This is a genomic window from Bacillus marinisedimentorum, assembly GCF_001644195.2.
Lineage (GTDB): Bacteria > Bacillota > Bacilli > Bacillales > Bacillaceae_O > Bacillus_BL > Bacillus_BL marinisedimentorum.
Map to the genome: position 1 here is coordinate 1 of NZ_LWBL02000068.1, position 54,326 is coordinate 54,326.

Annotated in this window: 52 protein-coding genes, 12 tRNA genes, 1 rRNA gene, 1 pseudogene and 1 other annotated feature; of the genes and pseudogenes, 16 read left to right on the plus strand and 50 right to left on the minus strand. The window is 46.7% G+C overall.

Annotated elements, in window-relative coordinates:
• Positions 1 to 283 precede the first annotated feature (283 nt).
• The 4 genes from pgmB to A4U59_RS19100 form a co-directional block, all read right to left on the minus strand.
• A complete protein-coding gene (pgmB, locus tag A4U59_RS19090) occupies positions 284 to 955 on the minus strand; it encodes a beta-phosphoglucomutase (RefSeq protein ID WP_066175173.1) in 672 nt (223 codons plus the stop codon).
• Between the two features lie 235 nt (positions 956 to 1,190).
• Positions 1,191 to 1,604, minus strand: a complete 414-nt coding sequence (locus A4U59_RS19095; protein WP_169824009.1) for a DUF5392 family protein — start codon at positions 1,602 to 1,604, stop codon at positions 1,191 to 1,193.
• Between the two features lie 116 nt (positions 1,605 to 1,720).
• Positions 1,721 to 1,858, minus strand: a complete 138-nt coding sequence (locus A4U59_RS21010) for an FbpB family small basic protein (RefSeq protein WP_083270948.1) — start codon at positions 1,856 to 1,858, stop codon at positions 1,721 to 1,723.
• A 335-nt stretch (positions 1,859 to 2,193) separates the two neighbouring features.
• Entirely contained in the window at positions 2,194 to 3,429 is a 1,236-nt protein-coding gene (locus tag A4U59_RS19100) for a dicarboxylate/amino acid:cation symporter (RefSeq protein WP_066175175.1), read from the minus strand.
• 323 nt (positions 3,430 to 3,752) lie between these two features.
• On the opposite strand from A4U59_RS19100, the gene A4U59_RS19105 reads away from it, so the two are divergent.
• The 4 genes from A4U59_RS19105 (at position 3,753) to nrfD (ending at position 8,141) form a co-directional block, all read left to right on the plus strand.
• Positions 3,753 to 4,385 (plus strand): TorD/DmsD family molecular chaperone, encoded by a 633-nt coding sequence (locus A4U59_RS19105; RefSeq protein ID WP_066175178.1) that lies wholly within the window; start codon positions 3,753 to 3,755, stop codon positions 4,383 to 4,385.
• 116 nt (positions 4,386 to 4,501) lie between these two features.
• Entirely contained in the window at positions 4,502 to 6,700 is a 2,199-nt protein-coding gene (locus A4U59_RS19110) for a molybdopterin-containing oxidoreductase family protein (protein ID WP_066175181.1), read from the plus strand.
• Positions 6,700 to 7,239 (plus strand): 4Fe-4S dicluster domain-containing protein, encoded by a 540-nt coding sequence (locus A4U59_RS19115; RefSeq protein ID WP_066175183.1) that lies wholly within the window; start codon positions 6,700 to 6,702, stop codon positions 7,237 to 7,239. Before A4U59_RS19110 ends, A4U59_RS19115 begins: the two co-directional genes overlap by 1 nt.
• Positions 7,236 to 8,141, plus strand: coding sequence for an NrfD/PsrC family molybdoenzyme membrane anchor subunit (nrfD, locus tag A4U59_RS19120; RefSeq protein WP_169824010.1), 906 nt, complete (start codon positions 7,236 to 7,238; stop codon positions 8,139 to 8,141). The genes A4U59_RS19115 and nrfD overlap by 4 nt, the downstream gene beginning before the upstream one ends.
• Before the next feature lie 199 nt (positions 8,142 to 8,340).
• On the opposite strand, the gene A4U59_RS19125 is transcribed toward nrfD, so the two are convergent.
• The 7 genes from A4U59_RS19125 to A4U59_RS22440 all read right to left on the minus strand — a co-directional run bounded on the left by A4U59_RS19125 (position 8,341) and on the right by A4U59_RS22440 (position 13,192).
• A tRNA-Pro gene (locus tag A4U59_RS19125) sits at positions 8,341 to 8,417 on the minus strand.
• Between the two features lie 10 nt (positions 8,418 to 8,427).
• Positions 8,428 to 8,514: transfer RNA gene (locus A4U59_RS19130), tRNA-Leu, on the minus strand.
• Between the two features lie 195 nt (positions 8,515 to 8,709).
• Positions 8,710 to 9,012 carry a hypothetical protein gene (locus A4U59_RS19135; RefSeq protein WP_066175188.1) on the minus strand — a complete coding sequence of 101 codons (303 nt, stop codon included), beginning with the start codon at positions 9,010 to 9,012 and terminating at the stop codon, positions 8,710 to 8,712.
• Positions 9,013 to 9,168: 156 nt separating this feature from the next.
• Positions 9,169 to 10,983 carry a methionine--tRNA ligase gene (gene metG / locus A4U59_RS19140; protein ID WP_083270950.1) on the minus strand — a complete coding sequence of 605 codons (1,815 nt, stop codon included), beginning with the start codon at positions 10,981 to 10,983 and terminating at the stop codon, positions 9,169 to 9,171.
• 54 nt (positions 10,984 to 11,037) lie between these two features.
• Positions 11,038 to 11,302 (minus strand) — a binding site (T-box leader).
• A 49-nt stretch (positions 11,303 to 11,351) separates the two neighbouring features.
• Positions 11,352 to 11,858 carry a cupin domain-containing protein gene (locus A4U59_RS19145; protein ID WP_066175192.1) on the minus strand — a complete coding sequence of 169 codons (507 nt, stop codon included), beginning with the start codon at positions 11,856 to 11,858 and terminating at the stop codon, positions 11,352 to 11,354.
• Between the two features lie 64 nt (positions 11,859 to 11,922).
• The gene (locus A4U59_RS19150) at positions 11,923 to 12,882 is read right to left on the minus strand and encodes an alpha/beta hydrolase (protein WP_066175194.1); all 960 of its coding nucleotides are present in this window, start codon (positions 12,880 to 12,882) and stop codon (positions 11,923 to 11,925) included.
• Positions 12,883 to 13,060: 178 nt separating this feature from the next.
• On the minus strand, positions 13,061 to 13,192 hold the full coding sequence (locus A4U59_RS22440; protein WP_281183852.1) for a hypothetical protein: 132 nt from the start codon (positions 13,190 to 13,192) through the stop codon (positions 13,061 to 13,063).
• A gap of 51 nt (positions 13,193 to 13,243) precedes the next feature.
• On the opposite strand from A4U59_RS22440, the gene A4U59_RS19155 reads away from it, so the two are divergent.
• Positions 13,244 to 13,450 (plus strand): hypothetical protein, encoded by a 207-nt coding sequence (locus tag A4U59_RS19155; RefSeq protein WP_066175196.1) that lies wholly within the window; start codon positions 13,244 to 13,246, stop codon positions 13,448 to 13,450.
• 120 nt (positions 13,451 to 13,570) lie between these two features.
• On the opposite strand, the gene A4U59_RS19160 is transcribed toward A4U59_RS19155, so the two are convergent.
• Positions 13,571 to 17,317 carry a dynamin family protein gene (locus A4U59_RS19160; protein ID WP_083270952.1) on the minus strand — a complete coding sequence of 1,249 codons (3,747 nt, stop codon included), beginning with the start codon at positions 17,315 to 17,317 and terminating at the stop codon, positions 13,571 to 13,573.
• Between the two features lie 470 nt (positions 17,318 to 17,787).
• Between A4U59_RS19160 and A4U59_RS22650 the strand changes: the two are divergent.
• Positions 17,788 to 17,952 (plus strand): annotated as a pseudogene (locus A4U59_RS22650) (peptidoglycan-binding domain-containing protein); the annotation flags it as partial.
• Between the two features lie 12 nt (positions 17,953 to 17,964).
• Positions 17,965 to 18,606, plus strand: coding sequence for a peptidoglycan DD-metalloendopeptidase family protein (locus tag A4U59_RS22655; protein WP_425388928.1), 642 nt, complete (start codon positions 17,965 to 17,967; stop codon positions 18,604 to 18,606).
• A 74-nt stretch (positions 18,607 to 18,680) separates the two neighbouring features.
• On the opposite strand, the gene A4U59_RS19170 is transcribed toward A4U59_RS22655, so the two are convergent.
• Together A4U59_RS19170 and A4U59_RS19175 are read right to left on the minus strand one after the other, a co-directional pair.
• Positions 18,681 to 19,193 carry an ASCH domain-containing protein gene (locus A4U59_RS19170; protein ID WP_245680595.1) on the minus strand — a complete coding sequence of 171 codons (513 nt, stop codon included), beginning with the start codon at positions 19,191 to 19,193 and terminating at the stop codon, positions 18,681 to 18,683.
• Positions 19,194 to 19,241: 48 nt separating this feature from the next.
• Positions 19,242 to 19,445: a hypothetical protein gene (locus A4U59_RS19175; protein ID WP_066175200.1), complete on the minus strand. Its 204-nt coding sequence runs from the start codon at positions 19,443 to 19,445 to the stop codon at positions 19,242 to 19,244.
• Between the two features lie 176 nt (positions 19,446 to 19,621).
• Here A4U59_RS19175 and chrA point away from each other — a divergent pair, with 176 nt between their 5' ends.
• Complete coding sequence (chrA, locus tag A4U59_RS19180; protein ID WP_066175202.1) at positions 19,622 to 20,815, plus strand: chromate efflux transporter; 1,194 nt, start codon at positions 19,622 to 19,624, stop codon at positions 20,813 to 20,815.
• A 107-nt stretch (positions 20,816 to 20,922) separates the two neighbouring features.
• Here chrA and A4U59_RS19185 read toward each other — a convergent pair whose 3' ends face one another.
• From A4U59_RS19185 to A4U59_RS19210, 6 genes are all read right to left on the minus strand, one after another.
• Positions 20,923 to 21,156 (minus strand): thioredoxin family protein, encoded by a 234-nt coding sequence (locus A4U59_RS19185; protein ID WP_066175204.1) that lies wholly within the window; start codon positions 21,154 to 21,156, stop codon positions 20,923 to 20,925.
• 29 nt (positions 21,157 to 21,185) lie between these two features.
• Positions 21,186 to 22,133, minus strand: a complete 948-nt coding sequence (locus A4U59_RS19190; RefSeq protein WP_066175206.1) for a permease — start codon at positions 22,131 to 22,133, stop codon at positions 21,186 to 21,188.
• A 42-nt stretch (positions 22,134 to 22,175) separates the two neighbouring features.
• Positions 22,176 to 22,595, minus strand: a complete 420-nt coding sequence (arsC, locus tag A4U59_RS19195; protein WP_211274966.1) for an arsenate reductase (thioredoxin) — start codon at positions 22,593 to 22,595, stop codon at positions 22,176 to 22,178.
• 78 nt (positions 22,596 to 22,673) lie between these two features.
• A complete protein-coding gene (locus A4U59_RS19200; RefSeq protein WP_066175209.1) occupies positions 22,674 to 23,972 on the minus strand; it encodes an arsenic transporter in 1,299 nt (432 codons plus the stop codon).
• Between the two features lie 44 nt (positions 23,973 to 24,016).
• Positions 24,017 to 24,346, minus strand: coding sequence for an ArsR/SmtB family transcription factor (locus A4U59_RS19205; protein ID WP_066175211.1), 330 nt, complete (start codon positions 24,344 to 24,346; stop codon positions 24,017 to 24,019).
• 175 nt (positions 24,347 to 24,521) lie between these two features.
• On the minus strand, positions 24,522 to 25,511 hold the full coding sequence (locus A4U59_RS19210) for an ABC transporter substrate-binding protein (protein WP_066175212.1): 990 nt from the start codon (positions 25,509 to 25,511) through the stop codon (positions 24,522 to 24,524).
• Between the two features lie 197 nt (positions 25,512 to 25,708).
• Between A4U59_RS19210 and A4U59_RS19215 the strand changes: the two genes are divergently transcribed.
• The 5 genes from A4U59_RS19215 to A4U59_RS19235 all read left to right on the plus strand — a co-directional run bounded on the left by A4U59_RS19215 (position 25,709) and on the right by A4U59_RS19235 (position 30,260).
• Positions 25,709 to 26,713, plus strand: a complete 1,005-nt coding sequence (locus tag A4U59_RS19215) for a FecCD family ABC transporter permease (protein ID WP_066175214.1) — start codon at positions 25,709 to 25,711, stop codon at positions 26,711 to 26,713.
• The gene (locus A4U59_RS19220) at positions 26,710 to 27,765 is read left to right on the plus strand and encodes a FecCD family ABC transporter permease (protein WP_066175216.1); all 1,056 of its coding nucleotides are present in this window, start codon (positions 26,710 to 26,712) and stop codon (positions 27,763 to 27,765) included. The genes A4U59_RS19215 and A4U59_RS19220 overlap by 4 nt, the downstream gene beginning before the upstream one ends.
• Positions 27,766 to 27,805: 40 nt before the next feature.
• Positions 27,806 to 28,639 (plus strand): ABC transporter ATP-binding protein, encoded by an 834-nt coding sequence (locus A4U59_RS19225; RefSeq protein WP_066175218.1) that lies wholly within the window; start codon positions 27,806 to 27,808, stop codon positions 28,637 to 28,639.
• A complete protein-coding gene (gene fhuF / locus A4U59_RS19230) occupies positions 28,640 to 29,407 on the plus strand; it encodes a siderophore-iron reductase FhuF (protein ID WP_066175220.1) in 768 nt (255 codons plus the stop codon).
• A gap of 472 nt (positions 29,408 to 29,879) precedes the next feature.
• The gene (locus A4U59_RS19235; RefSeq protein WP_066175222.1) at positions 29,880 to 30,260 is read left to right on the plus strand and encodes a carbonic anhydrase; all 381 of its coding nucleotides are present in this window, start codon (positions 29,880 to 29,882) and stop codon (positions 30,258 to 30,260) included.
• A 62-nt stretch (positions 30,261 to 30,322) separates the two neighbouring features.
• On the opposite strand, the gene A4U59_RS19240 is transcribed toward A4U59_RS19235, so the two are convergent.
• The 5 genes from A4U59_RS19240 to A4U59_RS19260 all read right to left on the minus strand — a co-directional run bounded on the left by A4U59_RS19240 (position 30,323) and on the right by A4U59_RS19260 (position 32,644).
• Complete coding sequence (locus tag A4U59_RS19240; RefSeq protein WP_066175224.1) at positions 30,323 to 30,763, minus strand: Dps family protein; 441 nt, start codon at positions 30,761 to 30,763, stop codon at positions 30,323 to 30,325.
• Between the two features lie 154 nt (positions 30,764 to 30,917).
• Positions 30,918 to 31,250 (minus strand): YnfA family protein, encoded by a 333-nt coding sequence (locus A4U59_RS19245; protein ID WP_066175263.1) that lies wholly within the window; start codon positions 31,248 to 31,250, stop codon positions 30,918 to 30,920.
• 19 nt (positions 31,251 to 31,269) lie between these two features.
• The gene (locus A4U59_RS19250; RefSeq protein ID WP_066175226.1) at positions 31,270 to 31,770 is read right to left on the minus strand and encodes a hypothetical protein; all 501 of its coding nucleotides are present in this window, start codon (positions 31,768 to 31,770) and stop codon (positions 31,270 to 31,272) included.
• Between the two features lie 46 nt (positions 31,771 to 31,816).
• The gene (locus A4U59_RS19255; protein WP_066175227.1) at positions 31,817 to 32,164 is read right to left on the minus strand and encodes a hypothetical protein; all 348 of its coding nucleotides are present in this window, start codon (positions 32,162 to 32,164) and stop codon (positions 31,817 to 31,819) included.
• A gap of 36 nt (positions 32,165 to 32,200) precedes the next feature.
• Entirely contained in the window at positions 32,201 to 32,644 is a 444-nt protein-coding gene (locus A4U59_RS19260) for a DUF3052 domain-containing protein (protein ID WP_066175264.1), read from the minus strand.
• 157 nt (positions 32,645 to 32,801) lie between these two features.
• Here A4U59_RS19260 and katA point away from each other — a divergent pair, with 157 nt between their 5' ends.
• A complete protein-coding gene (gene katA, locus A4U59_RS19265; protein WP_066175229.1) occupies positions 32,802 to 34,250 on the plus strand; it encodes a catalase KatA in 1,449 nt (482 codons plus the stop codon).
• Between the two features lie 110 nt (positions 34,251 to 34,360).
• Here katA and A4U59_RS19270 read toward each other — a convergent pair whose 3' ends face one another.
• The 6 genes from A4U59_RS19270 to A4U59_RS19295 all read right to left on the minus strand — a co-directional run bounded on the left by A4U59_RS19270 (position 34,361) and on the right by A4U59_RS19295 (position 41,449).
• Positions 34,361 to 35,242 (minus strand): GNAT family N-acetyltransferase, encoded by an 882-nt coding sequence (locus A4U59_RS19270; RefSeq protein WP_066175231.1) that lies wholly within the window; start codon positions 35,240 to 35,242, stop codon positions 34,361 to 34,363.
• 33 nt (positions 35,243 to 35,275) lie between these two features.
• Positions 35,276 to 37,069 carry a M3 family oligoendopeptidase gene (locus A4U59_RS19275; RefSeq protein WP_066175232.1) on the minus strand — a complete coding sequence of 598 codons (1,794 nt, stop codon included), beginning with the start codon at positions 37,067 to 37,069 and terminating at the stop codon, positions 35,276 to 35,278.
• Positions 37,070 to 37,636: 567 nt separating this feature from the next.
• Positions 37,637 to 38,677: an anti sigma factor C-terminal domain-containing protein gene (locus A4U59_RS19280; RefSeq protein WP_066175234.1), complete on the minus strand. Its 1,041-nt coding sequence runs from the start codon at positions 38,675 to 38,677 to the stop codon at positions 37,637 to 37,639.
• Positions 38,664 to 39,179, minus strand: coding sequence for an RNA polymerase sigma factor (locus A4U59_RS19285; RefSeq protein ID WP_066175236.1), 516 nt, complete (start codon positions 39,177 to 39,179; stop codon positions 38,664 to 38,666). The genes A4U59_RS19280 and A4U59_RS19285 overlap by 14 nt, the downstream gene beginning before the upstream one ends.
• A 423-nt stretch (positions 39,180 to 39,602) precedes the next feature.
• Positions 39,603 to 40,547, minus strand: a complete 945-nt coding sequence (locus A4U59_RS19290) for a DUF5692 family protein (RefSeq protein WP_066175238.1) — start codon at positions 40,545 to 40,547, stop codon at positions 39,603 to 39,605.
• 83 nt (positions 40,548 to 40,630) lie between these two features.
• Positions 40,631 to 41,449, minus strand: a complete 819-nt coding sequence (locus A4U59_RS19295; protein WP_066175240.1) for a hypothetical protein — start codon at positions 41,447 to 41,449, stop codon at positions 40,631 to 40,633.
• A 157-nt stretch (positions 41,450 to 41,606) separates the two neighbouring features.
• Between A4U59_RS19295 and A4U59_RS19300 the strand changes: the two genes are divergently transcribed.
• Positions 41,607 to 42,203: a TetR/AcrR family transcriptional regulator gene (locus A4U59_RS19300; RefSeq protein WP_245680597.1), complete on the plus strand. Its 597-nt coding sequence runs from the start codon at positions 41,607 to 41,609 to the stop codon at positions 42,201 to 42,203.
• 930 nt (positions 42,204 to 43,133) lie between these two features.
• Here A4U59_RS19300 and glmS read toward each other — a convergent pair.
• From glmS to sigW, 6 genes are all read right to left on the minus strand, one after another.
• Complete coding sequence (gene glmS, locus A4U59_RS19305) at positions 43,134 to 44,939, minus strand: glutamine--fructose-6-phosphate transaminase (isomerizing) (RefSeq protein WP_066175242.1); 1,806 nt, start codon at positions 44,937 to 44,939, stop codon at positions 43,134 to 43,136.
• Between the two features lie 490 nt (positions 44,940 to 45,429).
• The gene (gene glmM / locus A4U59_RS19310) at positions 45,430 to 46,779 is read right to left on the minus strand and encodes a phosphoglucosamine mutase (protein WP_066175244.1); all 1,350 of its coding nucleotides are present in this window, start codon (positions 46,777 to 46,779) and stop codon (positions 45,430 to 45,432) included.
• Between the two features lie 32 nt (positions 46,780 to 46,811).
• A complete protein-coding gene (locus A4U59_RS19315) occupies positions 46,812 to 48,038 on the minus strand; it encodes a CdaR family protein (protein ID WP_066175245.1) in 1,227 nt (408 codons plus the stop codon).
• The gene (cdaA, locus tag A4U59_RS19320) at positions 48,031 to 48,861 is read right to left on the minus strand and encodes a diadenylate cyclase CdaA (protein WP_066175247.1); all 831 of its coding nucleotides are present in this window, start codon (positions 48,859 to 48,861) and stop codon (positions 48,031 to 48,033) included. The genes A4U59_RS19315 and cdaA overlap by 8 nt, the downstream gene beginning before the upstream one ends.
• A 243-nt stretch (positions 48,862 to 49,104) precedes the next feature.
• Positions 49,105 to 49,734, minus strand: coding sequence for a zf-HC2 domain-containing protein (locus A4U59_RS19325; RefSeq protein ID WP_342670212.1), 630 nt, complete (start codon positions 49,732 to 49,734; stop codon positions 49,105 to 49,107).
• Between the two features lie 8 nt (positions 49,735 to 49,742).
• Complete coding sequence (sigW, locus tag A4U59_RS19330; RefSeq protein ID WP_066175250.1) at positions 49,743 to 50,306, minus strand: RNA polymerase sigma factor SigW; 564 nt, start codon at positions 50,304 to 50,306, stop codon at positions 49,743 to 49,745.
• Between the two features lie 160 nt (positions 50,307 to 50,466).
• Here sigW and A4U59_RS21015 point away from each other — a divergent pair, with 160 nt between their 5' ends.
• Positions 50,467 to 50,631 (plus strand): aspartyl-phosphate phosphatase Spo0E family protein, encoded by a 165-nt coding sequence (locus tag A4U59_RS21015; RefSeq protein ID WP_083270955.1) that lies wholly within the window; start codon positions 50,467 to 50,469, stop codon positions 50,629 to 50,631.
• A gap of 122 nt (positions 50,632 to 50,753) precedes the next feature.
• Here the strand turns inward: A4U59_RS21015 and rocF are convergent, their stop codons facing one another.
• The 13 genes from rocF to rrf form a co-directional block, all read right to left on the minus strand.
• Positions 50,754 to 51,656: an arginase gene (gene rocF, locus A4U59_RS19335; RefSeq protein WP_066175252.1), complete on the minus strand. Its 903-nt coding sequence runs from the start codon at positions 51,654 to 51,656 to the stop codon at positions 50,754 to 50,756.
• Positions 51,657 to 52,224: 568 nt separating this feature from the next.
• Positions 52,225 to 52,392 carry a hypothetical protein gene (locus A4U59_RS21925; protein ID WP_169824011.1) on the minus strand — a complete coding sequence of 56 codons (168 nt, stop codon included), beginning with the start codon at positions 52,390 to 52,392 and terminating at the stop codon, positions 52,225 to 52,227.
• Positions 52,393 to 52,673: 281 nt separating this feature from the next.
• Positions 52,674 to 52,749 (minus strand) — tRNA-Ala (locus A4U59_RS19345).
• Between the two features lie 151 nt (positions 52,750 to 52,900).
• A tRNA-Gly gene (locus A4U59_RS19350) sits at positions 52,901 to 52,975 on the minus strand.
• 4 nt (positions 52,976 to 52,979) lie between these two features.
• A tRNA-Lys gene (locus A4U59_RS19355) sits at positions 52,980 to 53,052 on the minus strand.
• Positions 53,053 to 53,058: 6 nt separating this feature from the next.
• Positions 53,059 to 53,133, minus strand: a tRNA-Gln gene (locus tag A4U59_RS19360).
• 44 nt (positions 53,134 to 53,177) lie between these two features.
• A tRNA-Tyr gene (locus tag A4U59_RS19365) sits at positions 53,178 to 53,262 on the minus strand.
• A gap of 42 nt (positions 53,263 to 53,304) precedes the next feature.
• Positions 53,305 to 53,380 (minus strand) — tRNA-Thr (locus tag A4U59_RS19370).
• Between the two features lie 5 nt (positions 53,381 to 53,385).
• A tRNA-Val gene (locus A4U59_RS19375) sits at positions 53,386 to 53,460 on the minus strand.
• A 52-nt stretch (positions 53,461 to 53,512) separates the two neighbouring features.
• A tRNA-Glu gene (locus A4U59_RS19380) sits at positions 53,513 to 53,584 on the minus strand.
• 5 nt (positions 53,585 to 53,589) lie between these two features.
• A tRNA-Thr gene (locus tag A4U59_RS19385) sits at positions 53,590 to 53,665 on the minus strand.
• A 1-nt stretch (position 53,666) separates the two neighbouring features.
• Positions 53,667 to 53,741 (minus strand) — tRNA-Asn (locus A4U59_RS19390).
• A gap of 297 nt (positions 53,742 to 54,038) precedes the next feature.
• Positions 54,039 to 54,155 (minus strand): 5S ribosomal RNA (gene rrf, locus A4U59_RS19395).
• Positions 54,156 to 54,326: the final 171 nt, after the last annotated feature.

The following is a 54,326-nucleotide window of genomic DNA, read 5'->3' on the forward strand; positions in this document are numbered from 1 at the left end:
TGTGCCCTGTCATCTCTATGACAGGATTTAAATTCTATCATCTTGCATTGTGGTTGTCAACATTTTTTCTCGTCAACAACAAAACTTATTGTATCATGTTGTCAGGCTGGTGTCAATAAGCATTTGCAAGCTTCTAAATTTACGCCGCACCGTTTCCGGGACAACGAATAACATCATATCACTAACATATAGAAAAGGTCAACCTTGTTTTTTCTTTACGTTTTTCTTTCATTATCTTAAAACGACCACAAACAGAAAAAGAACCCCGAAAGGTTCTGCACTGTTAACCCTGTTCAAATTCACTTTGGATCAAATCCAGGATAAGTTCAGACGTATGGTTAACAAACATGTCCGCCCTGGACATCGCTTCTTTTGAACCGACACCTACCGCAAACATCCCCGCCCCTTTAATTGCCTGGACTCCCGCTTCTGCATCTTCCACTCCGATACAGTTCTCTGCAGGAATGTTAAGGTACTCAGCAGCATTAAGAAAAATCTCCGGATCAGGCTTTCCTTTTTCCACTTTAGCAGCATCAACAATGTAATCAAAATATTCTCCAACCTCCAGACGTTCTACAACTGTAAAAGCGTTTTTGCTTGCTGATGCCATTGCAACGGCTATTTTGTTATCTCTAATTTCCTTCAGTAATCCAAGAATGCCCGGCAGCAGATCCGCGGGTGTGATTTGTTTAATAAGTTCTTTATAGTGTTCATTCTTTTTTGTTGCCAGATGTTCTTTTTCTTCTATAGAATACTGATTTTCCAGGCCGCCTTTTTTTAGAATCAATTCAAGGGAGTCCATACGGCTTACACCTTTCAGCTGCTCGTTGAATTCACGGTCGAATTCGACTCCAAGTTCTCCGGCAAGCTGCTTCCAGGCAAGGTAATGGTACTCGGCGGTATCGGTGATGACTCCATCCAAATCGAAAATAAAGGCTTTTAGTTCTCTTGTCATAAAGCCCATCCTTTCCAAATCATTAAATATGCGCAACCGTTTTCGCAATTCCCGATATTCTCATATTACCATTTTAATTAAGAATCTATCAACAAAAAACCAGGGGGGAGGATCCGCTCCGATCTTTATCACTAATTCTTTCCTGCAGAAAAAAGAGCCGCAAAAGCAGCTCTCTTCCTTACCGGGAAACAAAACAAAAAGGATCAACCCTTTTCGCCCGGCCGTAAACCTCAAGTCAATAATAAGATACTCTCTCCGATCTATTTTCTTCTTCCAGGAATTCCACAAAATAACCGACCGACTTAAAGGGCCGGCTTTGAACAAGGTCTGTATACTTTTCTTTGATTGAATGCGGCACGGCATCACTTTTATTGATTCGTTCCACCATATAATCTGTACTCTGTTTGATCATCTCTTTTTGCTGATATCTACCCTCTTTTGAAATCGCCATTCCTGCGGCTCCTATTAGCGCATACAATACAATGCTGGAAATTCGGAACTCCGGCTCTGCGAATAAAAGAACAAACAAGTTGAAAACGGAAAATGCAATCAAAGGAAACGACCAAAAGGAATACCTGGCCGCTTTCTTTTTTATTGGCTGTAAAGTCTCTTCTAATTTCTCGATTTCCTTTATAACAAATTGAGGCATGTCTTTCATTGTAAAGAACAACGCGATCCATCCTCTCTTTCTTATCAATTTTCAAAAAAGCACAAGGGGGAAATGCTCAATTGTGGTTTACCGCGTTTTGATAGATGTCAGTATTTCTAATGCTGATTGTGTTTACTCCCCATTTCATATTTTTCTTCTATTCGCTTTTCGATACGTTCGATCGCCTTTTCATCCTTCAGTAATTCCTGCTTATTTTCTTCTATAAGCTGTTCTAATGTTTTTCCCATTGCCATTTTTCCCAACTCCTTATTTTTTGTAAGATCAGGCACATCAACAAGGAAAACAAAAAAGACCTTTACCCGCTGAACACAGGTAAAGGTCTTGCTAACAATAGAAATTGCCAATAAAGCCGAGAGTATAAGGTTCCCTCTGTAATGACGACTTTATTGTAAAAGCTACTCCCCTTTATAGGAAAATGCTTATTCAATTGATGGTACACCTATATTATATAAAGATTCTTACAATTCGTCAATACGAACGAATTTATGCACCCTTTTCTATACAACAGGCCGGCTCCATCCCTGTTTCTTCTGCACGCCATTCAAAAGAGACGAAAAAGCAGTTCTTTTCAGGAAGCGACCGGATCGCGCTCATTGTCTGTCTGGTGGATGATCGTCGTACCGACAAGGTCACCGGTAACATTTGTGGCTGTTGCGCCCATTCCCAGGATGGCATCAACCGATCCGATCAGCGCCACCACTTCAAGAGGCAAGCCCGCCTGCAGCAAAACGGTTGAAATGGTGATCAGCCCTGCACCAGGGACACCGGCTGTTCCGATTGAAGCGAGCGTGCCGGTGAGTACGATTCCAATTAAAGCGGTCATCGATAAGTCGATGCCGACGACATTAGCTGCAAATATCGCTGAAGCACCAATGCGGATAGCAGCACCGTCCATATTGATGGTGGCGCCGAGCGGCAGGCTGAATCCGTAGAGCCCTTCCTTAAGCCCGATGTTTCTCGCCGCATTGATCGTGACCGGCAAAGTGCCGAGACTGCTCTGGGTGGCAAAGGCTGTCAGCATCGCCGTTCTGGCCTGCTTGAAAAAGGCAAGTGGAGATACTTTAAAGAATGCAAGCAGCAGGCCGTATATCACCAGCTGAACAAGAAGGCCTGCGTAAACGACCATAATAAGCTTACCGAGTGTCATTAGGGACTCGGTCCCCTGGCTGCCGACAGTTGCAGCAATTATGGCAAATATGCCGATCGGAAGGTATAAAAGAACCCATTCCATAATTTTAATGGATGCTTTCTCCCCTGCTTCTATTGATTTATAAAGCACATCCCCCATTCTCCGCTCTTCACCCTCCGCTCCATGCCGCATGGCAGCGACGGCAAAACCGAAAACAAGAGCGGTGAAAATAATGGCGAGCAAGTCAAGGTTCAGCAGCGCTTCAAAAATGTTGACCGGAACGATGCCGAGCAGGAGCTCTGTGAATGATGGAGCTTCCGGCACTTCAACTTCCGCTGCGCGGGGAATGGACAGCCCTGTACCCGGATTAAAGAAAGAAGCAACGAAGATTCCAATTGTCAAAGCAAACGCAGAAGTCAATATATAATATAGAAGAACTTTGCCTCCCATTTTGCCAAGCTGTCCAGGATTTGTCTGGTTGACACCGGCCATCAATGTGAACAAAACAAGCGGTATTATCAAAAACTTAAGAAGCCTCATCAATAAATCGCCAAGAGGCTGAATGACTTCAACGGATGAGCCGAACAGCAAGCCGGCGATCACCCCCAGAACCAAAGCAGCTGTTATTTTTAACATTAAAGAGGTTTCTCTGTAAACCGCCCAGAGATTTCGCATCTTTTTCCCTCCATCGCATTAAATAGTACTTTTTTCAGAAAGATTAAACACCATACTAGCAGGGAAACTCTCCCCCCTGTCAAACAATAACTCCTATTGCCACCGGGTAAATAGGTTAAATTTCGGAATATTGAATCATTTCATTTTATCACCTCTCAGCCGGGATATGTAGGATAAATTTAAAAACACATAACTATTTCACCGATTCGTCACGTAACGGTTACGTTTCTTCCATATGAAAAACCCATATGCATGCTTTATACTAACGTAGTAATAATATTCCAATTAACTACTATCCCTGCATTAGAAAGGAGGGTAAAAAGATGGAGAAAGCCAGGGCGGCAACGGTAAAAGAGATTTTTTTGCTTTTGTCTGAATTTGTGAAACCGCCAACCCCTCGCCTGTTTGCCAGTTTGGAAGATTTGGAACAGGAACTTGCGGAACTTATGTCTGAAACCGGGTATGATGAGAATTCACTATCTTCTTGTAAACCGGAATCCTTCGATGATCTCGAAGAAGCTTATCACAGATGTTTTTCAGGAAGGGTAAAACCATATGCCCCGCTTGTGGAATCGCTGTATAAGCCGTGGACAAGTGATCCGCATGCGAATCTTCCATTTGCGAGAAGTAAAGGGTATTTATTTGGAGACTCGGCTCTTCATATCCGTTACCTTCTTGATCAGTTCGAGCTGCAGCTTCCTGCTGCTTACCATAACACTCCAGATCATTTATGCATCTTACTGGAATTGGCCGCATTCGGGACTGAGACAGGAGAGGATGATTTTCTGCCTGAATTTTTAAAGGATCATTTTGACTGGCTTAATGAATGGGTTCAACAGCTGTCTAAGCTGGATTCCACGTTTTATTTCAAAGTTGGCAATATTATTCGCTCATTTGTGCTTAATCTTACAGATGAGGTTACCAACACACAGGCAAAAACACCGGCTGCATACTGAATGAACTGTAACAATCTGTTCAAGGTGCAGACGGTAAATTTTAACACCGATATGTTCAATATTTCACAAAAGTGTGTCTAAGTCGTGTCGTTCTTATAAAAGGAGGTATTACCAAAATGCTGCGTTCCAAGTTCTCAAGAAGGACATTTTTAAAATCTTCAGCTGCAGCAACCGCAGTAACTGCAACTGCCGGAACGGTTGGATTCAAGGAATGGTCCAGCCAGATGGCTTCTGCAGCAGAGTCCGAAAATGTGAAAGCGATTCCGAGTACGTGCAATGGGTGTTCAAGCAAATGCGGAATTATTGGCTATACGAAAAACGGCCGGTTATGGAAGCTCACAGGCCATCCCGATCATCCAAATTCGAAAGGGAAACTTTGTGCACGCGGCCATGGCTATGCAACTGTCGTTTATTCACCGGACCGCTTAACAGAACCGATGAAGCGGTCGAAGGATGGTTCTTTTAAACCGATCAGCTGGGAAACTGCTTTCGATGAAATCGGTTCGAAATTGAAGGAAATCATCAGCCAGTACGGCCCTGAAACAGTGGCTTTGACAGAAGACCCGCGGGCTACAGGAAAATATTATTCACCGCGGCTGATTAACGCAATGGGTTCACCAAACTATTACACGCACCATGTTGTATGCTCAAATGCCCGGGATGCCGGTTACTTGCATACTGTCGGCGTTTCCAAAACGAGTGCTGATATAAGCAATGCCAAGTTCATCATGTTTATCGGCCGAAGTTATGGAGATGGCATCCGCCCTAGTTCTATCCAGTCTCTTGCTGCCGCCAAAGATAAAGGAGCAAAAGTGATTATTGTAGACCCGCGTCTTAACAATACTTCCACCTTTGCAGACGAATGGCTCGCAATCCGGCCGGGAACCGATCTTGCCTTTGTGCTTGCGATGGCCAACGTATTGATTACGGAAAACCTTTATGACAAAGCGTTTATTGAAAAACATGCCGAAGGTTTCAACAAGTTCGCTGACAACGCCCGCCAATATACACCGGAGTGGGCGGAAAAAATTACAGGCATCCCCGCTGATACGATTGCCAGAATGGCACGTGAAATGGCGGCCGTCCGTCCACAAGCGCTGATTGAACAATCGTGGCGCGGAGCTTTCGGCTGCAATTATTTCAACAGCACCGAAACCGGAAGAGCCGTTGCCCAGTTCAACGCACTGCTCGGCAATTATCAGCAGGAAGGCGGAAGCATCTTCACCACCAAGCCCCACCTTGGAAAGCTTGACTCGGCGAAGCACCCTTCCCCGCCTGAACCGAAAGCGAAACGCATGGGCGATGAGGAATATCCGCTTGCTTATCCGGGGCATGGTGTTGCAACCGTTGTCGCCAAGAAAGCAATGGAAGGAAAAGCGAAAGCTGCCTTATTCCATCATTCCAATGCAGCAGTCGGATACGGCAATCCAAAGTATATGAAAGAAGCACTGGAAAAACTGGATCTCGTAGTCGCAATCGATGTACAGATGTCGGAAACAGCCCTGCTCGCTGATTATGTCCTTCCGGATGTAACATACATCGAGCGGACCGAGGTCATTGAAGCCCTGTCCGGCAAAACACCTGGCATCGCACTGCGTCAGGAAATCGTTGAAAAGGTACACCCTGAGACAAAGCCTGTCCATGAGATTTACGAAGGCATCGCAAAAGCGATGGGGCTGGAGCAATACTTCAACTTCACCCTTGATGAATTGAATGAAGCCATACTGGCACCGACCGGCATTTCATATAAGGAACTGAAAGAAAAAGGAACAATCATGTTCCCTGCTGAGAAAGTGAAGTACGGGGAGCTTCCAAAGTTGAAGACGCCGTCAGGTAAGGTTGAATTTTACAGCAAAGCGTATGAAGAAGCTGGTTTTGAGCCGATTGTCACATGGGTGGAGCCGAAAGTGAAGCCTGATCCGTCCACATTCAGATTGATTACCGGAAAACAGGCGAACCACAGCCACACACAAACGGCCAATATTCCGATTTTGATGCAAATCACGAAAGATTATGATCTGGAACGGGTTTGGATGAACCCGAAACGGGCGAAAGAGCTCGGCATTAAGGATGGGGATATGGTTGAAGTGAAGTCTTCGGAGGCAACCAGCCGCGTGCGTGTGAAAGTGACCGAACGGATCCATCCGGAAAGCCTGTTTGTGCCAGGCCATTACGGAATAACATCCAAATTCCTCAATACCGCTAAAGGAATCGGCTTTTCGTATATGGAGCATGTACCGTTTGACATCGAACCGCGCGGCGGGACAAGCATGATCCACGAGGTCATTGTGAAAGTAAGGAAGGTGAAAGACTGATGGCACGTTATGGAATGTTAATTGATACTACAAAATGTGTTGGCTGCTATGCTTGCCGGGTCAGCTGCCAGATGCAGAATGAACTTCCGATCGAGCAATCGTTCATTACATTTCATGAAAAGGAAAACGGCATATTCCCGAATGTGAAACATGAAATCATTCCAGTTCAATGCCAGCATTGTGAAAATGCTCCCTGTGAAGAGGTTTGTCCTACAAAAGCGACTTACACGACAGAAGACGGCATTGTGCTTGTTGACGAAGACCGCTGCATCGGATGTAAATACTGTATGGTCGCATGTCCGTATGATGCCCGCTCCCAAAACCATGAAACGTATGTCGTTGAAAAATGCCGTTTCTGTGCAGAAGAAGTTGCCCAGGGCAAACAGCCTTCCTGTGTAAGTACTTGTATCAGTGATGCGCGCGTTTTCGGAGACCTTGACGATCCAAACAGTGAATTGAACCGTGAGATTATTAAGAGAAACGCCAAGCCGCTCCGTAATGACTTGAGCAGTAAAGCAAAAATATTCTATGTGAGGTGATTGAATTGGCATGGGGTGTCATAATTGCATGGTATTTATTTCTTGCCGGTTTGAGTGCCGGCGCTTACTTGACCGCTTCCTTTACAGCAAGAAAATATCCTGACAAAAAAGTTCTTCGGCTTGCAGGCCGATACGCTGCGCCTGTATTAATCGGAGTCGGGCTGATCCTTCTGATATTTGATGCGGAAGCCGGCTTGCACCACCCGCTCCGTTTTATTTATCTGTTGACGAATCCGACTTCCGTCATGACGATTGGCACGTATCTGATCAGTGTTTTCATGATGGCGTCACTCGCTGTGGCAGCACTCGAGTTTTTCAAGCGGAAGGTTCCCGCTTTCCTTGAATGGACCGGCATCATTTTCGCAGTCGGCACAGCCGTTTACACCGGTTTTTTGATTGGTGTTGTCGGCAATGTACCGCTCTGGAACACAGCCATTTTACCTGTTCTGTTTGCTGTATCTGCAACTTCTACAGGTATGGCCGTCACAATGCTTATCGCAGCTTTTTTCGACCGTCAGGCTGTCCATTCAGTACTGGCCGTCAAAAAGATCCACCTGGGTCTCCTGGTTACAGAAGTGGTGCTTCTCTTTACGATGTTTTATATCACCAGTTCAACAAGTGAAGTTGCCCGTGAATCTGTATCAGCGATTCTTTCAGGGGAATACAGCCTGTTATTCTGGATCGGTTTGATGGTGATCGGCTTACTATTTCCAATTACAATCGAAATTTTAGAGTTGGCCAATCATAACAAGATGACCCATTCGCCAGCAGGCCTTCAGGCCGCAGCCGCAGGAAAAGGCGGCATCATCGGAACAGTGGCAGCTGAAAGCGGTGTATTAATCGGAGGCTTCATCTTACGCTTCCTGGTTCTGGCAGCAGCTCTGCCTGCAACCTTCCTATAATATGTCTTCACTCCGGCAGTTATCATACTGCCGGAGTGGCTTCGGCGGGTTTTCCACTTTTCACATGCTGGCAAACGTGGAATTGTTCCTATTATCCATTCAATAAACTTCCGCTGCATGTAAAAATGAACATTAAAAAACAGCATAAACAACGTTTATACTGTCTGTTGGAATTATAGATATGTATGTAGCGTGTGCGTGGTCGGGAAGACAGGATTTGAACCTGCGACCCCTACGTCCCGAACGTAGTGCTCTACCAAGCTGAGCCACTTCCCGTAAAATAAAATGGTGCGGACGAAGGGACTTGAACCCCCACGGTATTTCTACCACTAGACCCTGAACCTAGCGCGTCTGCCGATTCCGCCACGTCCGCAAGAATGTAAATGATTGAACTGACAAGTATAATTGTACTCATTCTATCCGGAAATTGCAATAGGTATTTTTTTGAAGTCAAGGGTATGCGCGACCCCCTTATCCGTGTGCCGTCAGGACTCTTTGCAATATGAGGCAGAGCAATTTAAAAGGCCAAACCCTTTAAAAAAGGCCTGGCCCATTAACTCTGCTAAACTTACATTCCGCTATCCATATCGCCTTCCATATCACCGTTCATGTCACCGTTCATGTCACCGTGCATATCGCCCATTTCAAAGTCTGCGCTCGGTTTTGCTCCCATCGTTCCATGCATTTCGAGGTACATGTCCTTAATTTCCTCCCGTGTCATATCGGGATGCATCTGTTCAGCATGTTTGGACATTTGCCCATAATTGACAGTCCCTTCAGCTTTCTTGTCATCCATATCCTGTGCAAATGCTGAAGTCCCGCCGCCTGCAATCATTGCTGCTGCAAGTGTGCCTGCAAGAAATTTTTTCATGAATTCATACCCCTTTCTGATTGATGGTACATTTCTTTCATACCACAATCATCCATTTTTACACGTCTTTTACCTTTTCAACGCGTGTTCAGTCACAGGGGGAATTTGTTGATTTCCTATATCCCTCTCAAAAGCACTGGCTGGATTTTCCACCTGTCAGCGTCCCAGCTTTTCCGTTTCCTCATCAATCACCTTCAAATCAATTCGTTCAAATAGCGGCTTCACAGAATCAACCGTCTTGTTCTCAATCGTTTGCATTGACCATGTTACCCCTCGAAGACCAAGCTGCTTTCTGACCTCCGCTGCTGATAAAGGCAAAAATGGATCCAAAAGCACAGCGAGATTGGCGATAATGACAACGCTCGTGTACAGCGTATTGGTACAGCCGGCCGGATCTTCCCTCACCTGTATCCACGGCTTTTGTTCATCAAAATACTTATTGCCTTTCCTGATAAATGCGAAGATTTCCTCCAGTGCCTGCTTGAAATCCGCCCTTTCAATCTGCTCCCCGCTCCTCTTAAACAAACGTTTGATTAACCGTTCGATCTCCTCATCAAGGCGGCCGCCGGGTATTTCTCCTCCATATGATTTCTCTATGAATTTAAGGGTCCTGTTCACCAAATTTCCGTAGGCTCCAAGCAATTCACTGTTATGGCTGTAGATGAATTCGCGCCAGGAAAAATCGGCATCTCTCCGTTCGGGGCCATTTATGGTCAAAAAATAGCGGATTGAATCGGGGTGGTACCGCTTCAGCAAATCGGGAACCCAAACCGCCCAGTTTCTGCTTGTTGATAACTTCTGGTTTTCGATTGTGACGTATTCACTTGAAACAATATGGTCTGGCAGGTGCAAACCTCCCGCACCGGATAAAACAGCCGGCCAGATAATCGTATGGAACGGAATGTTATCTTTGCCATGTACATAATAAGCGATGCTTCCCTCTTCCCAAAAAGGCTTCCAATCCCGGCCCGATTGTTCAGACCAGCGCTTGCTTGCCGTTAAATAGCCGGAAACCGCCTCAATCCATACATAGATTTTTTTATCACTGAAGCCCTCAACAGGCACCGGCACACCATTTTCCAGATCACGGGTTGCCGCTCTGTCCCTGAGCCCCTCCACCAAATACCGATTCGTCATTTGAATGGCGTTCGCCCGCCAGCTGCCGCTTTTACGCGCCTGCTCCAGGTACTCCTCGAGCTCCTGCTGAAATGCCGAAAGCCGAAAATAAAAATGCTCGGTTGTCCGGCCGGCAGGCGCTGAACCGCAAAGCTTGCAGCTGCGATTTTCCAGCTCCTGCGGTTCCAGGAGTGAAGAACAGTAATCACACTGATCGCCACGCGCCGGGTTCCCGCAATGCGGACAGCCCCCCTCCACATATCTGTCCGGCAGAAACTGGCGGCACGTTTCACAATAGGTCTGCTCCACTTCTTTTTTGTATAGGAAGCCTTTTTCATTTAATGCATGAAATATGTTCTGCACTTCTTGATGGTGAAATACGCTGTCCGTCCTCGTATACAAATCGAACGTGAAACCAAGTGCATTGAAGCAGCTGACAAATTCCTCATGATATCTTCCGGCAATTTCGGTGATCGGAACTCCTTCCTCATTTGCCCTGACCGCAATCGGCGTCCCGTTGCAATCACTCCCTGAAACGTACAGCACCTCTTCTCCTTTAAGTCTGAAATACCTAGCCAGAATATCCCCCGGCAGCAAACTCGCAACATGGCCGATATGCAGGGATCCATTCGCATACGGCCATGCCCCTCCGATAAAAATGTTCATTTCAACTTCCTCCTTTTTGTAAAGGGCTCTGTTAAACGTTAGTGTTGATTTCCGTTGCAGGTACTCGCTTTCCGCGGGGCGGGCGGTGAGCCTCCTCGTCGCTCCGCTCCTGCGGGGTCTCACCTGTCCCACTAGTCCCGCAGGAGTCTCGCACCTTCCACTCCAATCAACTAGTGAAAAAATCAACATTGAGCTTTAACAAAGCCTTGTAAATAAAAAAATCCCCGCCCAAAGACATTTCTGTCTAAGGACGGGGATATACCCGCGGTACCACCTTATTTCACCGACCACTCGCGCCATCGGCCTCATCAAGTACGGAACCGGCTTGAGACGGTTCTTATACTGTGGCATCAGTAACGGGTGCCAAACCCGGCACAGCCTACTCTCAATCATTTCGGTGTGCAGCTCGGAGACCATATTCAGCCGGTTTCTTTTTTGCTTCTTTTCAGCTCCCGAAGCTCTCTGTAAAAAAATCCGCCAGCATACTCTTTCTCGTCATGGCTTTTCAGTTCGATTTTTTATAGTATGCCACTAACAGACAGCGTTGTAAAGTTCCTTTATTGGTTCCAATACGAAAACAGCGGGCCCCTGTCTCCATACAGAGGGTCCTGTTTTGGCAGCGGAACGTTTTGGATAATCTCAGCCACGTCCGGCTGCTCTTCCGGCTTTCCAGTCTGAAGGTCATACTCCATTCCATCAGGATAGGCCCCGCATACTTTAAAGTCATGGGTCGACTCAACGTGCTTATGGCCGACACCTGCAGGAATGATCAGCACGTCACCCTGCTCGACATTCAGCACCTCGCCATGTTCGCCGCCCATCTTCAATGTCGCCTTGCCGCTCACTACACCGAGCACTTCATGTGTTGTGCTGTGGTAGTGATGAATACTGGAGACACCGCCAAGCCAGGTGCCTTTCCAATTATTCTTCTCGAAAAGCCGGCCCATTTCTCCGGTATCTCCTACAGCATCACGGTATACAATCAAATCAAGATTTTTATTATTAGGAATGCTGCCATCGCCGTCAAAATGGAAGGATCGGACTTCAAGGTTGTTCATGTCCATCAGTCTCATCTCCTTTCACCTTTACTTTACCCGCGGTGAAAGGGTGGAAACCTCGCCGGGCTGCTCAAGCAGAGGCTCTGATGAGAAAGTGCTTGCGCAGCCAGGTTTCCAGCACGCTTCTCAACTCAGGATGAAGCGGCTTGCCGATGTCAGACTTGTACAGCTTTTTCGCCTGAAGGAGTGAATGATCCTGCTTTTGTTCCTTCAAGCCGTGGTTCATATCTTCAATGGCATGAATTTCAAGCGGTGCCGTTATATATCCAGACAGTTTATCGAGGTTCCGGTAATCAGCCTGGAAATCCCGTTTTCCGGTGATAGCAAGCACCGGGCATTCAATTTTTTCATAGGCATCATTTATAGGATAAGTGAAATGCTCACGGAACCATCTGGCACTCACTTTTGAGGTTCCGACCCTCATCACATCTTTTTCACCATCAAGAATCTTCTTGAAAAATTTCTCGTTCTTTTTCCTCGCTTTTTCAGTCACCTTCAATTTTGAAATCAAAAATCCCTTGAACCCTCCGATTTCGTCCAGCTCCTTCAAGCCGATTTCCTGCTGCATTTTGATCGCTTCATCAAGCCGCATGCCAGCCCCGCTCAACAGGATCAATCCGGACACCGGGTTCCGTGCGTTTAGTGCAGGAGCAAGAATGGCCCCTTCGCTATGGCCAAGCACAAGGACATTTTCTTCGTCCACAAGCGGATAACTGCGCAAAAATTCCAGGCATGCCTCGGCATCATCTACAAGATCCATCATGCTTGTTTCATATTGCTTGCCGCCGCTCCCGCCCACTCCCCGCTTATCATAGCGGAGGGTTGCAAACCCCTGGCCGCTCAGCCACTCCGCAACTTCCCGGTAAAGGTTCAGCTCCAAGCCCTTTGCATTCCCGTCCCGATTCAACGCACCTGTCCCTGGAATGATGAGAACAGCCGGGTACTTCTCCCTGTCTCCTTCCGGAATCGTCAGCGTCCCTCTCAGCTCAACAGCACCTTCAATGATCGCTTCCTGGTTTACGAATGCCAATATGACCACTCCCCGATTTTTGTTCATGCTGCAGGTTATGTATTGTTAATGAATGTATTCTTGATATAACGCTTCGCTCCTTTAAAATATTGGCAGTTAAATCAATAGAGGAAAATTTATTGCAAAACGATATATGAGTAACTTAAATAAAAGGGTTCTACATATTTATGGAGAAAGGTTATTCAGCAAGGATGGTGGAAGAAGAAAATCCGCTGTTCTGTACTTTGCCCGTTCCATTACGGTGCAGGACATTGAAAAAGCTTTTTCGAAATGACACCGGACGATCTGGCTTTGTGATCTGTGCTGCCATAGTATATAAATTCAGGCTTAATCTCAAAATATAAAAGAAGCAGGTGTTATCATGAAAAAGAAAACATTTTGGTTCCCTTTACTGGCAGCGTTATGTTCAATGGTGATTTTATATACAACAGGAAACCTATTTGACATCTCAATTTTAAGTTGGAATTGTTATAAGGAGAATCCTTCAGAAGGGATACTTTTTGAAGCAGGAGGTTCGGTCATTCCCATTATAATTGGCTTCATCATGGATTTATCACTGAACGAATAATAAAAAAATCACAGGAACGCAACTCTAATCCCGTATAATGGCTGTTCCAAAATCATCAAATTGCTTTTCTTTATCTATAAAAAAAGGAAGCATAGCATCCTCCGCTATGCTTCCTGTCTATCATAATCCATTTAATTCTCCAAGCCTCTCCGAAACGTTCCTCAACTTCTCAATATCCACCTGTTCCCCTAAAACATCCCTCAGGCTTCCATAATACTGCCCGGCTTCTTCCCTGATCATTCCGGTCATTTCTCTTACCGTTTCACTGAACAGCTCAGTATAATACCTGTTGAAGTGCGATTGTTTTTCATCAAGGTATTGCTTCACCGGTTCCTGCAGCCGGTTTTCAATACTTTCTTTCATTTCTTTAATGCCCTGCTGTTCAAAAAGCTGCTTGCCGTTTTTATAATTTCCAAGTGCCTGTTTTAGGCCTGGTGGGCCAATGTCCGCCTCTGATTCATCGAATTCCATTGATGAAAATTCGATTGGTTCAAATTGAGACAACTCAGGCGGTTCAGGAGTACGGCTTGCAAACAAGGCAGCATCCTGGTGGAGGGTTTTAAGCTTCCTGTTCATGTCCGCTTCCACCCGGAGTGTCGTCGCCCGCATTTCCTGGACAAGGTCGAAGCCTAAAAAGCCCAGCAATTCATCAAGTGCAGTTTGGAGCTGCTCTTTCAGACGGCTGCCGGTTCCGTTCAGCACTGCGGGATTGAAGTATTCTTTGAACTCATCCTGATAGCGCAGGAACGCACGCTGTTTAATGTAAAAGAACAATTCTTCGATTTCGTTTTGGAGCGAGCGCCGCTCAACTTCACCGTCCACTTTTTCAAGCTGGCGAACCAGTTCGGTTTCGGCTTTTTCCACTTGTTCGAGGCGTTTTTTCCGCTCGTCATCGCCCTGCTGCGCGGAAGCAATCAGTTTTTCAACCCGGATTTTCGTCCTGTCAAGATCAGCTCTTGCAGCTTCAAGTGACAGGCTGACAAGTTCTTCTTCGATGAATCGGAAAAATTCATTTTCGAACATGTGCATATCAAGCTGGCTTTCGTCTTCATAAGACCCCGCCTGTTTTGCCTGCAGCACGTTTTTACTCGACACACCATATGTGCGGGGATTGCAGATGCCATATGCGGCCAGTTGGCCTTCCACGTAATCTTTCACCATATTCAATTCCGCCGCATTCTTAGCAAGGTCGGCCGCATTGATGATGAAAAACATTTTATCCAGTTCGAACGTATCCTTCACCCGGCCGAGCTGGATCAGGAATTCGCGGTCGGCATGTGAGAAGGCGTGATTATAATAGGTGACAAAAAAGATCGCATCCGCATTTTTAATATAATTGAACGCAACGCCGGTGTGGCGGGCATTAATCGAGTCCGCACCCGGCGTATCGACGATGGTGATGCCTTCTTTTGTGAGCGGGCAATCGTAATACAGGTCGATCCATTCCACAAATACTGCCTTTGCCTCTTCGGCTACATACGCACGGTATTCTTCAAGTCCTGCCTCCACCGTCTCCCCGAGCTTCTCGCGGAACTGGATGTATCCGGCGGCCGCAGCGGTCAGGAAGTGGCGCTCGGTATGTGCGCTTCCTTCCTCTTTTTCTGCCTGTACTTGTTTTGCACGGCTGACTGCTTCCTCAAGAGAACCAGCTTCCTGCTTGCGCAGCACCTTGAACGAAGCGTTCATATCCTTTAACAGCTGCCCGGCTGTTTTCAATTTGACACGCACTGTCCCATGGCTGTATTCATTGTCAGACGGCATGATCCGATTGATCGCCGCTGTTGTCGGATTTGGAGATACCGGCAGCACCGCTTCGCCCATCAGCGCATTCGCAAATGATGATTTACCGGCACTGAACGCACCGAACAGCGCCACCGTAAACTGCTGCTCCTTCAGCCGCACTGCCCGTGATCTCAAATCGAAAGCGAGCTGCTTGAAACCGCCGAGCGGCTCAACAAGACTTGCCGCAGTTTCAAGGCGGGAGGAAAGGACTTCAGCTTCACCGCGCATCTGATGGAAGCTTTCCGTATTGGACTCGCCTTCACGTTTCGCAGCTTCGGCAGATGGTGACCCTTGCGGCACTGAATTCGTCATTGCTTCTTCTTTTAGCAATTCCGACCCTCTTTCATCATCTTCCCTGTTTACCACGGTCACCGTCTGTACCTGCTCAAGTTTTCGTGATGCAAGCTCCTCTGCCTCACGGAGGGTACCTGCAGAAACAGTATCGGAAAAACTGCCGGCAAGCTCCGCTTCTGTTTGATCCGATTTTTCAGAAGCAGCTTCAATCACATGAAGTGCTTGATCCCACTTTTTATACGTTTGAAGTTCTTCCTCAACGGCAGCCAATTCTGACTCTCTTTTGTTATTGATATCTTCTTTGGTTTGCTCGAAGATTTCATTGGCTTTCTGGCGGTACATCTGCTTGATGCGATTGCTCACATCATTCGTATAGTTGAGAACATACTGCCCGTTTGCCGTCGCCCCGGATTTGACTGTACCCGCAAGCAGATCTGGCCCGAACGAGATATCCGCATCATAAATCTGTTTGAACAGGGTGTCATCTTCAATGCCTTTTCCTTTTAAGAAATCGACCGCATACTGCTTGAAGTGGCCGTCAATATGGGTTGCGACCTGCCTGGAAAATTCATCATAAAACGTCTGCAGCCGCTCCTCACGTTCTTTTTCGGTCTTCGCGCGCTGGAAAAAGAACCCCGTTTTGAAGGAAGGGTCCCGTGATTCCAGATACGATCGGGCCATATCCCTTGTCTGAGCGGGCATGATATATGCATTGTCAAGGATGCCCTGGACCCCTTTCAGGAATTCCGATTGGACCTGGCCCATTCCCTGCTCAAGCTCTCCAAGCCGGCTGTGCAATCCTGAAATCCTTGCTGCCACTTCCTTCCGCTCTTGGGCTGAGAGATGCTGCAGTTTGCGTTCCGCCTCTTCCGTGTCAGAAGCAAGGTTCTCTTCAACACCTTCTAGTGCTTCCGCTATAAGCCCTTTGATAGAGTCAGCCACCCGCTCCAAATATTCCTCATCCGGCAGATTGATCAAGGACTGGATAAAGTCGTGAAGTTCCCGGTACTGGTTGTGCGGAACATCCATGTACAGGCTGGAAACATAAAAGATACCGTCAGGTTCAACATTCCAGCTCCTGAATGCCTCCGCTGCGCTTTTTTGGTACGCTTCAAACGGCAGTTCTTCATCCCTGTGCTTATCAATCTGGTTTACAACAACGTATACCGGCTTATGGCTTTCCTTCAGTTCCTCAACAAACCGGAAGTTCAGCTCAGACTGGACATGATTGTAATCGACCACATAAAAAATCGTGTCAGCCAGATGGAGTGCCGATTCAGTCGCAATCCGGTGGGCCTCATCAGTTGAGTCGATTCCCGGCGTATCCATCACCGCCAGTCCTTGCGGAAGATCTGTAAACGGATGAAAAATTTCGATGGATGAAACGGCATCGCCGTCACGGGAATAGTCCTGAATTTTGTTATAGTCATACGGCCCCTGGAACTCCACCGGCTCACGGTCAGTGTAATAGATGCGGGCCGCATGCTCGCCCGCTTTGATTTTCACCAGGTTTGCACTCGTCGGAATCGGGCTCGACGGAAGGATCGGTTCATCCATGATTGTATTGATAAGCGTGGACTTCCCTGCCGAAAAATGCCCCGTGAATGCGATGCCCAGTTCCCTGGCATTGATTTTCGCCAGCAAATCAAGCAGCTTACCGGCCTGTTCATCCGCTCCGACATGAATCAAACGTTTATATAAAACGGCACTGTGTGCAAACAGCCGCTGTCGGTCATGCATGATATCTTGATTGATCCAATCGCCTGTACTTAAAGGTGCGTTTGCGGTCATGACGTGATGCTCCTTGTAATCGGTTTTATTTTTCTCATTATACTACCATTTTCATAGGATAAAAAATGAAAACGCTGCTGTAGGAAGAATTCAGCACCAGAGAGCAGAGAATAATTTCGCCTGTAAAGTCCCTTCCAGATAGACATACGGTAAAAATGCAGCCTGCTCCCGGATTCCTTCTCTTGAGACACTTGGAAAACGACAGGACTCTCACCTGGTCAAAAGGTAATTTTTTGAAAATTAAATTAAATTAATTTTAAATTGTAATTTCACTGTCTTCTTTTTGTAATGTCTGTGTAATGATTTTCCTGTATTATGGGATTTGTTCAAATAAATGGTTTAAAGAATTACATCTGGGGGAATACAACATGTTTAAAAAAACCATCATCACCACTTCTATGGCAGCATCTTTATTTTTTGCACCAACAATCGGCGAAGCAGCTCTGGGAGATCAAACATTATATCAGGGTATGAAAAACAACGATGTTATCGAACTGCAAAATCAATTAGACGAAAAAGGATTTTTTGACCACCATACATCAACCGGTTATTTTGGAAGCATCACAAAATCAGGTGTTATAGCCTTTCAAAAACACGCAGGAATCACAGTTGACGGTATTGCAGGACCTCAAACAGTCGCAGCACTTATGGCGGCAACCGGCGAAACATTAAGATACGGCTCAAGGGGACAGGCTGTTGAAAGCCTTCAGCAAACCCTCAGCCGCAAAGGCTATTACAATTCTTCTGTAGATGGTATCTTCGGTTCCATCACAAAGTCGGCCGTTATCAGCTTTCAGAGAAGTCACGGACTTGTGACGGACGGAATTGTCGGTCCTAACACTTATGCAGCTCTTTCCGGTATGCAAACCGTTGTAAAAGGCGCTTCAACAACAACTGAAAACTTCATCATGCCAACACAGGGAGTCCTCACTTCAGATGTCGGCAGCAGATGGAACAGCTATCATGCCGGAATCGACATTTCCCAGCATGGAACCGTTAAAGTGATAGCAGCAGCAAGCGGTGTTGTCGAGCGTTCTTATTACTCTTCTTCATATGGAAATGTCATCTTCATTTCACATACAATCAACGGGCAAAAATATACAACCGTTTATGCCCATCTTCGGGACAGGCTTGTTTCTGAAGGACAGCGTGTTACACAGGGCCAATCGATCGGACATCAGGGCAACACAGGGAACTCCAACGGACAGCACCTTCATTTTGAACTTCACAAAGGTGATTGGAATCAAAATAAAACAAATGCTGTTAATCCGCTGGATTATCTGAACTAATTCCAAAATTGAACAGAAGATATATAAAAAAGCTCAGAGTCCTCTGAGCTTTTTTCATATCTACGGAACGATCGTCACTTCAAAGCCTTTTCAAGATCCACCCATATGACTGCCCCCATTGGATGTTTATATGGTACAGGAGTTTCGAACATGAACGGGTTGTCCAGCACCCAGGCGAATGTTCTTTTGTACGGGAGCTGAAGGCAGTCTTTCCTGTCAATGCAATGAAACACAGTGCCCTGCTTGTAATCTGTTAAGCTCAGTTCCTCGCATCTGACAATATCCACTGTCCCGAACACGAGCCCCGATCCGCTTTTAATCAAGCCGATCTTGCCTCTTTGATGAGTGTTTGACCCCCGAATCTCCCACGTCTTTTTCCCTTCTAGAATCAAATCGATCCAGGGGGCCTTCACCATTAAGCCTTTCATGTCTATATGCTCCTTTTTATAATGTAAAGCTCCGATGAGGAAAGCTGAATGAACAGCCAGGAAGATTGGCAGAAAGCCGTTTCCAAGGCTGGACCTGCCAATGCAGATAAATAAAAAAGTGATAATCAGGTAAATTCCTGTATAAACAAGCAGCTTCATACCTCTCCCCCTACCGAAACGTCAGTTTTTTGACAGACGGCGCATTGCTCAATAAAAGCCGACAGCATTTAAGATGATCACACCAATGACGGTAGTCAGGGAACCCGCGAGCAAAGCAATCCATACCGGTTTCTTTGCTTTCGTTCCAAACCATATGCTGAATGCAGCTATTAATGTGAACAGCAGGCCAAATACTAATGCAGCAAACGGACTTGTCGGCGCTATCCAGTCATACCAATGAATTTCCGGCATATCTTCACCCCTTTTTTAACTATATTATCACTTTTTTCCAAATGAAGGGCTGGTTTTCTGCGACTTTTTGACCATGCCGGCTTTTTACGGTCTATCTTTGTTTTCACCAACGTGAATTTTTAGTGTAAGATTAGTTTCGGTAATGTAACGACTTAAACGAAAAAGCAGGTGAAGATTTGGCACAAAATGTAAAAAGAGGAGTCCATCCTCTATTGGAAATTCTCATTGTATCCACACGCCTCGGATTGTCTTCTTTCGGCGGGCCGATTGCCCACCTTGGCTACTTTCATGAGGAATATATAAGAAGAAGGAAATGGATGGATGAAAAAGCATATGCAGATCTGGTGGCGCTTTGCCAGTTCCTTCCCGGCCCGGCGAGCAGCCAGGTCGGCATCGGCATTGGCATCATGCGGGCAGGAGCACTCGGGGGACTCGTGTCGTTTATCGGCTTCACGCTTCCTTCTGTCATCGCTCTTATCCTGTTTGCGTTGCTTCTGCAGACGGTGGATGTCGGCGATGCCGGCTGGATCCATGGCTTGAAAATTGTTGCTGTCGCCGTAGTGGCTCATGCGATCATTGGTATGGGGACGAAGCTTGCGCCTGATTTGAAACGGAAAGCCATCGCGCTGCTTGCATTGATTGCCACGGCGCTATGGCAAACGGCTTTCGCCCAGATTGCAATTATCCTGGCCGCGGCGGCCATTGGCTTTATCTTATTCAGGCAGCATGCGGAACAGGATGACGCAGAAATAAAGATTCCGATCACCCGAAAATTTGCCGTGATTTCGTTAACGCTCTTTTTTGGGTTACTGTTATTGCTTCCTGTTGTAAGGCAGGCAACCACCCTTGAGTGGGTCGCAATGTTCGATAGTTTCTATCGGTCCGGTTCGCTCGTCTTCGGCGGCGGACACGTCGTACTTCCGCTTCTTGAGCGTGAGTTTGTGCCGACCGGCTGGCTGAGTGAAGAAGCATTTCTGGCCGGTTATGGTGCAGCGCAGGCTGTTCCGGGCCCATTGTTCACATTCGCTGCCTATCTTGGTGCGGTCATGGGCGGCTGGCAGGGCGGCTTGATTGCGACAGCGGCCATCTTTCTGCCGGCGTTTCTGCTCATTTTCGGCACGCTGCCTTTTTGGGATTCGTTAAGGCGTAATCCAAAACTGAAAGGCGCCATCATGGGAATCAATGCAGCTGTCGTCGGCATCCTGATCGCCGCCTTTTACACCCCGATTTGGACAAGCTCGATCTTTTCGCCGCTTGATTTCGCCTTTGCGGCCGTACTGTTCAGCATGCTGGTATACTGGAAGCTGCCGCCGTGGGTGGTTGTCGTGACAGGGGCAGCCGGCGGTGCAGTGATGGCGTTGTTTGTGTAAAGTAAAACCTGCGCCGAAACACTTCCTTGCTGACAATTTATATTTTCTTTTACCATAAAGAAAAGGAACAGCCGGATTCGGCTGTTCCTCATATTTTTCCTGCTGGCTCACTTGCTGATGAGCTTCACAATCTCTTTTTCCTTCAGGACTTTTCCGCTCGATACAAGCTGTTCATCCACAACGAGCGCCGGTGTACTCATAACACCGTAAGACATGATTTGCTGCATGTCTTCCACTTTCACCACTTCAGCTTCCACACCTGACTGGTCGAGTGCTTCTTTCACATTCTGTTCAAGCTGCTTGCACTTTTTGCATCCCGATCCCAATACTTTAATGACCATTGCCGCATTCTCCTTTTCATTTCAACTTTTTATAAAATAAGATTAAATCCATAACCAATCAGAATAATGCCTGCTGTCACAACACCCGCAAAAACAGCAATCAATTTTGGCTTGATCACTTTCCGGAGCAGAATCATTTCCGGAAAAGACAGGGCGGTAATTGCCAGCATGAAGGCAAGGGCAGTTCCAGCTGCAACTCCTTTGCCCATTAAAGCGTCGATGATCGGAAGCGATCCTACCGCATTCGAATAGAGAGGCACACCGAGGAGAGTTGCCACCGGTACGGCGAGCAGATTGCCTTCGCCGGCATATTTGACGAGTAATTCCTCCGGTGCATATCCATGGATGAAAGCCCCGATCCCAATTCCAATCACTAAATATATCCAGATTTTCTGGACCGTCTCGATGACGTTATTTTTCGCAAAAGCCGCCCGGTCGCGCCACGTTTGCTCCTCTATGACCGTTTCACCCATCTGCATATTGTAGACGTAACCTTCAACCTGGTCTTCCATCTTCAGCCGGCCAATGATCCAACCGGCAATGATGGCAAGAATGACACCAACTGTTACATACAAAACGGCGATTTTCCACCCGAAAATGGAAAACAGCATGACAAGTGAAATCTCATTTACAATTGGAGAAGAAATCAGGAACGTGAACGTAATGCCAAGCGGGATGCCCGCTTCGACAAATCCGATGAAAAGCGGCACGGTCGAACAAGAGCAAAACGGTGACACAACTCCAAGCAGTGCCGCCATGATACTGGCCGCCCCTTTACGCTTCCCCTGCAGCCAGATTTTCACCTTTTCGGGTGGAAAATAGCTCCGGATATAAGAAATTGCGAATATCATGACAATCAAAAGCACTAAAATTTTCGTTGTGTCGTAGATGAAAAAATGGACAGCGCCGCCTAACCGCGACGCTGTATCAAGCCCCATGACATCAGCTGTAAGCCAATCTGCCAATTGTTTGAACATATCAAATTCCTTCTTTCAGAAAAAAACGGAATTCAGGCGATCTTACTCGCCAGTCTCCTTAAATCGCTTAATCCGTTCTTCAATTTCATCACGGACGCGATGGAATACCGCCATCTTCTCTTCTTCGGTTCCTTCTGCTTTGGCAGGGTCGTCGAAGCCCCAGTGCCAGCGGGTTTTATTCGGCGGCGTGGCCGGGCAAACTTCATCGGCGTGGCCGCAAAGTGTAATGACATAATCGGCTTTTTGAAGCAATTCCTGGTCAATGATATCAGAGTTATGACCGGAAATATCCACTCCGGCTTCCTTCATTACCTTGACAGCGTTGGGGTTCAAGCCGTGCGCTTCAATCCCCGCGCTGTACACTTCATATTCATCGCTTAAATGCTTTTTGCCGAATCCTTCTGCCATTTGGCTTCTGCAGGAATTTCCTGTGCACAAAAAGTAAATGATTTTTTTAGACATTGTCATTCTCCTTTTCAATCGTTTTTTAGATAGCTCCGATGACTGCGGTTTTTGATCATTCCTAACCAGCATTGAGCCTTATGATAAGACCGTCAGCCACAAATACAATCCTGTCAGCGTAATGAACAGGGTCGGGATTGTGAGGATGATTCCGACTTTGAAATAATATCCCCAGGTGATTTTTACCCCTTTGGAGTTCAGGACATGCAGCCACAGGAGGGTTGCCAGTGAGCCGATCGGCGTAATTTTCGGGCCAAGGTCCGACCCGATGACATTCGCATAAATGAGCGCTTCCCGCATCACGCCGGTTGTGTCTGTTTCCGCAATCGCCAGCGCGTCGATCATGACAGTCGGCATGTTATTCATAATTGAGGATAAAATTGCCGCAATGAAGCCCATTGCAATCGTTGCCGTGTACAGGCCCTGCCCGGCAGCTGCCTCGATAACACCCGCAAGCATATCCGTCAGTCCGGCATTGCGCAGTCCATAAACGACAACATACATGCCGATCGAGAAAAACACAATCGCCCACGGCGCTCCTTTGATGACCTGCTCAGTGTTCACGGCATGACTTCTCCGTGCCATTCCAATGAAGAAAATCGCAACCGCACCGGCGATGACCGATACCGGGATGCCGGCAAACTCACTCGCAAAGTAACCAACCAGCAGCACAGCAAGCACAAACCATGACAGCCGGAACATCCGGTGGTCTTTTATGGCTTCTTCCGGCACCTTCAACTGGTTGAGGTCGTAATGCTTCGGGATATGTTTGCCGAAATAAAGGTAAAGGACAAGGATACTTGCCGCGAGCGAGAAGAAGTTCGGGATAATCATCCGTGATGCATATTCCGCAAACCCGATGCCAAAATAATCGGCAGAAACGATATTGACCAGGTTGCTTACGACGAGCGGCAGCGATGTTGTATCTGCAATGAATCCGCTCGCCATGATGAACGGCAGAATCATTTTATCCTTGAAATCAAGGGCCCTGACCATAGCAAGGACAATCGGCGTCAAAATGAGGGCTGCACCGTCATTCGCAAAAAAGGCAGCGACAATCGCACCGAGTATGGTCACAAGCACAAACATCTTTACGCCGTTGCCGTTGGCCATCCGCGCCATATGCAAGGCGGACCATTCAAAAAATCCGATTTCATCCAGGATAAGAGATATCAAAATGATGGCGATGAAAGCAAGTGTGGCATTCCACACAATGCCGGTCACATCAATGACATCCTGAAAAGCGACGACGCCGGCGATCAGCGCCGCAACGGCACCGCCGACAGCAGACCAGCCGATCGATAAATTCCGCGGCTGCCAGATGACCAGGACGAGTGTTGCCAAAAAGATTACAAAAGCTAAAATCGGGGTGGACATCAGTCAGTATTCCTCCTTATGCTGTTTCACAAATAGAGCGTTCATTACTCACATACGAGATTTTTTCCTGCCAATTTTTCTAGCAGGTGTGTTTGTTCGGGTACCTGATCCAGAATACCGGCCAGCAGCGGATAAAGGGAATGCTCTTCATTTAAAGAGTAAAACACCCATTTCCCCCGCTTCCTTTCCTTTACAAGACCGAAATCGCGCAGCTTTCTCAGGTGCTGGCTGATGGAGGGCTGGCTCATTTCCAGCAATTCAACAAACTCACATACACAGCGTTCCTGATCACTTACCGTTTTTAATATCGTCAAGCGGGTTTTGTCTCCGAGCAGCTTTAACATTTTTGAAACGGACTCAATGCTTTTTTCCATCTATCCATCACTCCTGTCATATCCACAAATCATTATATAATTATTCGTTTATATGTTCAATGAAAATATCCATCAATCTTGCAAGGAACTGCTGTCTCTGCAAAACGCAAAACAGAATCCCGGCCATTTGGCCGGGATTTCTTTATAGATAAGAAGCAGATAAGGGGGGAGCTTCTTATTCAACAAGATATTTTTCTACATCATCTAGCATCAGGTTGGCCGCGATTACACCGCCGGCTGTATTCCAGATTGCATCATCGACTTTGTGGACGTTACCTTCCTGGACTGCGCTCAGATTTTGCCAGAGAGGATCGTTCACCCACTCTTTTTCGTTTGCAAGTCCTTCGCCGTCACCTGTTTCATACGTGAAGTAGAAGATGACGTCACCATCCATTGCCGGGATGCGTTCTTTTGTCGCATTCTTTTCGGCAAAATCTTCTTTATCCTGTGACTCGGGGCGGGCAAAACCGATTTCTTCAAGAATGACACCCGAGAAAGAGTCTTTGTGATAGATACGGGCATCACCAGGCATAAAACGGACGATGGAAACCTCTTTTTTCAAGTTTTCACCGGCTTCCTCACGGATATTCTCAATGCGTGCCTGATAATCATCTAATACTTGCTGGCCTTTTTCTTCTTTATTGACCGCTTTTGAATAAAGCTCGAAGTTCTCTTTCCAGTTACCGCGCAATGTTTCAGCGAATACGGTTGGAGCAATCGCCTCTAATTGCGGATAGATTTCTTCCTGTCTCATTTTGTTGCCGATAATCAAATCCGGCTCAAGCTTCGCGATTGCTTCCAGGTTAACCTGGCTTTCAGTGCCGACGTTTTCAACATCTTTCATTTGGTCTTTAATATGATCATACCAGGGGTCGCCTGTCCAGGATTGGACAGCGCCTGCTGGTGTGACATCCATTGAAAGCAGCGCTTCTGTTCCTTCATTTGTCAAAATAACAACACGCTTTGGTTCAGCAGGGACTTCCGTTTCACCCATTGCGTGTTCGACAGTGACGTTTTCCGCCTGTTCAGTTTCTTCAGCGGTGCCGCCTTCCTGGCCGCCGTTTTCTTCAGATTTGCTTTCCTCCTCTGTTCCCCCGCATGCTGCAAGAACGAAAGACAGGGATAAAAATAGTGTAAAAATGGCAAATATGCTTTTTCTCTTCATGATGAACCTCCAATAATAAGATATGGTAATGATATTCATTCTCAACTGTATTCTATCTTACAAGGTGGAAAATGGCAGGTCAACCTTGTTCACAACTTTGTTGAAAATAATTCTCATTATCATTGACGTTGATAATGGTTTTCAATAAACTTAAGGTTATAAACTGTTTGTTTTTTACAACTCAAGGAGCCAGCATTATGATACTAAAATCCAATTTGTCAAAACTTTTCGGTTTGACTGCAGGGATTATCCTTTTATTCATCAGTATTCTCATCAGCATCCTTTTTGGATATACAAAAACCAATTGGACTGCATTAATAGACGCTTATACCGCGTTTGACGGCTCTAACGAACAGCTGATCATCAAAAACGCCCGGGTTCCGCGGGCATTGATTGCTGCAGCGGTCGGGGCAAGCCTCGGTGTTGCCGGAACGCTGATGCAGGCACTTACACGCAACCCCCTCGCCTCCCCCGGCATTCTCGGGGTGAACGCTGGCGCCAGCTTTTTCATTGTCGTGGCCGTTTCGTTTTTTTCCATATCATCGTTGACTTCATTTACGTGGATCGCATTTTCCGGTGCTGCCGTTGCGGCACTTACCGTCTATTTTATCGGTTCGGCCGGCAGAGGCGGGATGACACCTGTCAAGCTGACGCTTGCAGGAGCTGCGATGGCGGCCCTTTTCGCTTCTTTGACACAGGGATTGCTTGTACTGAATGAAAAAGCGCTCGAGGAAGTGTTATTCTGGCTGGCCGGATCCGTACAGGGCCGGAAGCTGTCAATCCTAACGGCTGTATTGCCGTATTTGCTCGTCGGTTGGATATCGTCCATTCTGCTCTCAAAACAGATCAACATCCTACTAATGGGTGAAGACGTAGCAAAAGGCCTCGGCCAGCGGACAGGACTTGTAAAAGCGGGCGGCGGGCTTATTGTCATCCTGCTTGCCGGGGGATCGGTCGCAATCGCCGGCCCGATCGGTTTTGTCGGCATTGTCGTCCCGCATCTGGCCAGAGCGCTTACAGGAACCGATCACCGCTGGGTCATTCCTTACAGCGGGCTGATCGGCGGAATCCTGCTGCTCCTCGCTGATGTCGGCGCCCGTTACATCATCATGCCCCAGGAAGTCCCTGTCGGTGTTATGACCGCCATTATCGGTACACCTTTCTTTGTGTACATCGCAAGGAAGGGGCTGACCGGGCGATGAAAAAATATTTACCGTTACGAATCAAAAATGGAGTTATCTCTTTTTTAATTGATAAGAAAGCCGCAATCATTACAGCTGTCTTATTGTTCCTTACAGCATTAACCATCCTGGTGAGTGCCGGGTCGGGTGATGTAAAGGTGCCGCCGCTTGAAACACTTAAGGTTCTGTTTGGTGAAGGAAACAAGTTCCATACGCTGATCATTGAACAATTCAGAATGCCGCGTATTCTCGTCGCTTTACTGGCCGGGATGTCGCTTGCCATTGCGGGCGCCATCCTGCAGGGGATTATCCGCAACCCGCTTGCTTCCCCGGACATCATCGGATTGACCGGCGGAGGCGCTGTCGGGGTCGTCACATTCCTGGCTGTTTTCAGCGATGAAAATAACGCACTGACTGTCAGCATCAACTGGATGCCTGTTGCAGCTTTTGCCGGAGCGACATTGATCGCCTTTCTCGTTTATCTTTTAGCCTGGAAGAAGGGGATTTCCCCTTTCCGGCTTGTGTTAATAGGAATCGGGCTGGCTGCTCTTGCCCAGGCTCTGACCACCCTGATGATGATTATCGGGCCGATCTTCCAGGCAAGCCAGGCAAACATCTGGCTCACCGGCACAGTTTATGGGGCTAACTGGGACCAGGTCAGAACAATGGTTCCATGGGTAGCGGTTCTGTCCGTTACCACCCTGCTTGTTGCCCGCAAGCTGAATATCCAGGAGCTCGGCGATGAACTTGCCGTCAGTGTCGGCAGCCGTGTCCAATGGGAACGCTTTGTCCTGGTCCTGTTAAGCACCGCCCTGACAGCGGGAGCCGTTGCATTTGCGGGAGGCATCGGGTTTGTCGGATTGATGTCCCCGCATATTGCCAGAAGAATGGTCGGTTCCTCCTTTGGGGCACTGCTTCCTGTTGCCGCCCTTGTCGGCGGACTGACTGTCATGATTGCCGACCTGGCCGGACGCACGCTGTTTTTGCCGCTCGATGTGCCGGCTGGTGTATTCACCGCCACTATCGGGGTACCGTATTTCATTTATTTATTATTTAAAACGAAAGATCAATAATGCCTGAAGGGCTTGCATATTAAAGAATGGAGTGAACAATATGCGTAAATGGGAAAAAGCTCTGGAAACAAAACAGCTGACCCTTTCCTATGGAGAGGCAAACATCATTGACGCGCTGGACTTGAAAATTCCTAAAGGAGAAATCACTGTATTGATCGGCAGCAATGGCTGCGGGAAGTCGACATTGCTTCGCTCCCTCGCTCGATTGATGAAACCGAAGAGCGGCTCTGTACTGCTTGACGGCCATGCCATCGCTTCCGTCTCCACAAAGGAAATCGCAAAGAAACTCGCCATTCTGCCGCAGGGGCCCCAGGCACCCGAGGGACTGACCGTTCTCCAGCTGGTCAAGCAGGGCCGCTATCCATATCAAACCTGGTACAGCCAGTGGTCGCATGAAGACGAAAAAATCGTCCAGGAAGCACTTGAAGCAACCGGTATGGCTGAACTTGCCGAAAGGCCGGTCGATTCGCTTTCCGGCGGCCAGCGCCAGCGGGCCTGGATCGCGATGACCCTCGCCCAGGAAACGGATACCATCCTTCTTGACGAGCCGACAACCTATTTGGATATGACACATCAGATTGAAATTCTGGATTTATTATTTGAACTGAACGAACGGGAAAACCGGACTATCATCATGGTCCTGCATGATTTGAACCTTGCCTGCCGCTATGCCCACAATCTTGTGGCGCTTGCTGACCGGAATGTCTACCGGCAGGGTCCGCCTGAAGAAGTGATGACATCGGAAATGGTACGGCATGTTTTCAATATGGAGGCGGAAATCATTGCAGATTCCTTGTACGGAACCCCGATGTGTGTACCGTACGGCAAAGGAAGGAACCTGAAAAAGCCCACCCTTAAAACAGGAGCGAGATAATTGAGAAGCGAATTGACAGTTGAAGAGAAACACGTGCTGGCTGAGCGATTAAGATTCGATGCCGGTCCCCCTGATCCTGTCCATGTTGTTCAAGGCACTGACCTTCTCCACACAGAAAAAATTGCACCTATCATAGAAACCGTCCAGCAGCGGCTGAATGTAAAATCAAAAGCAGCCGCCGCTTCCATCTTCGCAAAACGGTACAGTTATGCGATCGCTGTCACTGGTCTCTATGCAATGTCAGCCCTGGATAAGGAACTGGATCTTTCGCCCGGCAATGTTTCATTGACTCCAGACCCGGAAAATCCGTTATGGATTCCTTCTCTCCACCTCAAACGCCATACGGCTGAACCGCGGGGGAATAAATATAGGGACGAGTGGCGCAAACAAGTCATTCAACGTCTTTTTAAAGAAAATATCAATCCGGTGTGGGATGCCTTATCGGATGCGGCCCGAATTTCAAAGTATGTGTTATGGGAAAACACGGCTATTTATATTTACTGGCTATATGAAAAAGAACTGCTTCCATCAGGGCAGTACCAACATGCTAAGAAAGATTTCAATTTTCTCTTAGATCCTGACAATGGGGCAGTTTTCGGAGCGTATTCAAACAACCCGATTGCACGGTATTACAGCCGGCCCCAGCCAGCCGGCACAGAAACAATCCGATTTCGGAAAACATGCTGTTCCTCCTATCAGCTCCCCAAGGGAAAATACTGCAAAACCTGTCCCATGACGAAAGAATGCAGGGAGAAGGCAGTGCGATAACGAGACTGGCCGGAGCATTTAAGGATTCATAGAGACGTATATCCATATAATTATTCACTAACAAATTAGCTAATACATTCAGTTAGAAATCACAAAAAAGCACAACATAAAAAATGTCCGGGTTTCGCACCTGGACGTTTAATTTTGCTATGACCTTACTTTATTAGTGCAAGTATGAAGAACAAAGTCCTTCCTTTCTTCCACAATCCTGCCCGTTTTTTTGAATTACACTTACATCATAATTAATTAATGCAACTCAAGAAACCATTCTTCTTCCCGATGATCGAACCCTTTGTGAATTTATGCCGGGCTTTTGTTTACAAATGGTGATCCTTATTCATAACAAGTCTTGCTCAAATAATTATCTGCATTCATTTCAGATGCCTTCATGCAAAAAAATTGATATGATGAACCCAAAGAGTTTTTCCGCCTTTTTTACATATAACTAATAGGTGTAAGGAGGAGATCAAGCATGTCAGAGAAGAAATTTGTCACTGCGATCAACTGCATGGACGGCCGGGTTCAGCTTCCGGTCTTCCACTGGATGCAAAACGAATTCGGGGCTGAATATGTGGATATGATCACAGCGGCAGGTCCTGAAAAGGTTGTGCTTTCTAGTTCCGAGGAAGTTGAGTACATTAAAGCGAAAGTCCGTATTTCTCACGAAGCACATGGCTCCGAGGTACTCGCCATCGCTGGCCATCATGACTGCGCCGGCAATCCTGTCGACCGGGACAAGAAGCTTGCCGAGATTGCAGAAGCCGTCGATGCCATCAAATCGTGGGGCTTCCCCATTAAAGTCATCGGGCTCTATGTAAATGAAAACTGGCAGGTGGAAACGGTCATATCCTGACCTCCCTAATCGAAAAATGCTCAGAGCCTTTCCAGCTCTGAGCATTTTTTCAAATCAACTTATTATTTTCCAAGAAAAGAATTCAGCATCCACACATGCTTCTCGAGGCTTGAATGGATGGCAAGCAGCATGTCGCCGGTTGTTTCATCATCTGCTTCATCGGCGATGGACATGCCTTTTTTAAGTTCTTCGATGACGGTTGTGAAGTCATTGGCGATCTCCTCAACCATCTGCTTGGCGTTTTCATCACCTGCCGCTTCTTTTACAGATGAAATTTCCAGGTACTCCCGCATTGTCGCCACCGGCTTGCCGCCGATTGCAAGCAGGCGCTCCGCCAATTCATCAATATGTACAGCCGCTTCCGTATAAAACTCTTCAAACTTTTCATGCAGGGTGAAAAACTGCTCGCCTGTCACATACCAGTGATAATTATGCAGCTTCGTGTAGAGGACTGACCAGTTTGCGACTTGTTTGTTGACGAGATCGATTAATTGATTTTGCATGATAATCCCTCCTCATTTTGGTTTCATATTCCATTTTAACTTACGGGCAATCCATTAAGGAAGTGTGCCTGCAATTGTCACCATTTATTCACTTTCATTTATTCGCTTTCCATTCATGATTTGAGAATCCACCTGGCCGCCGCTGCTTTCTCGTTTAGTTCCGTGGTGCCCAGAGAATAATGGAAACACCGATTAAACATATCCCGGCACCAAGCCAGTCATAAAAGTCAGGTGTTTTCTTATCCACTCCCCATCCCCACAGGACCGACAGCACAATAAAAACACCGCCGTATGCAGCATATACCCTGCCAAACGACGGAAAATGCTGGAACGTTGGAATCACGCCATAGGAAACGAGCACAATGCTGCCAATTATTCCATACCAGTACGGTTTTGATTCTCTCAGCCATAGCCAGACAAGATAACCTCCGCCGATTTCAGCGAGTCCGGCAAGAATGAATAAAATGATTGCGTATAAGATTCCCATCACTCCCCTGGCTTGTTTTTCATTCCAGCTGATCCAGTACGTTTCCCCCTTCAAACGTCACATTGGCCTCATAAAATTCTCTCACGTCTTGATAAAGGGGTGATGACTTCTCTTCAGCTATATAAAAACCTGTTCCAACAAAGTCTGTCATTTCGATAACGAGCACTGTGCCGTCTTCAAAAAACTTGATATTGTATCCGTCCTTGCCGCTCTCGTCCGCTGACGTGAGCAAATAAGCTGATATGGAGGATTGGCCGCTTCGTTCTTCTTCCTTTAGCCGATAGTATTCATCTTCTATTTCCTGAACGGTGATGCCGTTGAACAACCTTGCAAAAGACTTAATTTTGCCCTTATCCGATATCCGGTTTGTGCCATTGACCGGGATGCGCCCCTCCAGGCCCAACTCCAGCTCTTTGAACTCCTTATCAAGCAAGGAAGCCATGGTGACATCGTTTGTACCCGTACAGCCGGACAGAAGCACAACGATCAGGAACAGTAAAAATAGATTGGCACGTTTCAAGTGCAGCGTCCCCTTCCTATCTTGCCTGTAAAATCTCAAGACTCCACTACTGGATAGGAATCTGCACGTTCTTTTCTTCTCTTTTATATGAAAACGAAAAAAGTGCGGATAACAAAAACAGCATGGCAACCGCCCACAAAACTCCGGCAATCCCAAGGCGAAGACTGATTTCTTCTGATGCCATCGGATGACCTGTATCGAAACTGATCGCCTTCAGGGCGTTATGTATTGCAAAACTGAGGAATACAAAATGAACGAAGACCAGCCCGTAAGCTGTCCGGTTTCGTTTTTGACTCTTTGAAAAAAACAGCAGGATCACTACGATAAATGCCGCCCCCATGACAACCAGAAATCCCGCATTTAACATGCCCAATGTTTCCTGTTCCATTGGCATTCACAACACTCCTTATAAGTTAAAAATACCCGATACTTACCGATTTTTCCGCTTGATCTCATCCGCTTTCCTGAATCTGAGTGCGGACCAATCTTCATCGATTGCGATCTGCCGGACGGGCTCATATCCTTCATCCGCGAGCAATGTGGCGACCGTTTCGCGTGAGCAGTTACTTTCCCTGTATATTTTGGACGATTTTTTTGGATAGCAAAGCCAGAATAACCCGCCTTCTTTCAATCCTTTTAAACCTTCAAGGGCGTATGCTTTCAGTTCAACATTTGAAGTCCCGAAAGCCTGTACAAATTCATACTCATCCACTTCAGCCTCATGATGGACTTCTCCTGTGAAGGAACCTTGCACCTCTTTATAAGCGGCCGGCGGATTCAAAACAAGTACCGGCTTGTCTTCATTTTTCCACTGCAGTTTTTTAATGACAGGGTGCAATTCCACTTTTCCACTTCCCTTCCAATAGGTATACATATTCATTTTAAACCTTTCGGAATCGGCATACAATGAGCGGTTCCGCGGCATCTGCGTCTCGTACAAACCGTTGGACAAAAATAATCATATTTCCGCCGAAACGGCAGTACTATTTTACGAGAGATTCTGTCCAAAAATAAAAAAGAGGTGACGATGTTTGGGAAAAAATAAGAATAGGCTTACAACCAGCTGGGGTGCGCCGGTCGGGGATAATCAAAATTCGATGACTGCCGGCAGCCGCGGCCCCACATTGATTCAGGATGTCCATCTCCTTGAAAAGCTGGCCCATTTCAATCGGGAGCGGGTACCGGAACGTGTTGTCCATGCGAAAGGTGCCGGAGCACATGGATATTTTGAAGTGACGAACGATGTGAGCAAGTACACGAAAGCGAAGTTTTTATCAAAGGCCGGAAAACGGACTCCATTATTTGTGCGGTTCTCCACCGTTGCCGGCGAGAATGGCTCAGCCGATTCAGTGCGGGACCCGCGTGGTTTTGCCGTGAAATTTTACACGGAAGACGGAAACTATGACCTTGTCGGCAACAATACGCCGATTTTCTTTATCCGTGATGCGATCAAGTTCCCTGATTTCATTCATACTCAAAAAAGGGACCCGCAAACGCACTTGAAAAACCCAAATGCTGTCTGGGATTTCTGGTCCCTTTCTCCGGAATCGCTGCACCAGGTCACATACTTGATGGGCGACCGCGGCATTCCGGCCACCTACCGGCATATGAACGGATATGGGAGCCACACGTTCAAGTGGGTAAATGAAGACGGCGAGGGCGTATGGATCAAATACCATTTCAAAACGGACCAGGGCATCAAAAACCTGACCGAAGAGGTTGCAGCCAAACTTGCCGGTGAGAATCCCGATTACCATACGGAAGATTTGTACAATGCGATCGAACAAGGCGATTATCCTTCCTGGACACTGCATATTCAGATCATGCCGCTGGAAGATGCAGAATCCTACCGGTACGACCCGTTCGATGTAACAAAAGTGTGGCCGCATGAAGATTATCCTCTCATAGAAGTCGGAAAGATGGTGTTGAATAAAAATCCTGAAAACTACTTTGCCGAAGTGGAACAGGCAGCATTCTCACCCGGAACATTAGTGCCCGGCATCGACGTGTCGCCTGATAAAATGCTGCAGGGCCGCCTGTTTGCTTATCATGATGCCCACCGCTACCGGATCGGGGCCAACTACCAGGCGCTTCCGATCAACAGGTCCCATGCAGAAGTCAAAAACTATCAGCGCGACGGCCAAATGCGGTTTGATGACAATGGCGGAAAATCCGTCTACTACGAACCGAACAGCTTCAGCGGACCGGCCGAGTCACACGGAGACAAACAGGCCGCATATCAGGTATCCGGCACAGCGGAAAGCACCGCTTATGATAATGACGACCATTATACACAGGCAGGAGCCCTTTACCGCCTGATGGATGAAGAGGAACAGGGCCGCCTGGTGAATGCGATCGTCAAATTCATGAAGCCGGTCAATGATGAAATCAAGCAGCGCCAAATCATGCATTTTTACAAAGCGGATCCGGAATACGGGACGCGGGTTGCTGAAGGTCTTGGCATGTCTATCGAAAAGTAGCTTTTCTTATCGGGATAAGTGCTTCGGTTGGAAAATACATGGAAACGCATGGATATTCATGAAATGAATCCATGCGTTTTTAGGTTCAACTTCCTATTAAACTTGAATCTCTATGTTTGCGACATATCAGGGAACCGAAACTCCTTCGGCAGCCTGATACCCCCTGAAAATTTCACAAACATCATAGAGGAAGAATCCGCCGTCTTTTTCATTCTGTCATCTGAAAAATCAGGTGTAAAATGAAACACGGTTTCCTTAACATCTTCCCCAGTGGTATGAGCGAGCACATCTTTCAGTGAAAACGGATGAATACTCAGCACGTCATACAGGTGCAGCGTTCCGTCCTCTATCTCAAAAACGATGATCATATCATCTTCTGCAGCGTAATAAATATCCTCCCCAAATACAAACAGGAAGTAAAACAGCAGAATATGGCGGTCGTTTTTCACCCCAAACAGGGAGGACGCAGGCCGGCGGTTTGCTGACAGCCGCAATATGATATCCCGGTCCTCATCGTTTTCCAAGTCCAGCTTTCTGAGCTTCCGCCGGGTCGACGGTGTACGGTCAGCAGGCAGTATAAACAGTGTTTCGTCCACCCGTTCGAATCCGAACCGCGGGTAAAAATCCAGTACACTCTCATTGGCGGAGAGATAGATGAAATCATAGCCTTTCTTTTCATAATCGGTCAGGACCTGATTCATCAGGCTCGCGGCAAGCCCTTTGCCCATGTATTCCGGATCCGTCATGACGGTTGCCAGCTGTACCGCTTTCTTCTCTTCTCCATCAATGACAAGGGTCATATCGTTTGCCGATACGTTAGAAATCACTTTATCTCCGTCTATGAATGAATAACACACATACCGCTCATCCCAGTATCCTTTTTCATACCATGCTTCAAAATTGATGCCAAACGTTTTTGAAGCCAGATCCGAAAAGCTTTTCCGATATGCCGCATTCTCTTTATAATCTGTTATGAAATTGTATTGGTTCATTTTTTCCTCCGTCTGTTTTCACAGAAATGGGACTCATTCAGTTAATTCAAGAAATTGATCCATTGCTTTCAACGTCGGTTTGATGGCTCGGTTCCAAAACTCCGCGCTGGTCAGATCTTCGCCAAGATGCTTCATCGCCAGTTCTTCCACTGTCATCTTCCCGGTATCGCGCAGCAGTGCGTCATATTGATCGGCAAAAGCCGGCCCTTCCTTTTTTGCCTTTTCATAGATGCCGTTACTGAAAAGGAAGCCGAATGTATACGGGAAGTTATAAAACGGTTTATCCGTCATGTAAAAATGGGCCGTCGCAATCCAGCGGTACGGAAAGTGACTTTCGAAATGGCCGCCAAAAAACTTGTCCTGCTGATCATTGAAAAGCGATACGATTTCAGCGGGAGTGAGCAACTTTTGCTGCCGCTGTTCATACAGCTTCAATTCGAACTGGTAGCTCATCGGCACCGTCAGCAAATAAAGAATTCCGTTTGTGATCTGCATTTCCAGCAGCGGAAGCTTCTCCTCATCGGTGGACGCGTTATCAATCGCTGCATCAATGACGAGATTTTCGGCAAACGTTGAGGCGGTTTCGGCCAGACTCATCCCGTTCTTCTGTGCAAATGCAGGCTCATCATGCAAAATCGAGTCGTGATAGGCGTGTCCGAGCTCGTGGGCAATCGTCACGATATCATGCATCGTCCCCTGGTACGTCAAGAAAATCCTCGCCTGCTTTGAAAGCGGCATTTCTGCACAAAAGCCGCCCTGCCGCTTCCCTTCCCTGTTTTCCGCCTCAATCCAGTTCTGTTCAAAAGCTTTTTCAGCCAGGCTTCCCATCCGGTCACTGAACGCATGAAACTGTGAAATGATGAATTCTGCTCCGTCGTCATAGCCGGCCTTTTTCTTCGTTTGAAACACTGGAGCCGAGGCATCATACCAGGACAACTTTTCCGTATTCAACAAACGCGCTTTGCGCTCAAAATATTGCTGAAGCTTATCCTTTTGCAGGTCAATCGCCTGCATCATTGCAGAGAGTGTTTCTTCTTCCATGCGATTATTTTGCAGCGGTTCTTTCAAAAGATTTGTCCAGCCGCGGTGCTGATAAAGCTTCAGCCTGAATCCTGACAGGTGGTTCAAAACAGACGCAAACAGAGCAGCGTTCTTCTCGCATGCTGCCAGAAAAGCTTCCCCTGTACGCTTGCGGATATCCCGGTCATTTGATAAAAAAGCTTCCTGCATCGCCTGGCCGAATGAAAGAATCCGCTCTTCTCCATCGTGCTCCACCTTAATGTCCATCTCACCGGTAAGTGTTTGATAATGATCACGCCATCCGTGGTATCCATCAATCGCCAGGTCATGAAAGAGCTGTTCAAGTTCCGGAAATTGCTTTTCTTTTGCGAGTCGCCGCTGTTCTTCAAGAAAAAGCCGGTACGGCTCTGTCTCTTCCTGATTCAGCATTTCTTCCCATGTCGTCTCTGGAACACTCGCGAATAACTGGCCGGCATCTCCCATCAGCGAGTTGAATGAAGCCGTAAGCCCTGACACAGCTCCGAGCAGCTGGCCGGCCTTCTCATCCCTGACATTATCCGCATATAGGCATGTGATGAAGTCTTCCGCTTTAATCACTCCTGACATGACGGTTTGCAGCTTTTTAAACAATTTGATTAACCGCGGCACGATCGGCTCTGTCCCTTCCGTGCCAAATCCGCGGACAGTCTCGCCAAGCTTCCTGATCTCTTCATCCAGTTCCTTCATAAGGGATGCCAATTGTGCCGATTCACTGCCGCCCGGATAAAGTGCGTCCAAATCCCATTTCTTGCTGTATGGTTGTCCCATGTCATGCCCCCTCTGATGATCTTATGTCATGAGATTCTTCGAGTCCGTGACTGTCTGTTCCTTCTTTTCGTAAATGACATTTGTTAAACAAACGTTTATTTAATATAACCGGATCCAGCAGCTGGAATGTATTAGTGCATGTTAAACAAACGTTTATTTAGTTTTAACCGGTTCGGTTGAAAAGGAGAATGAACAGCATAACATCCCTTTTGGGAGTGGAATCAGCCTGTTAATTTGCACAGCACTTCGTGTTAATTACTGTGTTAATTGACATCCAATTGAAAATAGGATTGTAGTGAAAATGGACAACGTTTGTTCCTTTTTGAGAATAAGGATGTTGTATCTGATTGGATTTAATCGAATGCCTGCAACGGAAATGAACTGGCAAGGTGCAGGAAGGACGGGGATGAAACTCAGGGCAGGAGCATAATGGATTTCAGGCTGGAATAGCCAGAGCAGCCCAAAAACCGAATATCAGGCATTTAGCAGCCCCCTGAAACATATTTCGGGGGGCTTTCTGATCCGTTTCATCTTACTGACAACGGCCCATTAGATTGTTTGTATGTTTTATAGCTGAGGATCAGCTGTTACACCAAGAACAGCTGCCCGAATGGCTTCCAGGTTTTCCAGTGCGGCAAGTTCATCGGCCGGGCCTGATACGACTACACCCAGAACGTTTACGTTCTCTGAAGAAAGTACGGTAGAATTGTTTGTCAAATGTCTGTGAATGCGTTCAAATTCACTATGGTATTTCCCATCCTTTCTGCTCAGGCCCTCCTCAATTGTCTCAATGAATATTTCTTCACTCTTCGCTGGATTTTCAGAAAAATGATCAAAACCATAAAGCTCTGATCCCAATTCAGGTGTTGCCGGCAATGTGGCTTCTTCTCCTTCTCCAGGTTCAACCTCTTTCTTTTTAAAGCTTTCTTTGTTCGTATACGTATCAGCCCAATACCACTCGAGCTGAACTGTATCCGGAATGAAGCTCCGTATTTCATCGGGAGTATACATTCGATCAAATGAAACTGCCATTTCTACCAGTGTGTCTTCCGGCAGTTCATTTAGCCGCTTCATGTCATTTCTGATAAAGTCATATTCTCCTTCCGGATGGTAAAATTCCATAATTCTTTGTTTCGTTTCCCGATCATAGCTCCTCTGCCGGCCATCCGTTTTATCAGGCATTTGAATCGGCGAGTGGTCGCCCGTTAACCTGCTGACACCGCCGAATAGGCTATAGGTGACAACCTGATCACTCCAGTCGACCGGGATTCCACCAATCTCTTTATACCGGTCAACGAATAAAATGCCTTCCAGGAAGCCATTCCCCATGCTCTGAACTCCCAATTGCTCCACATTTGGGCTTGTGATCCGGCTGAACAACTCCATATCATGCATAGCGCTTTCCTCGTTGGACCTCATCAAAAACAGCCACAGGAAGCTTATTATGATGAAGACGAATACCACGGCGGCCATGGAAATGAGCACATTGCGGATGATTGTTCTCCTTTTTGCCTTTTTTACTGCGCTTCCCAAAGAGGCAGAAGTTTTGTTATCTTCAAAAAGCTCATTAAGCCCTTGCTCTTTCACACTCTCGTTATGATTCTTCATTTATTATTTGCTCCTTCCGATATAATTCCTTAAAGGATTGCCGGGCCCTGAATAAATATGTCTTTAACGTGCCCGGATTCAAATCCAGCATTTCTGCGATTTCCTGATAACTTAGTTCCAGCTCATATTTCAAAAGCAGCAATTGCTTATATAAGGGAGCCATTTGATTCAGGACGACCTGGATTTCTTTTTTCATTTCACTTTGCTGTACATAGCCTTCCGGCAGCGGCGCCTCATCTGCCAGTTCAAAATGTTCAAAAGAGACACTGATTTGTTTTTTCTGTTTCCGGCATAAATCGTAATACTGATTGACAGCCACCCGGAAAAGCCAGCTAAATGCTTTATCCGGTTCGATCGAATCGATGTATAAATAAAATTTATATAATGATTCCTGTATGACATCTTCCGCATCCTGAGGGCCAGCTCCGATCTTAATTAAATACTTAAAAATGATTTCCACTTTTTCTTGCAAGAGATGCTGCAGATCTGCTTCAAAATCCAATAACTCCCCTCCTTTCCAGTTATAAGACGTTTCACTCCATAAAAAGTGAACATGGATTTTATAATTTTTAATAGAATGTTATATGCCTGAACCCTGATGAGGCATTATAACAAGAAAAAGAGCAGCCGCGTATTGGCGGCTGCTCAAGGTAAACATCCGAGTTTATTCTTCATAGGAAAATTTTAATAACACAAATAACCACTCCCTATACTTTATAGGAAGTGGTTATTAGTATTGATATAAATTATATTCATGACCATTTCTCAAGTGTACGGCTCAAACACCGTACATCATGCCGAACATGTCAGGTCCGGCACCACCTTTTTCTTTTGGCTAGTCGGGAACATAGCCAAAACGGATTCTGCGTGCTGGTACGAGGTAATTCGCTGCTCAACGAAACCCATTGCAAATGGTGCAAGTCGCCTATACCGCTACGCTATTATCTTCCAGAATGTCTTGATAAGCTTTAGTTTCAGCATATATCTCATCCTTAAGTGGATTGAGTTTATACTTGCGAATTCTGTAAAACTGATAAGCGACTAATGCTATATTGGATAATAGGGCCAATAAGCTTACGATGAAAAATGCTTTCGGATTATGTGTTGTAGGTACTGGTGCGATTCGATCCGCAAATGTTGGGACGGTCATGATAAACATGATCCACAGAGCAAGCGTATGTGCCCGGTGCTGCAGCCATGCACCTTTTTTGATGAAAAAAGTAGGGATGGTACAAGCAAGTAATAACGCTAACCCACTATAAAATGAGTGATCTGAAATACAATTATACGTATAAGCAAAGTTCCACAAATCATAGGCAATAATCCATGGCCAAATCATATCTGGCCAGATCATGTCTTTAGATTTGTCTTTAGAAATATAAATGCCAGCCCACCCACAGATAGCAATAATATTTAGTAATCCTGCTAGACCATTCATAATATTCCATGGTCCTGACATGACCCAGAGGTTATCTATATATGCCCCTTCCCAAGCACCATACATAAATACTTGAAAGTCACGTATACAAGCCTCCAGAATATTCAGTGCTAAAATACCAGGTGGAAACCATAGCACCCACTTCTTTTTAGCAAGAGACGGATAATACCGAATAGCCATAAACCCTAAACAGCCAGCGAGGGCGGAATATGTCTTGACCCAGTTAAACCAGGTACCCGTACCATATTCGTTGCCTGGAGCAGCAGTTGTAGGCCAAACAAAAATCGTCAGGACTACAGGTGCAATTAGAAATAGAACAATTCCACCCCATTTTGTAGTCCGACTAAATTCGTTAAAAGCCATTAAAGCAATTAAAACAAAAAGCCAAATACCCCACCCCATAAAACCTGTAGATTCATATAACAGGCCCATTATCCTTCCCTCCTTAACCATTTGTTTGCTCAATATTGAACAAGATTGTCTATCCTTAGGGCTGCGTGAGTTTTTAATACAGGTTATGCTGATTTCAAACGTTTAAAGCTATATTGCGCTTTATCATTGTGCAGTTGCCACATATGCCAGAATACGTAAGGGACGATAATCACGAAGTTAATAATCCCCCATACTTTCAGGACTTCTGGGTTGAACCATGAAGTGGAGTCCATAACTTTTGGAAAAACATCAAAACAAGCTCTTAACAACAGATGGGCAGCTAATGTATATACACGGGCAGTAATATATAACTCAGGTCGTTTCTTGATGACCGGATACAACTCAGCCGCTAACAGAATGCATACAGAGCTGGCGAAATACATTGGAGATTCGGCATAAACAAAACAAGCGTTCCAAGAGGTATAAATTAAGTTCCATGAAGCCGTTGTATAGGCCACTAAATCCCCATAGGAGGCTGTTGTGATCTTCCAGAATTTTGGCGCAAAAGGAATCGTTACACAAAGCAGGAAACCACAGGCTGCATTAAAATAGTTTCCAAGCGTGACATCTTTCATTGTTGCTTCTGCTATGTTGAGGAAAAGGATGGCGTAAAAGAACCACAGAAACTCATCTTTTTTCAGAAAATCCCATACACGGCCTTTTTTATTTTCATAGACAGCAATTCGCGAGAATCCAACAATAATCGTAGGAACGATTACACTTAATATTTTTGCCCAGCGAAACCAACCGTCGACATTCCCCATTAACCAAAGAGGGAATGTTAAAAGAGATAAAAGCCAAAAATATGCAGAAAGCTTGTAATGCTTACGAAAAAAGACAATAATACCTAACAAAAGCGCCAAATAGATTGGCATAGATATTACATGTGGCCAAATAACCATTTTCCTCACCCTTTTTTCTTATTTAACAAACCGAACGTTCGTTATGTTTATAGTATAATTCTACCACCCAAGAATAGTCAATGTGATTTTTTTCACAAATCAAAATTTAATTTGTTTACCTTGGTGTGGTATTCTTAACCTGGTAAGGGGGATTTGTATGAAAGTGGATGGGAAATCAAAAATACTTGCAGCGGCAAGGAAAGTTATAACCCAGCACGGTTCTAATCGCGCGACGGTAAGAGCGATAGCTGAGGAAGCTGGCATGAGTACAGGGGCAATTTATCATTATTATAAGAATAAAGACGACATTTTATATGACCTTCTAGATGAAAGTCTCTCAGATTCCACACGTATCGCAAAAGGAATTGCTACACACAAGTTAAGAAGAGACAAGGTTAAAGAAGAAGTTGTGCAAAAAACGGAAGAACGATTAAAAAAAGATGCCGAAAATCGTTTACAATATCACTTTGCACACGAAATATTATTAGGCAATAAAGAATTACAGCTAAAATTCAAGGAAAAATATAAAGAATGGAACCTTCGAATTGAAGAAATATTAATAAACTTGTACGGACTTGACGATACACCATTGAATAAGGCATTGACCTCATGGTTATTAGGGGCAGTAGATGGAGTGATATTACAATACCTTCTAGAGGTTAATGATAACGATGTTGAAGACATGATGGAGATATTCGAACTGTTATTAGAAAAAGGCTTGCCAACATTTATTCAACTACTTAACGAAAGATAACATTTCGGGACACCACACACAAAAAAAGCGCAAGACGCCTGCTTAGCGGCGTGCACCGAAGACCTTTTCAGGATCGCATAGCTCGTTTCGTTCCCTTTTTGGTGCTCCGAAGGCCTTTTCGGGAACGCATAGCTTGATTCGTTCCCTTTTTGGTGCTCCGAAGGCCTTTTCGGGAACGCATAGCTTGATTCGTTCCCTTTTTGGTCCTCCGAAGGCCTTTTCAGTAACGCATAGATCGATTCGTTCCCTTTTTGGTGCTCCGAAAGCCTTTTCGGGAACGCATAGCTCGTTTCGTTCCTTTTTTGGTGCTCCGAAGGCCTTTTCAGTAACGCATAGATCGTTTCGTTCCTTTTTTGGTGCTCCGAAGGCCTTTTCGGGAACGCATAGGCGTTAGCGGGGATTCCTGCAGGAAAGCGGTTTTCTCTTCCCAGGGGATCACGGCTTTGGGCGATAGCAGCTGGCGCCTGGAACTAGACACTAATCTTACTTGATAAACTTATACTTTCTAACCTTATAAAGAAAACTCGCCGATTGGCGGGCCTTTAGGCGAAGGCAGAGGCGTAGTTGCCCTTATCTATATTCTTAAAATTGGCCACTGCGTCGAAACACTTCTTTGCTGACAATTTATACTGTCCTATACGGCGAAAAAAGAGGTTCTCCAACACAATGGAAAACCTCTTTAATCATTATGCCAATTAACGAACGGAGACTTTTCAGACACCATGGTATGAGATTAGTGCGAAATCAACATTTCTTAATTGTGGTAATTTGGGTATACCGCTAAAGTTTTGATATCAATTGGATCACAAACCATACCGGCAATCACTCATAATATAAAAGAGCAGTCATATTCATATGACTGCTCAAAAGTAACATCCAGGATTCTTTACCAACCTTCATGTTGGTAACATTATTTTATGGCTAATTCTATTATTCCACCGTTACCGACTTTGCCAGATTGCGAGGCTTATCAACATCACAATCACGGTGCAGCGCTGCATAATACGAAATCAGCTGCAGCGGAATGACACTGACAAGCGGTGTCATCAGTGGATGGACGGCTTCGATGACAAGTGTGTCGTCCTCTTCCTCCATGCCTTTCATGCTGATGACGCAAGGGTAAGCGCCGCGTGCTGCCACTTCTTTGACGTTTCCGCGGATGCTCAGGTTGACCGGTTCCTGTGTCGCAAGCGCGATGACCGGTGTGCCTTCTTCAATCAGGGCGATCGTTCCGTGCTTGAGTTCCCCGCCGGCGAATCCTTCCGCCTGGATATAGGAAATCTCTTTAAGCTTAAGCGCCCCTTCAAGAGACACATAGTAATCGCTCGCACGGCCGATGAAGAAGCAGTTGCGGGTAACGGATAAGAATTCACGCGCAATCTCTTCCATCCGCTCCTTCTGGTCTGTCAGAGCTTCCATTGCATTAGCGACAATGCCCAGTTCCTGAATCGGATCGAAATCAAGTTCAATGCCTTTCGTGCGGGCAGCATCTACAGCAAGGATTGCCTGTACTGCCATCTGTGCTGTATAGGCTTTTGTTGACGCAACTGCGATTTCAGGACCGGCATGCAGATGAAGCGTGTAATCCGCTTCCCGTGAAAGCGTGGACCCCGGCACGTTTGTAATGGTAAGGGCACGATGGCCAAGCTCTTTGATCTGTACAAGCACTGCGCGGCTGTCCGCTGTTTCTCCGCTCTGGGAAATAAATACGAATAACGGCTTTTCACTCAACAGCGGCATGTTATAGGAAAACTCACTTGCAACATGCACTTCAGTTGGAATCTTGGCGAACTTTTCAAGGAATTGCTTGCCAATCAAGCCGGCATGGTAGCTGGTTCCGGCAGCGATAATATAAATCCGGTCGGTATCCTGCACCGCCTGGCGGATATCTTCATCCAGCTTCAGGTCGCCGTTTTCATCCTGGTACTCCTGGATGATTTTCCGGATGACAAGCGGCTGCTCATCGATTTCCTTCAGCATATAATGCGGATATGTCCCTTTTTCAATATCGCTTGCATCAAGCTCGGCTGTGTAAGGTTCCCGTTTGACCTCTTCGCCGTCAAGGTTCGTGATTTTTACACTGTCACGCGTCACGACAACCACTTCTTTATCCATCAGCTCAACGAATTGATCCGTCACCTGAATCATAGCCATGGCATCGGAAGCGACGACATTGAAGCCTTCATCACCAAGACCGACAAGAAGCGGGCTCTTATTTTTTGCCACATAAATGGTGTCCTTATTTTCATTGTCCATCAACGCAAGCGCATAGGATCCCTTTAGTTCGCGAAGCGTTTTGCGGAACGCGTTTTCCACCGTTTCGCCGGCTTGCACAAGCTTTTCGATCAGCTGAACAATTACCTCTGTATCCGTATCACTTTTAAGCTCCACTTCCTGCATATGCTCCCGTTTAAGGGCAGTGAAATTTTCAATGACACCATTATGGACAATGGTGAAACGTTCCGATGTGCTCTGGTGCGGATGGGCGTTCACTTTGCTTGGCGGTCCGTGCGTTGCCCAGCGTGTATGTCCGATGCCTGAAGTTGCCTCGATGCCGTTATTCACACTTTCGCGCAAGTCGGCGATTCGGCCTTTTTCTTTGAAAAGGTGCATTCCGCTTTCGTTGGCAATCGCGATGCCGGCAGAATCATATCCCCGGTATTCGAGTTTTTGCAGCCCGTTCAATAAAATTCCTTTTGCATCTTCGTTTCCGATATAACCTACAATTCCACACATAGTCTTAAATCTCTTCCCTTCCCGTACAGGGACAAGAAAGCGGGGCTCTCCTGCCCCTGGATGTTTTATTCTGTCTTATTTTTCATCATAATCCGGGCTTTGTGCAAAGAGTCGCCTCTTTGTTTTCCCCCTGGATTTAACGGCTGTGATGTTCAGCCGGGAGGCATCCGCCGAATACTCGATAAACCTCCTCCTCGTCAACTATCCGTTATTCCGATCAACAGATAGTCCAGGCGCTTTTAAAAAGACAGTCTTTGTTTCTATCCCCCTTTCTTTCCATGAATAAACAACGAAATAATTTTACTAAACAAACAGTCTAACCGTCAATCATTTTCTGGAATTGAAATACATCTGACATCTTTATCATATGGCTGATATCTCTTACACATTTAAACGGGTGAGCACTTGATGATGCAGTCTTCCACCTCCTTTATCATAATAAATATGCAAGAACAGAGCCCATTGTGCCCCATTCTTGCATTTGTCTCGATCAGTCTATTCCCATTTCATTTTCAACCACTTCCACGATACGGTCGACATACGCTTCGCATTGTTCCGCTGTTGGCGCTTCAGCCATGATGCGGACAAGCGGTTCTGTACCCGATGGGCGTACAAGAATGCGGCCGTTCCCGTCCATCTCTTTTTCCACTTCGTTGATGACTTCCTTGACATGGGCATTGTCTTCAACGTGATGCTTATCCGTCACCCTTACGTTCTTCAAGATTTGCGGATATTTTTCGATTTCACCTGCCAGTGCCGAAAGCGGCTTGCCGGTCGCCTTCATGATATTCACCAGCTGAATCGCACTCAGCATGCCGTCACCCGTCGTATTATGGTCAAGGAAAATGATGTGCCCGGACTGTTCGCCGCCCAGGTTGTAATCATGCTTGCGCATCGCTTCCATGACATAACGGTCCCCTACTTTTGTCTGAGCGCTTTCGATCCCATTTGCTTCGAGTCCTTTATAAAAACCAAGGTTGCTCATAACAGTGGATACAACCGTATTTTGTTTCAGCCAGCCTTTTTCTTTCATGTACGATGCACATATGAACATGATCTGGTCCCCGTCCACAATCTCGCCGTTTTCATCGACAGCGATCAGGCGGTCGCCATCCCCGTCAAAAGCAAGGCCGATATCGGCTTCTTTTTCTTTTACCAATTCAGCAAGTTTCCCGGGATGTGTGGAACCTACCCCGTCATTGATGTTCAAGCCATTCGGAGATGTGCCGATCGTACTGATATCCGCCTCAAGATCCGCAAATAGATGCGGTGCAAGCGAGTAAGTTGCTCCATGTGCACAATCAAGCGCTACATGGATGCCATCGAATTCTTCTTCAATTGTCGTCTTTAAGTATTGAAGGTATTTCTGGCCGCCTTCAAAATAGTCATTGACCTGACCGAGGTCCTTTCCAATCGGACGCGGCAGACTGTCATTGTGGCGGTCAAGCAGTTCCTCAATTTCCTCTTCCTGGTCATCTGACAGCTTGAAGCCGTCTGAACCGAAAAACTTGATCCCGTTATCCCCAACCGGGTTATGGGATGCCGAAATCATGACGCCAGCCTGTGCGCTCAGCGCTTTCGTCAAATAAGCGACACCCGGTGTTGAAATCACGCCGAGGCGCATCACTTCCGCCCCAATGGAAAGCAGCCCTGCAACCAGTGCCCCTTCCAGCATATGGCCGGAGATGCGGGTATCGCGGCCGATCAGGACTTTTGGCCGTTCTTCATAATGCTTCGTCAACACATAGCCGCCGTATCTTCCGACTTTAAAGGCCAGCTCCGGCGTCAATTCAGTATTCGCTACGCCGCGCACACCATCTGTACCAAAATATTTACCCATTCTTAAATCGCTCCTTCACAAACATTCAATCATCACTGAATTTGTATTTCTGCTGTTTCTGGATCCAGTGACCACGTTATATTTTGCGGGCCGTTCACTTCCAGCTTCACATCGTGAGTGCCCTTTGAGTATCCGCTTAAATCTGCATATATCTCGATATCTTCTGCAGTGATGTCCTTCAAAACGCTTTCTGATCCGTATATCACAAGATCTGCTGTGTTCGTTTCACCTGTGAACGATGCACTCAAGTCGCTCGAAAGGCCGACCACTTCAATCGGGAGGCTGGTGAATGTTTTATCCGCTTTAGCCTCTACATCGATCGTCACCTTTACTTTTTCAGGATCAATCCGTTTCACGCCGTCAGGAATGGGGATATCCAACTCCATCACTGTATCTTTTGTGATTTCCGATAAATCGATTGTCACATCATCAATGTATTCGATTTTTTCAAGCACGTCATTTGGCGCGAAAATGGTGATTTCACTCGGCTCAACATCAAACGAATTGACACTCAAGCCTTCAGGCAGATCGCCTTTGCGATTGATCTTAAAAGGCACGACCGCCGAAGGGCTCGAAACCGGCACTTTCACTTCAACGACAGAAGGCTCCACTGTAACGGGCACTTCCTCACCCGCCTGATCGTATACCCTGACCGGGGCATCGACCGTCGCTGTTTCTTTCACGCTTTTCAAATCAACAATCGCTTTAACGATAGCGATGTCCTCAATTGCTTCTTTAGCACCTGTCACCTTTACACTATTCGGTGACACAATCGGCTGTTCAACCGTATATCCGTCTTCCATCTCTTTTTCATTAATGAAATCAACGTCAACCTGCATGATTTTGGAAACCTTTTCCTGAATCGTCACTGTTGCCGTCGACGGCTCAAGGCTTACAGCCAGCTTATCCGAAAAATTCCTGTGCTGAATTTTCACCTGGTGGCTGCCCGGCTTAAGACCTTCGAGGTTGACAAAAACCTCATATTTACGCTGGAGCCTGGTCGTTGTAATCGCACTTGAAGGCCCTGTCAAAGACACCGTCACACTTGAAGGGAGCCCGCTCACCACATATTTCGATTCATCGTAAGACGCATCAAGTGCAACATCAAGGACCGTCTCATCATTTTCATTCGTCCCCGGGATTGCTCCCTGTCCCTGCTGGGAATCCGGCGTATCCATATTGACCGCAAGATAAAGCATAAACGCCAAAAGCAACGAGATGATTTTCACAAAAAGCGGCGTATTCAACAGCTTATCCATCTTTCTTCCCCCTCCAATTCCATCGTGATGAAGAGGTTGGCTTAGGTTGGGCAGTCAGCTCATCGTTCAGCAGTTCCTCCAGCTTTTCAACCGTTAGCCCTCTGTACAGCTCCCCGTTTCTCGTCAGGGAAATCTGGCCGGTCTCTTCAGACACGACAACGGTAAGACTGTCGGTCACTTCACTGATCCCGAGTGCAGCCCTGTGCCGCGTCCCCAGCTCTTTTGAAATGAACTTACTCTCGGATAACGGCAAATAACATGCGGCAGCTGTGATTTCATCTTTCTTCAGGATGACAGCCCCATCGTGCAGCGGCGTATTGGGAATAAAAATATTAATGAGCAGTTCAGAAGTAAGATTAGCATGCAGCGGAATGCCCGTCTCTATGTAATCCTGCATCCCGGTTTCCCGCTCAATCGAAATCAAAGCCCCAATCCGGCGCTTTGCCATATAGTCCGAGGCCCTGGTGATGGCCTGGACCAACCGGACTGTTTCCTCCTCCTGCTGGAGTGCCGTCCTTGAAAACAGGCGGCCCCGCCCCAGCTGTTCAAGTGCCCGCCTCAATTCGGGCTGGAAGATGATGATGACGGCAAGAAAACCCCAGGTCAATGCCTGATTCATCAGCCACTGCAGGGTGGTTAAGCCGAAAAAGCTGCTTAAAAACCAGACAGCAATAATCACTGTAATCCCTTTTAACAGCTGAATCGCCTTCGTACCGCGTATGAGCATGATTAACTTGTATATGACGAACCAGACCAACAGGATATCGATGACAACACCGATATACTCCAGGAATGGCAAATCAAACTCTCCAATACCAGGCATTCTGACACTTCCTTTAAATATGAATTAAAAGATGAGTAAAGTTAAAATAAAAAATGATTTCTGCTTCGACTGTAATAAAAATGGGTGTAGTTCAATATTATATCACATCCTGTCGAATCAAGCCCTTTTCAGCCAGCCTTAAACCCGTTTTCTCTAACCGGCACCACAGCCTTTCGTAACTGTCCGATCCGTAATAATATGGCCGGTCATTAAAAAAAGCCATCAAAACGTGATGGCTTTTTATCATTTTGAATCAAAAATTCCGACAGCATCCTTGAAAAATTGTTTGATGTGATACCAGACCCAGTCAAACACCTGGTTTACTTCTTCCATCTCACCAGTCACATTCCCGGCGGAGGCCAGGTACCGTTCTCCGTTGATGACAACAACGTTGCCCCGCACCTCTCCTTCTATTTTCACGTTGCCATTTTTGACAATAAGATCGCCTTCCACCACTTTTCCTTCAGGCACAATAACCGTATTGTCCTGAATCTGAATGTTTTCCTGCTTTGATACCGTTAATTGTTCTTCATCATTCCATATTGAAACAAGACTTCCTGCCATCAAAATGATAAACAGCGCTGCTGCTGTCATAAGCGGATGATTTTTAAACCATCTTCTGTAGCTGACCGATCGTTTTTCTTTCGGCAAGCGGCCCATCACATTCTCGGTAAATCCGGATGGGGCGCCAGCTTTGCCGATGCTCTGCACTAAAGCGATTGTCTTTTTGATGTCATGGAAATACTGCTGGCAGTCTTTACAAGACTGGAGATGCCCCTTCAGGCGCTGCTCTTCCTCATATGTCAATTCTTCTTCGTCAGCATATTTATCGATTAACGCGACCGCTTCAGGAGAACATTTCAATTCCCTCACCTCATCTCTTATACATTGCTCATCTTTTTCCGCAATGCCTCTCTTCCCCTGTGTATCCGTGTTTTGACTGTCCCTACAGGAAGATCGAGAATGTCACTGATTTCTTTCAGTGATAACTCTTCAATATATTTCAGCACAATGACGGTTCGGTATTTTTCCGGCAGGGCAAGAATTTGCTGGTGGACCCAATCCTGCGTTTCCAGCGCTTCAGCTTCTTCTTCGGGAAGCTTGCCGTCTACAGCAATCTGGGAATACATCGTCAACCCGTCCGTACCGCCGATTTCCGCATCAAGATAGAAATCCGGTTTCTTTTTTCGAATCCGGTCTATTGAAAGGTTCGTTGCAATCCGGAACAGCCACGTCGAAAACTTTTTATCAGCATTATACCTGTGAATGTTCACATATGCACGGATAAAGGCCTCCTGGGCGATATCCTCCGCCTCGTGACGGTTCCCCAGCATACGGTAGCAAATCTGGAACACTCTGTCCTTATATAGTTCTACGACTTCGGCATAGGCATTCTGATCGCCTTTCAGCACTTGCTGTATTCGTTTTTTGATAATCGTTTCCATATGCTTACCCCCGCAACTGCGGTCATCTATTTACGAATGAAGCCTCAAAAAGGTTTCATTCTTTCCCACAAAATTAATTTTAACAAAAATTAGCAAAAAAAGGTTTAGAATATAAATAATTTGGCAAAGAAAGAATTAAGATATTTTGGGAGGGAAACGAATGTCTGAAAAGGAGCTTCTGCACCGTATCGAAACGTACAGACAAAAAATGGTCGAACTGACCGCCAGCCATTCCTATATTTCCCGTGAAGTTGTCGAAATGAGCACAGCCCTGGACAGCCTCTTGACACAATATCAAACAAAATACGCACCGTTTAAGAAGTGACCCGATGAAAACGTCACTTTTTTTCTTTTAAAAGAAGCAATACGACCTTTTAAATAAACATGAAAAAAGCCGGCCGCATCCAACGCTAGCCGGCTTGCTTCATTTTTACTTACGGCCTTTTTCTATAAAAGCTTTTCCCCAAAAAGGGAACCCATCAAGGCGACAGCTGCAGCTGCCGTACGGTTCTTGTCATCAAGAATCGGATTGACCTCCACGAATTCTGCCGAAGTGATCAGCTTGGACTCCTCCAGCATTTCCATTGCCAAATGGCTCTCCCTGTAGCTTATGCCGCCCATAACCGGTGTGCCGACACCAGGCGCATCGTCCGGATCAAGACCATCAAGGTCAAGGCTCAAATGAACACCATCCGTACGGTCCTTCAAGTATGCGATCGTTTCTTCAATCACTTTCGTCATGCCCATCCGATCGATTTCATGCATCGTAAAGACCTTCATCCCTTTTTCCTTGATCAATTCCCTTTCACCGTCATCAAGGGAACGGGCTCCGATAATGACGACATTCTCAGGCTTGATCTTCGGCGAATAGCCGCCAAGTCCGGTTAACCGCTCATGTCCGATGCCCAGACTCGCTGCAAGCGGCATCCCGTGAATATTTCCTGATGGCGAAGTGTCGGCCGTGTTTAAGTCACCGTGTGCATCATACCAGATCACACCGAGGTTTTCATACTTGCGTGATACGCCGGCGAGCGTCCCGATTGCAATACTGTGGTCACCGCCGAATACGAGCGGGAACCGCTGATCATCAATCACTTCTTCAACCTTTTTGGCCAGCTTCTCATTAGCGGTGACAACCGCATCAAGATTCTTTAAATTTTCATCAAACTTATCCCGCCGCTGTTCGGGCTGGGAAATGTCAATATTGCCATGATCGACAATATCATAACCTTGCGCCTCAAGCCGCTCCTTCACGCCGGCATAACGAATCGCACTCGGCCCCATATCCACACCCCTGCGCATTTGCCCAAGGTCCATGGGCGCACCAATAATCGATATATTCCTATTCATCCTTATCCCCCTCTGTTCTACATGCTACTTTCTATTGTAAACACTTTCACGAAGGTGACTCAACCGGACATAAACTTGTATAGTTATGCATGAATGTTCGAAAAAAGGCTGGAAATATGGCGGGCGCAGATTTAACAGGAAAGGTGATTCGTGCAAAACCCCAAATGAAACAGGAGAGTGGTTTCCAGCTGGCCTGCATCCTATATGGATATCTGATAGGGAAACCCAATTAAAAAGAACAAAAGTGCAAGGCGCCCGCTTAGCGGCGTTCGCATAAGCGGGGGTACCCGTGAGGCGGGTTCCCCTTCCGGACGGAAGCAGCTGATCCGCATCCCAATACGATGCCAGATCAGCACAGCCTGAGTACCCCGGCATGGAAATTTGCACGTTCTTCCACCGTTTCAGGCAAGCTGACGGCCAAAACCGGGCTATCTACTCCTATTCAGGATCACTCAAGCCATTTAGGTCCGATAACCTGCCGGATTTGTCTTCATTTTATAGAAAGACTATTACTTTTTTTCGTATTTCACACCAGATGACTGTTCCTTCGCGCCATATCCCCGGCTTTTCACGCCGTATGCGAACAAACGCAATCAGGGGGTGCACTTTCGCGCGGAATCTGTTTTCTTTCACGCCAAACTCTCACTGTTTCACGCGTAATCTCCCATATTTCTTGCTGTAGAGCCCACCTTTCACGCCCGAGCAGCTGTTTCGCGCCGTTCAACACGGCTTTCACGCCGAAACTCCTTTTTTCATACATGGCGATAGACCCTGCTCACAGCCAGACACTCGAAATGCGTAAGGCGCCCGCTTAGCGGCGTACGCATAAGCCGGGTTGCCCGCAGGAAGGCGGGTTCCCCTTCCGGAGGGGATCATCGTTTATCACGATAGCCGCTGGCGCCTGGAGCTGCATGACTCCCTTCTGGCTTTTTAAACCACAACGCAAACTTTTATAAATTTCCTAAACAATAAAAAAAACCTTAAATCATCCAGATTCAAGGTTTACCGTCATATGTATGGTGGAGCCTAGCGGGATCGAACCGCTGACCTCCTGCGTGCAAAGCAGGCGCTCTCCCAGCTGAGCTAAGGCCCCAGTATATAATATATTTTGTGTTCACAGTTTATTTTGGTGAAGCCCTGTCTCTTCCTCTACTAGCTTATTCAAGGGTGATTAATGCGTCGAGACAACTCGCAGCGGATTCTTAGATGCTGTGCTCGTCGCTGAGCTAAGGCCCATTAAACAGTGGAGCGGAAGACGGGATTCGAACCCGCGACCCCCACCTTGGCAAGGTGGTGTTCTACCACTGAACTACTTCCGCAATATGAGCCATGGAGGACTCGAACCTCCGACCCTCTGATTAAAAGTCAGATGCTCTACCAACTGAGCTAATGGCTCAAGAAATGGCTGGGCTAGCTGGATTCGAACCAGCGCATGACGGAGTCAAAGTCCGTTGCCTTACCGCTTGGCTATAGCCCATCAACCCATATTATCTTTTGCAGCAATCCTGCAATTATACAAAATGGTGGAGGAGGGCGGATTCGAACCACCGAACCCTGAGGGAACAGATTTACAGTCTGCCGCGTTTAGCCACTTCGCTACTCCTCCGTATTTAGATGTGGGTGTTTCCCACTTCTCATTTCTAACAAGTGGTGCCGGCCAGAGGACTTGAACCCCCAACCTACTGATTACAAGTCAGTTGCTCTACCAATTGAGCTAGACCGGCAAAGATGGTGGAGGATGACAGGATCAACTGCCGACCCCCTGCTTGTAAGGCAGGTGCTCTCCCAGCTGAGCTAATCCTCCGTTTGGGAGGCGGGAAGTGCAATCTTGTCAACGTCCAACCTCTTACAGTTAGTGACCCCTAGGGGATTCGAACCCCTGTTACCGCCGTGAAAGGGCGGTGTCTTAACCACTTGACCAAGGGGCCGCAAATGGAGCTTCCAACCGGACTTGAACCGGTGACCTCTTCCTTACCATGGAAGCGCTCTACCGACTGAGCTATGGAAGCATGGCTCCACAGGCAGGATTCGAACCTGCGACAGCTCGGTTAACAGCCGAGGGCTCTACCACTGAGCTACTGTGGAATGGTTATCTATCTTCCTTAACTGATTTTGCAGCGTGACCACTGCTTCTTCCTCTACTAGCTAATTCAAAGAAGTATATGCGTCGAAGCAACTCGAAGCAGATTCAAGATGTGTCGCTCGTCACTGAGCTACTGTGGAATGGTTATCTATCTTCCTTAACTAATTTGCAGCGTGACTGCTGCTTCTTCCTCTGCAAGCTAAGTCAGGGAAGCATATGCGTCGAAGCAACTCGCAGCCGATTCATGGATGCGTTGCTCGTCACTGAGCTACTGTGGAATACATGTAAAAAACAATTTTGCCCGGCGGCGTCCTACTCTCACAGGGGGACGGCCCCCAACTACCATCGGCGCTGGAGAGCTTAACTTCCGTGTTCGGGATGGGAACGGGTGTATCCTCTCCGCCTTTGCCACCGGACTTTATTACGGTTTGTGATCATCTTCGAATCTCTTCGTCAGCTCCCTCGTCGGCATCCTCACGTATGCAAATACGCTCCGGTGCCTCCTCAGTCGCTTCCTCGACCTTCTCGATGCTCCCAAACCTTACTGTATAAACAGAGTCTCCCTTTAAGCAGGGGGGGCTGTTTGG

What these genes read in the sequence shown, in the direction of transcription:
- pgmB (WP_066175173.1), bottom strand. Translation starts at nt 955, where the DNA reads ATGACAAGAGAACTAAAAGCCTTTATTTTCGATTTGGATGGAGTCATC.
- A4U59_RS19095 (WP_169824009.1), bottom strand. Translation starts at nt 1,604, where the DNA reads ATGCCTCAATTTGTTATAAAGGAAATCGAGAAATTAGAAGAGACTTTA.
- A4U59_RS21010 (WP_083270948.1), bottom strand. Translation starts at nt 1,858, where the DNA reads ATGGCAATGGGAAAAACATTAGAACAGCTTATAGAAGAAAATAAGCAG.
- A4U59_RS19100 (WP_066175175.1), bottom strand. Translation starts at nt 3,429, where the DNA reads ATGCGAAATCTCTGGGCGGTTTACAGAGAAACCTCTTTAATGTTAAAA.
- A4U59_RS19105 (WP_066175178.1), top strand. Translation starts at nt 3,753, where the DNA reads ATGGAGAAAGCCAGGGCGGCAACGGTAAAAGAGATTTTTTTGCTTTTG.
- A4U59_RS19110 (WP_066175181.1), top strand. Translation starts at nt 4,502, where the DNA reads ATGCTGCGTTCCAAGTTCTCAAGAAGGACATTTTTAAAATCTTCAGCT.
- A4U59_RS19115 (WP_066175183.1), top strand. Translation starts at nt 6,700, where the DNA reads ATGGCACGTTATGGAATGTTAATTGATACTACAAAATGTGTTGGCTGC.
- A4U59_RS19135 (WP_066175188.1), bottom strand. Translation starts at nt 9,012, where the DNA reads ATGAAAAAATTTCTTGCAGGCACACTTGCAGCAGCAATGATTGCAGGC.
- metG (WP_083270950.1), bottom strand. Translation starts at nt 10,983, where the DNA reads ATGTTGATTTTTTCACTAGTTGATTGGAGTGGAAGGTGCGAGACTCCT.
- A4U59_RS19145 (WP_066175192.1), bottom strand. Translation starts at nt 11,858, where the DNA reads ATGGACATGAACAACCTTGAAGTCCGATCCTTCCATTTTGACGGCGAT.
- A4U59_RS22440 (WP_281183852.1), bottom strand. Translation starts at nt 13,192, where the DNA reads ATGGCAGCACAGATCACAAAGCCAGATCGTCCGGTGTCATTTCGAAAA.
- A4U59_RS19155 (WP_066175196.1), top strand. Translation starts at nt 13,244, where the DNA reads ATGAAAAAGAAAACATTTTGGTTCCCTTTACTGGCAGCGTTATGTTCA.
- A4U59_RS19160 (WP_083270952.1), bottom strand. Translation starts at nt 17,317, where the DNA reads ATGACCGCAAACGCACCTTTAAGTACAGGCGATTGGATCAATCAAGAT.
- A4U59_RS22655 (WP_425388928.1), top strand. Translation starts at nt 17,965, where the DNA reads ATGGCGGCAACCGGCGAAACATTAAGATACGGCTCAAGGGGACAGGCT.
- A4U59_RS19170 (WP_245680595.1), bottom strand. Translation starts at nt 19,193, where the DNA reads ATGAAGCTGCTTGTTTATACAGGAATTTACCTGATTATCACTTTTTTA.
- A4U59_RS19175 (WP_066175200.1), bottom strand. Translation starts at nt 19,445, where the DNA reads ATGCCGGAAATTCATTGGTATGACTGGATAGCGCCGACAAGTCCGTTT.
- A4U59_RS19185 (WP_066175204.1), bottom strand. Translation starts at nt 21,156, where the DNA reads ATGGTCATTAAAGTATTGGGATCGGGATGCAAAAAGTGCAAGCAGCTT.
- A4U59_RS19190 (WP_066175206.1), bottom strand. Translation starts at nt 22,133, where the DNA reads ATGTTCAAACAATTGGCAGATTGGCTTACAGCTGATGTCATGGGGCTT.
- arsC (WP_211274966.1), bottom strand. Translation starts at nt 22,595, where the DNA reads ATGTCTAAAAAAATCATTTACTTTTTGTGCACAGGAAATTCCTGCAGA.
- A4U59_RS19200 (WP_066175209.1), bottom strand. Translation starts at nt 23,972, where the DNA reads ATGTCCACCCCGATTTTAGCTTTTGTAATCTTTTTGGCAACACTCGTC.
- A4U59_RS19205 (WP_066175211.1), bottom strand. Translation starts at nt 24,346, where the DNA reads ATGGAAAAAAGCATTGAGTCCGTTTCAAAAATGTTAAAGCTGCTCGGA.
- A4U59_RS19210 (WP_066175212.1), bottom strand. Translation starts at nt 25,511, where the DNA reads ATGAAGAGAAAAAGCATATTTGCCATTTTTACACTATTTTTATCCCTG.
- A4U59_RS19215 (WP_066175214.1), top strand. Translation starts at nt 25,709, where the DNA reads ATGATACTAAAATCCAATTTGTCAAAACTTTTCGGTTTGACTGCAGGG.
- A4U59_RS19220 (WP_066175216.1), top strand. Translation starts at nt 26,710, where the DNA reads ATGAAAAAATATTTACCGTTACGAATCAAAAATGGAGTTATCTCTTTT.
- A4U59_RS19225 (WP_066175218.1), top strand. Translation starts at nt 27,806, where the DNA reads ATGCGTAAATGGGAAAAAGCTCTGGAAACAAAACAGCTGACCCTTTCC.
- A4U59_RS19235 (WP_066175222.1), top strand. Translation starts at nt 29,880, where the DNA reads ATGTCAGAGAAGAAATTTGTCACTGCGATCAACTGCATGGACGGCCGG.
- A4U59_RS19240 (WP_066175224.1), bottom strand. Translation starts at nt 30,763, where the DNA reads ATGCAAAATCAATTAATCGATCTCGTCAACAAACAAGTCGCAAACTGG.
- A4U59_RS19245 (WP_066175263.1), bottom strand. Translation starts at nt 31,250, where the DNA reads ATGGGAATCTTATACGCAATCATTTTATTCATTCTTGCCGGACTCGCT.
- A4U59_RS19255 (WP_066175227.1), bottom strand. Translation starts at nt 32,164, where the DNA reads ATGCCAATGGAACAGGAAACATTGGGCATGTTAAATGCGGGATTTCTG.
- A4U59_RS19260 (WP_066175264.1), bottom strand. Translation starts at nt 32,644, where the DNA reads ATGTATACCTATTGGAAGGGAAGTGGAAAAGTGGAATTGCACCCTGTC.
- A4U59_RS19270 (WP_066175231.1), bottom strand. Translation starts at nt 35,242, where the DNA reads ATGAACCAATACAATTTCATAACAGATTATAAAGAGAATGCGGCATAT.
- A4U59_RS19275 (WP_066175232.1), bottom strand. Translation starts at nt 37,069, where the DNA reads ATGGGACAACCATACAGCAAGAAATGGGATTTGGACGCACTTTATCCG.
- A4U59_RS19280 (WP_066175234.1), bottom strand. Translation starts at nt 38,677, where the DNA reads ATGAAGAATCATAACGAGAGTGTGAAAGAGCAAGGGCTTAATGAGCTT.
- A4U59_RS19290 (WP_066175238.1), bottom strand. Translation starts at nt 40,547, where the DNA reads ATGGGCCTGTTATATGAATCTACAGGTTTTATGGGGTGGGGTATTTGG.
- A4U59_RS19295 (WP_066175240.1), bottom strand. Translation starts at nt 41,449, where the DNA reads ATGGTTATTTGGCCACATGTAATATCTATGCCAATCTATTTGGCGCTT.
- A4U59_RS19300 (WP_245680597.1), top strand. Translation starts at nt 41,607, where the DNA reads ATGAAAGTGGATGGGAAATCAAAAATACTTGCAGCGGCAAGGAAAGTT.
- glmS (WP_066175242.1), bottom strand. Translation starts at nt 44,939, where the DNA reads ATGTGTGGAATTGTAGGTTATATCGGAAACGAAGATGCAAAAGGAATT.
- glmM (WP_066175244.1), bottom strand. Translation starts at nt 46,779, where the DNA reads ATGGGTAAATATTTTGGTACAGATGGTGTGCGCGGCGTAGCGAATACT.
- A4U59_RS19315 (WP_066175245.1), bottom strand. Translation starts at nt 48,038, where the DNA reads ATGGATAAGCTGTTGAATACGCCGCTTTTTGTGAAAATCATCTCGTTG.
- cdaA (WP_066175247.1), bottom strand. Translation starts at nt 48,861, where the DNA reads ATGCCTGGTATTGGAGAGTTTGATTTGCCATTCCTGGAGTATATCGGT.
- sigW (WP_066175250.1), bottom strand. Translation starts at nt 50,306, where the DNA reads ATGGAAACGATTATCAAAAAACGAATACAGCAAGTGCTGAAAGGCGAT.
- A4U59_RS21015 (WP_083270955.1), top strand. Translation starts at nt 50,467, where the DNA reads ATGTCTGAAAAGGAGCTTCTGCACCGTATCGAAACGTACAGACAAAAA.
- rocF (WP_066175252.1), bottom strand. Translation starts at nt 51,656, where the DNA reads ATGAATAGGAATATATCGATTATTGGTGCGCCCATGGACCTTGGGCAA.